Origin of the sequence: Nonomuraea sp. NPDC049480 (genome assembly GCF_044465905.1) — a bacterium.
In the GTDB taxonomy this organism is placed as follows: Bacteria; Actinomycetota; Actinomycetes; order Streptosporangiales; family Streptosporangiaceae; genus Nonomuraea.
Map to the genome: position 1 here is coordinate 57672 of NZ_JBITMD010000034.1, position 52022 is coordinate 109693.

Sequence of the window (52022 nt, forward strand, 5' to 3'; positions counted from 1 at the left end):
GAAGCTGAACGTGAACCGCAGCCGCGGCCCGCCCGAGCCCATCTCGTGCACGTGGCCCAGGAAGGCGCCGTCCTGGCTGCGGACGATCAGATGACCGCTCATGCCCAGCCACGGCCGTACGCTTCCCGAGGCGTCGAGCTCGATCGTCGCCGGCCGGCCCGCCACCGGAACGGCGGGCTGCGACCGCGGCCGCGCGCCGACGCCGGAGACCGAGCCGCTTTCCGGGCCGCTTTCCGGGCCTTCCGGCCCCTTGCCCTCGACGCTGAACCGCCCGGTGAGAAGCTGCCCTCCGGAGTCCTCCCGCTCCAGCTCGGCGTGGGCGATGTACGCACCGGCCCGGTCCGCCCGCAGCCTGACCTCCAGCCGCCCCGGCGCGGTGCGCAGCGGATGCACGTGCCGGAAATGGCGCCCGTCCTCGCTGGTGACGACCACGTGGGCGAGCGCCTCATGATGGAGCGCGAGGTCGTCCACGGGCCGCCCGGTGGACCCGTCGACGAGATCGACCCGCAAGGTGAACTCCTCTCCCGCGGCCGGCCGCGCCGGAACCGTCTCCATCCGCGCCTGGACGAACGGCCGCCCGCCCGCCTGCGCCGTCACCACGGGCGCCGCGCCGTCAGGCGGTCCCGCGGGCAGCATCGGCTCGAACACGATGACCATGACGGCCATCGTCAGCCCGGCGGCGGCGCCACCGCCCAGCAGCACGGCGCGGCCCGGCCGGGCCAGCGCCCCGGTGAGCAGCCCGCCCACCAGCAGCAGCCCCGCCAGGAAGAACCCGCCGTAGATCAGGAACTCCGCCCCGGACCCGCGCTCCACGAGAACGCGGAACGGCACCACGGCCACCTCGTTCCCGGCCCGCAGTGTGAGCTCGTGCGGCCCGGTCCGCTCCACCTTGAGCTCCACGTACTCCGGGTCGCGCGCCGCCGCCCGCGCCACGCCCGTGACCGCGCGCCCGTCCTCGACCGACCGCACCTCCAGCTCGACCGGCAGGCCGGTGACCGGCTGGTAGGCGATGACCCCGATCCGCAGCGGCCCGGGAACGCGCGTCGTCCCCTTGACGACCACCGTGAGCTCCGTGCCCGCGATCGTCTGGGCGATCCGCAGATCCGCCCCGGCCGAGACGTTGTGCGCCGCCGCCGGGGCGGCGCACACCAGAACCGGCACGAGGGCTACGACCAGGCAGAGAAGCCGCCTGATCATGCCTTGTCGGCGTCGACCGGATCCGGCACCGCGCCGGCCGCTTCCACCGGGGCGCTCGCGCCGGCCGGAACGGTCGCGCCGGCCGGGGTGACCACGACCGGCGAGGCTTCGGCGGCGGCCGGGGTGACCGCGTTGGGCAGGAACAGCGCCCCGAGTGCCAGCCCGAGCAACCCCGCCACGATCGGCGCTCCCGTCCACAGCTCCGTCACGCCGGGCAGCCCGCCGCCCGTCGCCGAGGCGACCCCGATGTACAGCGACCACGTGGCGAAGGCCGACAGCCCGGCGAACGCCCAGTAGGCCGACCGCCGCGCGCCCGACGGCCGCAGCCACTGGATCAGCAGATCGCTGACGACGCCCGCGGCCACGATGGCCAGCAGGATCGACAGGTTCTCGAACGCCGTCTGCGCGCCCGGCATGAGCACCGCGACCGCGTACATGACGCTCACGCTCCCGAACGGCAGCCGCCACCGCCGCACCAGCAGCAGCACCGGGGCGAGCAGGACGATGTTGGTGAGGGCGAGCGTGGTGGCCAGCCGGTCGGCGCCCGGGTCGTCCAGGTTGGAGAAGGCCTCCACGATGCGCACGGCGCGCCACTGCAGGGCGTCGCCGTACGACAGGAACAACGACACCAGCGTGGTGGCGAACGCGAGCCCGATCAGCGCCGGCAGCAGCCTGCCGAGCGACGGCCGCGCGCCCATGTCGTGGGCGTTCCACACGGAGCGGACCGGCGTGGTGATGATGAGCAGCATCGTCGTGATCAGGCCCAGATGCGACGGGCTGAACAGGATGTCGATGGTCCGCTCGATGCCGAGGAAGGTGTGCCACATCATGTCGGCGAAACCGAACGCCGCGAATGCGGGAATCGCGACGAGCCCGGCCAGGTAGCCCATGGGCACCGCCGCCAGGCCCTGCCGGCCGGCGCGCACGTTCCGCCACACCTGCCAGATGATCCAGCTGGAAACGGCCGCGAATCCGGAGTAGAAGGCCGCGTGCCACGGCGTGAAGAACGTCTCCAGCTTCGCGTCGAGGTTGGTGTGCGCCCAGGCATCGATCATCAGCCCGACGCCGAACCACACCCCGAGCAGCGCCGTGACGAGGTCCGTACGGAGCGACACCCATTCACGCGGCTGCCCTGTGTCTGCCAGTAACCGGCGTACGCCGGCATTTGCCAAAGCCACCTCGGGCCTCCCTTCTTTGACGTCGATCTTTCCAGATGCGGTGGAAAAAGGGAGAACCCAATATCGGGCTTCGAATGTGGCGTGGAGTAATGAGGAAATCGCCCTCGGTTCAAATGCGCACTTAGTGAAATACGGGTTTTCCCGCGGGGCGACCGGCCGGCGCCGGCGAGGTGTGAGCCACATCACGCCGGTTTCCCGGTCCTGCCGGTCACCTTTTCCCCGCCCGTCCGTCATAGCGGTGGATCTCGAGAGGAGCATGAAATGACGAACACCGGCCTGCGAAGCACCGTCAAGGGCGCCGTCCTGCTGCCCGGCGAGGACGGCTTCGAGCAGGCGTCCAAGGCATGGAACCTGTCGGTGGAGCAACAGGTGGCCGCTGTCGTCCAGGCCGAGGGCGCCGGCGACGTGGCGGCCGCGGTCAGCGGCCGGGCCGCACGGGCTGACCGGGCTGGCCGGCAGCAGTCCCGTCGTGAGCGTGACCGGCTACACCCTCGGCGGCGGGATGAGCTGGTTCGGCCGCAAGCACGGCTTCGCCGCCGACGGCGTGCGGGCCTTCGACGTGGTCACCGCCGGCGGCGAGCCGGCCAGGGTGACCGCGGACTCCAACCCCGACCTGTTCTGGGCGCTGCGCGGCGGAGGCGGCGACGAGACCGGCGGGCGGGCGCTGCCGGCCCGCCTCGATCGTGGCGACGTGATCGCCGACAAGCGCGGCCCGGTCGCCGTGGCGGACCTGGGCGACATCACCGCCGAGCCCACCGACCCGGCGGCGGGCGCAAGCCGTACACGATGCTGGCGCGGGGCGAGCGGGCGGTGCCGTCGCTATTTGACGGCACCGCTGGTGATCCCCGAGATGATCTTCCGCTGGGCGACCGCGAAGACCGCGATCAGCGGCAGGCTCATCAGCACCACGTACGCGAAGATGAGGTGCCAGTTGTTCAGGTAGAGGCCCGCGCTCGCCACCCGGAAGAGGTTCAGCGGCAGCGTGTCCACCCGGCCGCCGATGACGAAGAAGGCGTAGAAGACGTCGTTCCACACGTACAGGCAGACCAGGATCGTCGCCGTGGCCAGCACCGGCCGCAGCAGCGGCAGCACCACCAGCCAGAACACCTTCATCGGACCGGCCCCGTCCATCTGCGCCGCCTCCTCCAGCGAGGACGGGATCGTCCGCACGAACCCGGTGACGAAGAAGATCACCGTGGACATGTAGATGCCCATGTACACGCCGATCATCCCGACCGCGGTGCCGGCCAGGCCGAGCTGGCGCAGCAGCAGCACCACGGTCACCACCGCGGGCGGCAGCACGATGCCGCTGATCGCCAGCGCGTACAGCACCGCGTTGAGCCGGGTGGCGCGGCGGGCCAGGATCCAGGCGGCCATCGACCCGAACAGCAGCACCCCGAGCACGGCGGGCACGACCACGAGCAGGCTGCCCAGCGACGCCGGCAGCACCTCGCCTTCCACCCACACCTGGCGCAGGTTGTCCAGCAGGTGCCACTCGGAGGGCGGCGACAGATCGGGGTTCAGCGCCTCGCCGCGCGACTTGCCGGCCGTCACCAGCACCAGCCACAGCGGGACGCCGATGGCGACGAGCACCAGGACGGGGGTGACCACGGGCTGCAGCCACCGCCACAGCCGCGCGTCGCTCACGCTCACAGGACCTCCTCCCGCTTGCGCAGGACGTAGATGACGGGGAACGCCATGAGGGCCACCAGCAGGAACAGCACCAGGCTCATCGTCGTGGCCTGCGCGAACAGGCCCTGGCCGAACGTGCGGTAGATGAAGATGTTGAGGATCTCCGTCGTGCGGGCCGGGCCGCCGCCCGTCGTGGCCTGGGCGATGTCGAAGCCGTTCATCGACCCCAGCAGCGCCGTCGCCACGTTGAACGTGATCGCCGGCGCCAGCAGCGGGAACCGGACCGTCCAGAACGTCCGCCACCGCGACGCCCCGTCGATCCGGGCCGCCTCGATGATGTCCTCCGGGATGGTCTTCAGCCCGGCCAGGTAGATGAGCATCGACAGCCCCATCCACTTCCACGCGTGGATCAGCGCCACCACGACGATCGTCCACGTCGTGTCGCCCAGCCACGCGAAATCCGTCCCCAGCAGCCGGTTCAGGCTGCCGGCCGGCTTGAGCAGGGCCTGGAAGATGTAGCCGACGGCCAGCGCGGACATCAGCACCGGGATGAGGAAGAACACCCGGGCGATCCGGTTGAGCACGGTGTCGCGTTCGAGCAGCACGGCCAGGCCGAAGCCGAACGCGTTCTGGAAGATCGCGACCAGCACCGCGTACACCACCGTGACCCGCAGCGACCGGAACAGCGTGCCGTTCGAGGCGAGGTCGGTGAAGTTGTCCAGGCCGACCGGCCGGATCCCGCTCTTGAAACCCGACCAGTCGGTGAAGGCGTAGACGAAGTTGAACAACGTCGGCAGGAAGAAGAACACCAGCAGGATGGCGAACGCGGGCGCCATGAACCACATCGGATGGGTCCGCCGCCGGATCGCCGGCCGGCCCCGCGTCGCCACACTGCGCGGAGCGGTCGCCCGCGCCGTCGTGAGCATGTGATTACCCCTGGAATCCGGGCGCTCCGGCCGCCTTGGCGAGCTGCGCGAACTGCTCCTGCGTGGCCGCGGCGACCTTCTCCGGCGTCAACGTCCCGTTGATCATGTCGGCCAGGTTCAGGTACAGGTCCGGGTTGGCGACCGCGAGCGCCTGCATCGACCCGACCGCCGCCGGCAGCGAGGCGTGCACGTCGAGCAGCGCCTGCGGCACGCCCTCCGGGCTGGGCACCGACGGCTGCAGCGAGACGGTGTCGCGGTCGGTGATGAAGTCCTTGTACGCGGGCCCCATCCAGTACGCCAGCAGCTGCCGCGCCGCGGCCTCCCGCTTGGCGTCACCGGTCTTGAACGCCACCAGCGCGTTGGACTGGTCGGGGATGAACGTGCCGACGTTGCCCGACGGCGAGATCGGGAAGAACCCGATCTTCTTGTTCAGCGTCGCGGTGTCGGCCGTGGCCTGCAGCTGCCCGAAGAACGAGTTGACCTGCACCACCATGGCGGCCTTGCCGGACAGCAGCGCCGCGCCCTGATCCTCGAACTTGGCGGTCTTGATGTCGGTGTTGAACAGCCCCTCGTCGATCAGCGACTTGTACGTCTTGATCGCGTCCAGGATGGTCTTGTCCTCGAACTTCTCCTTGCCGGTGTTGACCCGCTCCCACAGGCCGTCCTTGGCGGCGTCGGCCAGCTGCACCTGCACCCACCACTGCGTGGCCCACTTGTCGCCGGCCATCTCGAAGAACGGCGTGACGCCCTCGGCCTTGAGCTTGCGCCCCAGCTCCACCATCTCGCCGAAGTTCTTCGGCGTCTCGGTGATCTTGTTGGCGGCGAAGACCTCCTTGTTGTAGTAGACGCCCTCGACGGCCGGGCTGGTGATCAGCGCGGCGTACCGGGCGCCGTCCAGGAGGCCGGTGATGTCGCGCAGGTCGGGCGCCAGCTGCGCCAGCCACGGCGCGTCGTTCAGCGGCTGGAGGTTCGCCTTGGCGTTGATCGCGGTCAGCATCGACGCGGTGGGCTGCCAGAACGCCAGGTCGGGCTTGTCGCCGGTGGCGACCTTGGTCTGCACGCCCTGCTCGTACGGGTCGGGGATGGTGACGACCTCCACCGTGGCGCCGGTCGCCTGCTGGAAGCCCTCGATGACCTTCTTGGGCACGGTGTTGCTGTTCTGGGCGGCCCAGATCGTCAGCTTGACGCCGTCCAGCTTGGCCTGGGGGTCGGGCCAGGCCGCGGCGGCGGCCGTGCCGGCAGGGGCCTCCGCGGTCTGGACGGAGGGGTCGCTGCAGGCGGTGAGCCCGAGCGCGAGCGCCGCCACACCGGCGACTGCTGTCCATCTGTTGTTCATGCTGATCTCTTTCGGCCTGATCTCATTGGGGGGTGTTCAGTGCGTGGGTCGGAGGTGGAAGATGCGGGCGGAGAACGGCGCGCCGTCGCCGGTCGTGAGCGTCAGCGCCCCGGTGACGGGATCCCAGGCGCGCTCCCAGGACGGCAGGTGCCGGGGGTAGCGGACGTCGATCTCGACGGGGCGGCCGGCCAGGTGCGGCAGCGCCAGCCGGACGGAGGGCTCGGCGCCGGGCCGCCGCCACACCCCGAGGTAGGTGTGGTCGCCGGCGCGCAGGGCGAGCGCGAGCCACGGGTCGTCCCAGCGCGGCAGGCCGAGCGGCCACAGCGGCGTGGCCCGCGCCAGGCCGGCGCGCATCTCCCGGTGCACGCGCACGGCGTCGCGCACCGCGTCGAGCTGCGCGGCCGACATCCCGTCCAGGCGCCCGGACAGGTACAGCCGGCCCAGCATGCCGGTGCACAGGGTGAAGGCGATCTCCTCGTCGGACATGTCCGGTTGCGGGTAGGCCCAGCTCGCCGACTGCTCCGGCAGCACCGACAGGGGCGCCGCCACCGCGACCGGCGGGTACAGGCGCGGGTCCTGCTGGTCGCTGGTGGACTGCAGGTGCATCCTGGACAACATCGCGTAGTCCATGCGCATGGCTCCGGACGCGCAGTTCTCCAGGATCAGCTCCGGATGGCGGGCCAGTACGCCGTCCAGCCACGCCAGGTGCGCGCGGTTGTGCGCCAGCAGCCCCGCGCCGGCGCTGCCGGCGTCCAGGTCGGTGCCGACGCCCGGGTCGATGTTGTAGTCGAGCTTGAAGTAGCCGACGCCCAGCTCCTCCACCAGCCGGTCCACGACCTGGTCCAGGTGCGCGACCGCGCGGGGGTGGCGCAGGTCGAGGTGGTGGCGGCCGTGCTCGGTCAGCCGTACGCCGCCGCGCTGCAGGAACGCCTCGGGCGGCAGCTTGTCGGCCATGGGGCTGCGGACGCCGATCACCTCCGGCTCCAGCCACAGCCCCGGCACCATGCCGAGCGCGCGGATGTGCCCGAGGACCTCCTCGATGCCGCGCGGGAACCGGGACTGCGACGGCTGCCACTCGCCGACGCTGTCCCACCAGGCTCCGCCGTCGTCGTACCAGCCGGCGTCGACGCAGAACACCTCGGCCCCCGCGGACGCGGCGGCCTCGATGAGGGGCAGCAGCTTGGCCGTGGTCGGGTCGCCCATGAGCGTGTTCATGTAGTCGTTGAACACCACCGGCAGCCGCTCCCGGTCGGGATGCGGCCGGACGATCGCCCGCCGGTGCGCCGTGAGCTCCGCCGCGGCGCCCTCAAGACCGTCGCCGGACACCGCCACCGACACCGGCACCGTCGTGAACGACTCGCCCGGCGCCAGCGGCTGCTGCCACTGGTGGTCCAGGTCGTTCGGGCCGAGCAGCGCGACGTAGGCGCCGTCGAGCCGTTCACCCACCTCCCACCGCCAGGGACCGTTGTGCTCGATCTGCCACAGCCACGCCTGCCCGCCGTCCCGGTCGACCAGCCCGCCCGTGGGCAGGTGGCTGCCGGTGGACCAGGTGCCCGTGCTGACCACCCCGAGCACGCCGCGGCCGTCCTGCGCGTGCAACCGCAGGTTCAGGTCGGGCACGCCGGCCGCGCGCAGCGGCTCGCGGGTCCAGCGGCTCTCGCCGAGCCATTCGCTGTCGGCCCGCAGCACGTCCGTGGAGTCGACCGCGCCGCCGGCGAAGCAGGCGGCGAACGACGTGACAGCCAACAGCAGCGCCGGCTGGTCGCCGCGGTTGGTCACCCGCGTCCAGACCTGAAACGCGGTCACCCCGTCGGCCGAGCGGAGGAACACCTCGGCGTCCAGCCCGCTCGCCGCGTCGTGCAGGTCCATCCGCAGGACGTGCCAGTCGCCGTCCCTGGCCTGCTCGCAGCCCCGGTACGCCAGGCCGCGCCCGGCGGCCGTCTGGGAGAAACGATGCGCGGAGCGGGCCCGCCCCGCGCCGGGGAGCAGCAGCTCCACCAGCGGCTGCGTCGCCCGGGGCCGGGGTGCGGAGAGGCCGCCCGCGGACAGCGACCGGACGCCGACCGGGCCGTCGGGTGAGACGTCCAGCACGACCCGCAGGCGTTCATGGCCCCAGACCACGCTGGTGTTCGTTGGGTTCAAAACTGCTGCTCCTCTTACTTTTCGCGTGGTCAGCCGAGCGGTGCGGCGATCTGGATGAGGTCGATGTCGGGCGCGTAGCCGGCGGAGGGGTTGCCGAACGTGATCGTGTTCGCGCCCGCGGCCAGGACGACGTCCACGACGGTGGTGCGGAAGTTCGACCAGCCCAGTGTGTTACGGAAATAATGCCTGGTCACCGGGCCGCCGTTGACGGAGACCTCGGCGTAGCGGTCGACGATGTTGGAGTTGTAGTTGGTGGCGCCCTCGCCCAGCTCGCCGTTGGCGTAGGTGACGATCATGCGGTAACGGCCGGCCGCCGGGACGGTGACGTTGTTGAAGCGCAGCGTGTTGGCCGCGCCGGCGCCGACGAAGCCGACGTACGCGCCGCCCGACGCCGCCGTGTTGGAGCCGGCCCTGGCGGCGCCGCTCAGCGTGTTGGCGGGGGATTCGGCCTGGTAGGAGGTGATGGTTCCGGTGGTCGCAGCGACGTCGATGTAGTCGACGTTGACCGCGTCCCGGTCGTCGGCGGCGTAGGCGTTGACGTCGACGCGGTTGATCCCGGCCGTCAGGAAGACCTTGGTGGTGACCGTGTTCCAGGTGTTCCAGTCGGCGGTGCCGGGCAGCGTCACGTCCGTGAGGCCGGAGCCGTTGAGGCGCAGCCGGACCGAGCGGGTGGCCGGCGCGCCGTTGTACGGGCCCGCCGAGTAGCGCAGGGCGACGTTGTAGTAGCCGTCGTTCGGGGCGGTCACCACGAACCTGGTGCTGGCGGTGGTGCTGGCTCCGTATCCCTCGGAGAAATACGTCCCGGAATAGCCGGTGTTCGCGCCGTAGGTGACACGGGCGGAGCCGGCCAGGGCGGCGTACTCGGCCTCGTAGCGCTGCGCCGAGCCCGCGGGGGAGCGGTCTTTGTCCGGGGTGACGATCACCTGGTACGCCGACGTGCCCTTCAGCCCGGTCAGCGGGATCGTGATCTGCCCGCCGGAGGCGGTGAAGTCGCCCTCGCTCACCCGGTACGGGCCGGGGGAGGGGTTGAGCCCGGTGCTGTCGACGCCCCAGACGGTCGCGTGGACCGTCGTGCCCAGAGCGGACGGGATGCCCTTGACCACGACGTCCGTGTCGTAGGCGCCGCTCGCCGGGTTGTTGCCGCCGAAGATCGCCCGGGCCTGCTTCTTGGCCGGGTCGTACGCCGCCAGGCCCTGCAGCGAGCCGCCGGGCGCGGGCGGGGTGACGGCGACCGTCGTGCCGGTCAGCTCGCCGTACCACTTGTACAGCCACCAGCCGCCGGTCGCCTGGTTGTTCCTGGTCACCAGGTCGTTGAGCCCGCCGGCCGTCGTCCAGTACGCCAGGCAGCCGTCGACCTTGCTGTTCTCGAACCTGGCCACGAACTGCACCAGGTTGCCCGGCACGCCCAGGTCGCCGGAGAACCGGCCGTACTCGTTGATCGAGATGGGCCGCGCCGAGACGCCCAGGCTCGTCTCGATCGCCCGGTAGTCGGCGTAGTGCTCGTGCCAGCTCGTGAAGAAGTCGTCGCCCAGCTCGTGCCAGGTCGTCACGTCGGGCAGCACGTTGTTGTCACGGGCGAAGCGCAGGAAGGCGCGCAGGTCGGCCGAGCGGTAGGAGGCGAAGTTCGGGCCGGCGATGCGGGCGCCGGGGTCGATCGAGCGGATCTTCTGGAAGACGGTCCTGTAGTCGTTGAGGAAGCCGGTCAGGTTCCCGGCGTACCAGATCTGGTCGGGCTCGTTGAACGGGACGTACACGTACGAGGTGCGGTACGGGTCGGCGACGACCTTCCGCGTCATCGTGTCCACCTTGGCCAGGTAGTCGGCGATGCCGAGGTTCTCGTACGGCCACTGCTTGTAGATGTCCTGCATGTAGATCTGGATCTCGCGGCCGCCCGCCCGCTTGAACATCGGGGCGACCCTGAGCGCGTCGCCGTTCGGGTGCTGCAGGCCGTCAGGCGCCTTCTGGGCGGTGACCTGGGGCTTGAGCGCGGCGAGCATGGTCTCGTTCGGGATGCCCTCGTCGCCGAGCCCGTACAGGAAGCCGGTCGCGCCGTAGCGCAGCGGGCCGGTCTGGGTGGCGAGGTCCACGACGAGCTGGGACGGCGCGGCGGCGGCGGGAACCGCGGGCAGCACGCTGCTCACGATTGCTGCCGCCAGAGCCGCGGACCAAGCATTTCTCCTCCTCATGGCGCTCCTTCACGGGCGCAGATGTGACCGGTCACATCTTCCTGGTGCTTGAGTGTGAGCGGTCACAACGAGAAGAGAAAGGGGGTGTTACCAGGTTGTTACCGCTAAATGTCGGGCCACGGTGCGCACATGTGTTGGCCTACACTCGTTGTCATGGCGTTCACCGAGCGATCGGCGGCGACCAGGACCTCGATCCTGTCGGCCGCCAGGAAGCTGCTCATCGAGCGGGGCTACGAGGCCATGACGATCCGGGCCGTCGCCGCGCAGGTCGGCGTCGACCCGTCGATGGTCATGCGTTACTACGGCAGCAAGGCCGGGCTGTTCGGCGCCGCCGTGGACGTGGACCTGCGGCTGGACCAGGTGCCCACGCCGCCGGCGGACCGGCTCGGCGAGCTGCTCGTCCGGCACTTCCTGGCCCGCTGGGAGGGCGGCCTGGCGGACGACGTGCTGATCCTGCTGCTGCGCTCGGCCGCCACCAACCCCATGGCCGCCGAGCGCATGCGCGAGGTCTTCGACCGGCAGATCGTCGCGTTCGTGGCCCGGGTGACGGAGGCGGACGACGCCGCACGCCGGGCCGGGCTGGTCAGCACGCAGCTGCTGGGGCTGGCCCTGACCCGCTACGTGCTCGAACTGCCGCCGATGGCCGACGCGGATGCCGAGAGCCTGGTCCGCGACCTGGCGCCGGTGGTGCAGCGTCACCTGACGGGCTGACCTCGAAGAGGAACACCGAGGTGGCGCCGAACTGTGCCAAAGCACGATAGTTGTCACCGGAGAGCCCTCTGAGCAGGGCAGACCGGTCCGATGAGGCACGCTGGTTGACACCAGCGAGGCATCGTACTTGTCACTAAGGTCACAATCCGCAAGCTTCTTGTCACAATTCTTGTGAACGCCTGCTCGGCAGCCGTCGGCTTCGAAGACCTCTGGCGCGGCATCTACCACCAGCTCCTGCCCGGACACGTCCCCGGCACCCGCGATCTGTTCGTGCCTGTCGCCTACTGCCGGCAATCTGGGCCGCCCCGTCCGGCACGCCGAACAGCTCACCGTGACGATCGATGAGCTGGGCAGCAAACGATGGAGCCCTCACCGGGCTGATCAACCAGTGCGCGCAGGAGGAAACCGACCCCGAGCGGCAGCTGACGGCCTGGGAAACGCCTGAAACCCTGGGACTCCTGACCTGAGGGCATCACCGCTCAATCGCTCGTAGTCCCGGACGTTTCGCCTCAAGTGGGCATCACGTGCCCATTTCCCGGATTCAAAGACAAAATCCTTAGTGAGGGAGCGCGGGAGGAGGTGGTTGACCAGGCCGGCCACATGCCATGGACGAGATCGACTTCAGGAGATCAACATGAAACGAAAACCGAGAACGACGGCGGCGACCTCCCCGATGGGCCATCGACATCTCGGACGGCCACCGCACCTTACAGATGCGCGGCCGCTGGTAGGACGAGCACACGCTGGGAGCAGTGGCTGGCGTGATCGTGCGGCTTGCCTGGCAAGTCGCGCTCCCGCAGCCGGTGGAGCGGTGTATTGCCAGGCAAGTTGTCCGATCTTGGTCAGATGACGCGGACCTGGAACTGGTCCCCGTCCAGGACCCGGGACTTGTAGTAGAAGGCGCCCAGGTCGGATCCGCCGAGAGTGTTCTCCGCCAAGGGAATCATGCAGACGCTGTAGCCGCCTGAGTCGTTGGGGGCGCGGACCTGCAGCCACGACGCGCGGCAGCTAAAACTGTTCCCGTTGATGTTGAGGATGAAGATGTTTCGGCCGTAGGGCTGGGAGTACGCGCCGTTGTAGGTGGACTTGAAGGGGTACTCGTCACAGGACCAGACCCCCGGATCCGTGGGTTTGGGGTGCCCCGGCGGGCACGCCGTTCTGTAGTTGTTGTCGATGAGGGTCTGGTTCTGGGTCCTGGTCAGGACGTCCGTCATCTTGAAATGCTTGATAGCGAGCTGGAGGTGATAGGCATACGACGGATAGCGAGACGAAAGGACGTCGTGCACCGGGCGGACCGAGTCGTAGACGCAGCCCGAGGGGTAACCGGTGAGCGCGTCGTCGCAGCGATGCACGGCCGGTGCCGTAATCGAGGGGTTTGTCGTCGGGTTGACCCACGCCGAGTTGGCGAACCAGTACCTCATCCCCCCGTGTGCACCCCACGTGTAGCCGCTGAGCGGGCTGGTGAAGTGCGTGGTGGTCGAGTGGATGCGGCCCGGAAGCGCTGACCCGCCGACCAGCCCGCTGCTGGACACCGTGCAGCTGGCGAGGCATTGCGGCTCGGCGTAGACGAGAGAGTCGAGCACCGCCGGGATCGCCGGGCCGGCGACGGTGTTGGCCTGGTAGTGCCACGACTGGCTCCAGCGCAGCGAACTGTAGTCGAGGGTCGTCAAGCTGGAGACGGTGAACTGTATCGAGCCGATGACGGCCCCGTTGGGCACCGTGAAGATGAGCAGGACACCGTCCTCGATCACGCATGCGGCCGTCCGGGTCAGCGTGGGGCTCCCGCCGCAGATGTCGGCGGCGACCTCGGCGCCGGTCTTTCTCTGGTTGGCTTTCCTCGCCTGCTTGCGGATACAGGTGGCGGTCCCGGACTTCCCGGTCGCGGCGAGCGTCGCCGCGTGTTGTTTGAGGTCGGTGCCGCACTCCTGTGCGACGGCGGGTTTCGGTGCGGGCTTGTCCGGTTCCGCCGCTACCGGGGTGGTGGGGACGAGCAGGGCTAACAGTCCTAAAGCGACGCTCGCGATCCCTGCTTTCCATCTGGCCACGGGTGCTCCCTTCGTGGAAGGACGTTGGGCGAAGGGAACCGCCGGCCTCTGGACAGGCTCTGGATGTTTACTGGACATCATCACTAAACTGTGACGGTGCTAGTCATCCAGGTGCTCGGCCGCCTGCGGGTGTGGCACGATGATCGCGAGGTCGATGCCGGGCCACCCGCCCGCCGTCTGATGCTGGGAGTCCTGGCGCTCAACGCCGGGCGGCTGACCACCCGCCGGGAGCTGATCGAGTCGCTGTGGGGCGAACGGCCGCCGTCAAGCGCGGTCAACGTGCTGCACACCCACACCAAACACCTGCGCCGCCTGCTCGACCCACGGCACAGCCCGCGCGACCAGGACGGCGTGCTCTCCACCGTCGGCGACGGCTACCTGCTGCGCCTCCCGGAGGGCGCCCTCGACCTGCTGCGCTTCCGGCGTGCGGTGGCAGCCGCGCAGCAGGCCGAAAGCGACGGCGCCCCGGCGCGAGCGGCCGCGCTCTTCCGCGAGGCGCTGCGACTGTGGGAGAACGACGACCCCCTGTGCGACGTGCCAGCGCTCGAAGGCCACCCCAAGGTGTGGGGCCTCAAGGCTGAGCGCCGCCGCGCGCAGCTGTCCTACTGGGACCTGATGCTGCGGGCGGGCAACGCCGCCGAGGTCATCGCCGCGCTGGCGGTGCAGGGCGCGGCGAACCCGCTCGACGAGGCGGTGCAGGCCACGCTGATCCGCGCGTACCAGGCGACGGGCCAGCGGACGATCGCCTTCGAGCGGTACGAGGCCACCCGCCTCGTGCTGGCCGAGGAGCTGGGCGTGGAGCCGAGCGGGGAGCTTGAACGGGCGCACCGGCAGCTGCTTGAGGAGCAGGCAAGGCGTGGTCTGCCAAGGATTCCGCGGCAGCTTCCGGCGCCGGTGCCGGACTTCACCGGACGCGCCGACGAGCTGGCCCTGCTTGACGCCGCGAACGCCCGCCGCCCACCGGGGATCGCGGTCGTCTGCGGCACCGCGGGCGTGGGCAAGACGGCGCTCGCCGTCCACTGGGGTCACCACAACCGCGAGCTGTTCCCCGACGGGCGCATCCACCTCGACCTGCGTGGCGACGACGCCGAACACGCGCTGTCCCCGCACGAGGCGCTGGGCCGCCTGCTGACCGCCGTCGGCGTGTCGGATCAGGACATTCCGGCCGACACCCAGTCACGGGCCGCGCGCTGGCGCACCGAGACCGACGGCCGCAGGCTGCTTGTGCTGCTTGACAACGCGGCCTCGGCCGAGCAGGTACGGCCGCTGCTGCCCGGCACGCACGACACCCTCATGGTGATCACCAGCCGGGACAGGCTGGCCACCCTGGTCGCCCTGCACGGCGCGCACCGCATCGAACTGGACCTGCTGCCCCGCACCGACGCCGTCCACCTGCTGTGCCGGCTGCTGGGCGAGCGGGCGGGCACTGATCCCGACAGCGTCGACTCGCTTGCCACCATCTGCGCCCGCCTGCCGCTGGCGCTGCGCCTGGCCGCCGAGTACGCCGGGGCGCAGGCGCACCTGCCGCTAGGCGGCGTGGTGACGCGGCTGCACCGGGCCGGACCGCTGGATCTGCTCGACCCGGGCGGCGGGGCGGCGATCCGGCACGTCTTCGGCTGCTCGTACCGGCTGCTCGACGCCGAGGCGCAGCGCCTGTTCCGGTTGCTGAGCCTGAACCCGGCACCGCACTCCACGCTGGCCTGCGCGGCGGCGCTGTCGGACGTCGACGAGATCGGCGCAGCTCGGCTCCTGCACCGGCTCGCCTCGGCGCACCTGCTGCGATGCGATGCCTTGGGGCGCTACGGGTTTCACGACCTTCTGCGTGCGTACGCCGCCGAGATGAGCCTTGCCATGGACAGCGAGGCCGAGCGGCAGGCGGCCAGGGACAGGCTGCTGGAGCACTACTGCGGGACCGCCGTCGAGGCGAGCGACACCCTCTACCCCGGGTGGAGCGGGAGCTGGCGGCACGCCGGGCTCGCCCTCACGCCCAGCGGCGTCACCCTCTCGCCGGGCGCGGCACTGTCGTGGTTGGACAGCGAGCTGGCGTCGTTCGGCACGATCTGCCAGTTCGCGGTCAGGCAGGGACGGCCGGAGCGGGCGGTCGCCCTTGCCGCCGCGTTACACCGCTACCTGGAGGCGGGGCACGGCACCGAGGCCCTGTCGATCTACGAGGGCGCCGTCGACGCCGCGCGGGGGATGAGAGACTCGGAAAGCGAGGCGCATCTGCGGACCAACACCGGGGTCATCCTGCGGCTGCTCGGCCGGTACGCTCCGGCCGTCGAGGAACTGAGCGAGGCGCTGGAGCTGTGCCGGCGCATCGGCAACCGCCACGGCCAAGCCCGCTCGCTGTCCAATCTGGGCATCATCGAGGAACGCCTCGGCGAATTCGCCTCCTCGGCCGCCCGGCACAGCGAGGCCATCGCGCTCTACCGCGAGATCGACGACCCCTACGGCCAGGCGGCGGCGCTGACCAACCTGGGCAACCTCGAGGAGTCGATCGGCGAGCACACCGAGGCAGCGCAGCACTTCCTGGCCGCGCACGACATCTTCACCGCGCTCGGCGAGCGTGCCGGGCAGGCCATCGCCCTGTCCAACCTCGGCCAGATCTACAGCTCGCTGGGCGAGGACACGCTTGCCGTCGCGAAACTGCGCGAGGCGCTGAGCCTGTTCCGCGAGATCGAGCACCGTGACGGGGAAGCGACCGCGCTGAGCAACCTCGGCACCGCCCTGTGCCGTCAGGCGAAATTCGACGAGTCCCTGTGGCACCTGGAGCGGGCGCTCAAGATCTTCCAGTCGACCAAGCACAGGTACGGTGAGGCGAGTGTCCTCAACGCGATCGGTGAGGCGTTGCGCACCATGGGCCGTGACGGCGAGGCGGCGCAGCGGCACCGGCTGGCGCTGGCGATCGCCGCCGAGACCGGCGACGAGGACGAGCGCGGCCGTGCCGCCGCCGCGCTTGAAAGCCTCGGCTGACGACCGCGAGGCGTGAGAGGGCGGTGGCAGCATGGCCGGACGAACAACTCGTTAGGCTTTCGGGGTGAAGGTTGCGCGGAGTGACACCCCCTGACCTGCCGGTCCGCCTCGGCATGTCGAATCCGACAACCAACTGACACGGAGGCGCGGATTTCGACAGCGAAATGCGGATCCTACAGCTGGGTTGTCTCGTCCTGGGTCATCGAGGCGGCGCGATGGTTATCTGGGGTTGTTGGCCTGTTCTCGCAGGTCAAAGCGCGATGATCTTGTCAGGCACGTAAGGCATGTGGACCGGTCTTGAAGGCATGTTGCTTTGAAGGGGTCCCAGTAGCAATCGCGAAAATCCCCGGAAGGCCGACCGTCCGCGTCGAACCAGGCGCGGCGGCGGCCTTTCACTTTGCCTCCTGGGGATCAAGACGAACCAGCCTTTCGATCATGAGCTTCAGGCTGGTGCCGGCCACCGGCGCGGAATCCGCGGCCAGCCTACTTGCCTTACGTGGCTGGCAAGATCATCTCACTTTGACCTGCCGGAAGAGGCCAAGAACCCCAGATAACCATCGCTGCGCTGGCTGGCCAACCGTCCAGAACATCCCGCCCCTGGCCACCGCGCCCCCGTCGCAGGGAATCGAACCGTCATAGGTGAGACACCGGCGGCCGCCACCTACTTGCCTGACAGTCCTTCAAGCAGCTGACCAGCAAGAACGCTTGAAAACCCAAGATAACAACCATCGACCTTACAACGATGGCGGTGACAGAAAGCCTGCCTAAGTGACAACTATCGTGCTTCGGCACAGCCGAACCGGCCGGAGCGCGCCCGCCGGCCGGTCCAGCATAGAAATCTACAACGTAAAGGGCTCGGGCTCGCCGCCGCGACATGGCACGACGAGCCCCGCAACCCGTCGATCAGAGACCGTACCGGCTCTTCAGGTGGCGCCACCAGTCGCGGAACATCCACGCGTCGAACTCGGTGATCTGGGCCGCGCTGCCCGCCTTCATGAGGAAGCAGCACTGCCCGGTCGGCGTCCAGTCGTAGAAGTCGTCCAGCCCGAAGGAGTGGCCCATCTCGTGCAGCAGGATGTGGATGTTGTCGGCGTTGAGGTTGGACATGTAGTACTCGCTGCCGATCCGCTGCCCCCAGTCGCCTCCCGCGCCGCCGCCGAAGCCGGCGGTCAGCCACAGCGACATGTCGTAGTGGTGAGAGGCGCCGCCCGGGCAGTTGGGGTAGTTGCCGCTCTGGTTGAAGAACCGGCCGCACGCCTGGGCGCACTGCGGCGCGTTCTCGCGGATGTCGTTGACGTAGATGTCGACGGAGGTGTCATTCCACTGGAGCTGGGCGCGGTCGCGCACGGCCCAGCCGACCACCTTGACCGGCACGCTGGCGTACGGCCAGCCGTTGTGGCCGACCATGACGTCCATCCACTTCTTGAACTGGCGCGTCAGCGCGGCGTGGATCTGGTCGCGCTGGGCGGCGGTCACCGTGGCGCTGGAGTCCCAGCGGACGCAGTAGTTGATCGAGCCGCGGTTGGCCATGATCTGGTCCCAGCCGTAGTTGCGGAAGCCGTACAGGTTGGGGTACGTGCTCTCCTGGTGCTGCCAGACCTCGTTGAGCGGGGTGACCAGGTTGGCGGGCGGGTTCCAGCCGGTCGAGCCGCCCGAGTCCGGCGAGAACGCCCTGATCTCCAGCAGCCCGACCGAGCCCTGGCCGCTCTGCAGGACCACTCGCAGCCGCGTGGTGCTGACCTGCGTGAAGGTGACGGTGTTGTAGGCGTTGACCGCGGTGGGGTAGGTGCCGGGGATGTCGGCGTAGGCGCTGCCGGTCCACCGCTGGAGCTTCCAGGAGGCCGGTACGCGGACGCCGCCGCCGTCGTCGAAGAAGTACACGTCGGCGGATCGGATGTTCTGGGCGGTGGGCCAGGTCAGCTCGGCCCACTGGCTGCCGGTGTTCGGCCAGGTGCCCCAGCGGCGGTTGACGGTGTCGTTGGAACTGGGCGGGTCGATGCCGTCGTTGATCGCCGCGACGCTCTCCCACGGCGAGGTGTACGAGGCCGACGGCGTGGCCGACCTGGCCACGTTCGTGTCGGCCATCGCCTCGTCGAGCGGTAAGAGGAGCCAGGTGATCAGCAGCAGGGGCAGGATGGCCAGGCGTTTCATACGGCGTCTCCGCGTGGTAGCGCTAACATGCTTGGTCGGGGTGCTGCCTTGCCTTGTTTCGAGCCTTGATCGCACGCCCCGGGACGGCCGTCAACCCGCGCGCGGCCGCCCGGCTGCCGACCTGCGGGTTCCCGGTGAAAGTTTCACACCGACAGCGAGGTCTCCTGACCGCCTGCGGTCACGGCGACGCGGCGGTACCACTCGTTCGACAACATCTCGGTGCGCGCCCGCTCCGGCAGCGCGGTCAGCAGCGTCATCGACGCGCCGCGCGCCACCTCGGACTCGTGCGCGTGCAGCGCGGCCCACTTGCGCTCGGCCCATCGTGCCACGTCGAGCCGGGCGGTGACCTCGTCGTCGGGGACGCCGGGCAGTGTGTGGCCGGGCTCGGGAGGCGAGCCGAAGACCTCCTGCCAGTGCGACAGCACGACGGAACGCGGGAGGGTCGCCAGGTAGAGGGCACGGGGCCGCCACGGGGCGCCGGCGTCGCGGTAGAGCTGGTCGTAGCCGGACGCCTCGACGGCGGCCATGGTCACGCGGTGCGCGTGCACGTGGTCGGGGTGGCCGTAGGCGCCATAGCCGTCATACGTGATCACGATGTCCGGCCTGAACTGCCTGATGTGCCCGACCAGCCGGCCGACGGCCTCGTCGAGTGGCACGTCCAGGAAGCGCGGGCGGCCGGGCGCGGAGGCGGCGTCGCGGGCGTCGGCGTACCCGAGCAGCCTCGGCTCGCCGGCCCCGAGGATCTCCAGGGAACGCCGCAGCTCGCCGGCCCGGCGCGTGCCCTCCGCCCAGGTGCAGGTGACGACCGCGGTCCTGGCGCCCTCGTCGGCGTACCTCGCCAGGGTGCCGCCCGTCCAGATCGCCTCGTCGTCGGGGTGGGCGTGCACGCACAGCAGGCCCGGATCCGCCGGTTCGCCGTTCATTGACATCACCGTAGTGGGTTCGCTTCTGCTTGTCGGAGCGTCCGCGTAAGGTGCCCGCATGGCGATGCTCATCGGACGGGACCGGCCCGCCGCCGTCCTGCGGGGTGAGGCGGAGCGCGCGCTGGCCGGCCACGGATCGCTCGTGCTGGTCATGGGCGAGGCGGGCGTCGGCAAGAGCACGCTGGTGGCGAGCGCGGCCGAGGAGGCCGTCCGGGGCGGGGCGCGGCTGGTCGGCGGCGCGTGCTGGGAGGGCGAGGGCGCGCCCGGCTACTGGCCATGGGTGCAGGTGGTCCGGCAGCTCGCGCCAGGAGCGACGCCCCAGAGCCTGGCGGGGGCGGACGCGCAGGCGTTCCAGCTGTACGACGCGGTGACCGCGCTGCTGGCGGACGCCTCGCGGGAGCGGCCGGTCGTGGTCGTGCTGGAGGACCTCCACTGGGCCGACGCCGCCTCGCTGAGACTGCTGGAGTTCGTGGTGCAGCACGCCTGGTTCGAGCGGCTGCTGATGATCGGCACCTATCGCGACGCCGAGGTCGACGGCCCGCTCAGCCTGCCCCTGGAGGCCAAGGCCACCACGCTGGCCCTGACCGGGCTTGATCGGGAGGCGGTCGGGCGGCTGGTGGCGCGCACCACCGGGCTTGAGCCGGACGCGGACCTGGTGACGGAGATCCACCGGCGGACCGGCGGCAACCCGTTCTTCGTCGAGCAGACCGCCCGGCTGTGGCAGGGAGGCAGCCCGCTCGCCACGATCCCGCCCGGGGTCGAGGCGGCGGTGCGGCGGCGGTTGTCCCGGCTGCCGGGGGAGGTGCTGGACGTGCTGCGGACGGCCGCGGTGCTGGGGCGGGAGTTCACGGGGGAGGACCTGTCCACCGCGCTCGCCGTGCACGAAACGACGGCCCGCGAGGGCGATCCCGGCTCCGCCGCGTCGAGCGAGACGGTGGCCCGGGCGCTTGATCAGGCCGTGTCGGCCAAGCTCGTCACGTCGCTCGGCGCCGGCCGTCACGCCTTCGTCCACGACCTGGTGCGCGAGACGCTCTATGCGGGGCTGGACGAGGCCGGAGCCCGGGCCGGCCACGCGGCCGTGCTGCACGCCCTGGACGGCGCGCTGCCCGCCACCCGGGCGCATCATGCCTACCTCGCCGCCGTCCCCGGCGCGCCGGACCTGCTCCTGGCCGCCGCCAGGGACGCCGAGGGGCGGATGGCCGACGAGGAGGCGGTCGGGCACTATCGCCGGGCCCTGGAGCTGACGCCCCTGTCAGAGCCGCGCCGGCGCGCCACGATCGGCCTGGATCTCGGCACCGCACAGAGCCGCACGGGCGACAGGGCCGCCGCAGCGCGCACGCTTGACGCGGCCATCGCGATCACCCGCGGCCTCGACGACCCCGCGTTGCTGGCGCTGACCGCGCTCAAACTGCACGAGCTCTGCTACACAGGCCGCGGCCGCTGGACGGACTTCGTCCACGAGGCGCACCTCCGCCTGGTGCGCCGGGCGGAGGACCCACGAGCCGGGCAAACGGGCGGGCGTCCGGCTCACGACTCCACGCACCCTCACGCGAACTCGCGCCCTCACGCGAACTCGCGCCCCCACGGGGACACGCGACCACCGGCCGGGGCGGCTCGGCGGCCGGGCGACGACGAGGCCCGGCCGCACGGCCTGCCGGGGGAGCCGGACACGGACACGGACACGGCCCGGCCGCACGTCCTGCCGGGGGAGCCGGACACGGACACGCCACGGCCGAGCACCGCGGCACGAGGGCCGGCCGGCGGCGGGGCGCGGCCGGATGTCGTGGCGAGGGAGTTGAGTGAGGTCGCCGCGGATCTGGCCAGGCGGGGCGAGGACGACGAGACGCTCGGTTTCAGCCTGCTGGCCAGGCTGGGCGCCATCTGGGCACCGGGCAGCACGGCTGAGCGGCTGGCCATCACCGGCGAGCTGGCGGCGGTGGCCCGGCGCACCCGGGACCGGCAGTTCGCGCTGACCGCCCGCTCCTGGCGGGTCGGCGCGCTGCTCGAGCTGGGCGATCCCCGCTGCCTGAATGAGCAGCGGGCCTTCGTCGCGGAGGCGGAGGAGTCGGGGCTGGCGCTGTTCGAGCACGAGGCCGCCGTGCTCAAGGCGATGTTCGCGACGCTGGCCGGGCGTTTCGACGAGGCGGGCACGCACATCGACGCCGCTTACGAGCTCGGCGAGCAGCCGGCCATCGGCAGGGGGGAGCTGCGCTGGATGCAGCGCTGGTCGGCCGCGCTGCTCAGGGGTCGCTTCGACGCGGCCGACGCCGTGCTCGCCGAGATGGAGCAGGGGGGTGGCCGGCACTTCCCGCTGTACAACGCGGTGACGGCGGTGCATCGGGGCGACGGGGGCGAGACGGCCATGCGGCACCTGGCGGAGATCATGGCCACCGGCGAGCAGTATCTGCGCTGGATGGCGCCGCTGTGGCTGAGGTTCCAGGCGCAGGCCGCCGCCGTGTCGAAGGACCCGGTGCTCTGCGAGCACGCGCGTGCCGCGATCGCCCCGTACGCCGGACAGTGGGGCGTGACGGCGACCGTGGCCGTCGAGGGCCCGTACGCGCACTGGGCGGCCGTGCTCGACGCCGCGCAGGAGCGCTGGGACGAGGCGATCGCCGGCTTCACCGCCGCCTACCGCGCCGCCGACAGGCTGGGGGCGCGGCCCTGGTCGATCGAGTCGCGGGCCCGGCTGGCGGAGGCGCTGCGGGCCCGCGGCGACGACCCGGCGCCGCTGATCGAGCAGGTGGAGCGGGAGGCCGCGGAGCTCGGCATGCTCGTACGGCTGCCGCGCCCCGGAGCCGCCTCCTTCCGCTTCGACGGCGAGGTCTGGACCCTGACCTTCGCTGGCCGCACCGTTCATCTGCCCGACTCCAAGGGCCTGGCCGACCTGCGGATCCTGCTGGAGCGGCCGGGCGTGGACGTCTCCGCGGTCGAGCTGCTCGACCCGCGGGGCGGCGAGGTCGTGGTCGCCGCGCGGGGCATGGGCGGCGACGACGTGCTCGACGAGGAGGCCAGGACCCGTTACCGGAGGCGGCTGGAGCTGCTCGACGACGAGCTGGACCGGGCCGTCGAGCTCGGCCGCGACCGGCGCGCGGCCGAGCTCGACGCGGAGCGGCAGGCCCTGCTCGACGAGCTGCGTGCCGCGACCGGGCTGGGCGGCCGGCCCCGCAGGCTGGGCGACGAGGCCGAACGCGCCCGCAAGGCGGTCACCAACCGCATCCGCAACACGCTGCGCCAGCTGGACCAGCGCCACCCCGAGCTGGCCGCCCACCTGCGGGCCTCGGTCTCGACCGGCGCGACGTGCCGCTACCAGCCTCCTCCTGCCGCTTCGGGGCTTCGCTGGACGTGATCGTCGCAGGTGCGGAACACCCTGCCGACCCGCACCTGCCCGCGCCGATCGTCAGCGCAGCTTGGCGAAGAAGGCGGCGACGTCCTCCGCGAAGAGCGCGGGCTGCTCGGCGGCGAAGAAGTGGCCGCCCCGGTCGTACTCGCTCCAGTGGACGATGGTGTGGTCACGTTCGGCCCAGGAGCGGATCGTGACGTCGCAGGCCTTGGACACGAGCACGCCGGTGGGCACCGTTCCACGCGCTGACCAGGCCTCGGACGAGCCGGAGTCCCACTCTCCGGCGTCGCCGGCGCTCATGTTCTCGTAGTACGAATGCGCCGACGACCATCCCGTGCCGGTCAGCCAGTAGAGGGTGACGTCGGTCAGCATGAGGTCGCGGTCCAGGGAGTCCTCGGGGAGTCCGTCCACCGGCTCGGTCAGCTCCTTGAACTTCTCCATGATCCACGCGAGCTGCGCCACCGGGGAGTCGTGCAGCCCGTACGAGATGGTCTGGGGCCGCTTGGACTGCGTCTGGAGGTAGCCGTCGTTGAGGTTCTCCATCGCGTTCCAGCGGCGCCGTTCCTCCTCCGTCAGCTTGTCCATCTCGCCCTCCTCGCCCGCGGGGAAGGTGAGGGCGGCGTTGATGTGCACGCCCACGACGTGTTCGGGGTCCTGCTTGCCCATTTCCGGCGCAACGAAGGATCCGGTGTCGCCGCCCTGCACGCCGTACCGGTCGTAGCCGAGCATCGCCATCAGCCGGGTGAACGCTCCGGCGACGCGCGCGACGTCCCAGCCCGCGCCGGAGAGCGGGATGGAGAAGCCGGAGCCGGGGAGCGAGGGGATGACGAGGTGGAAGTCGCGCGAGAGCGGCTCGATGACGTCCAGGAACTCCACGAACGAGCCCGGCCAGCCGTGAATGAGCATGAGGGGCAACGCGGAGTCGTTGCCGGAGCGGATGTGGAGGAAGTGGATGTTCTGGCCGTCGATCGTGGTGGTGAAGTGCGGGAGCTCGTTCAGCCGGGCCTCGTGGGCGCGCCAGTCGTAGCCGGTGCGCCAGTACTCGGCGAGTTCCCTGAGGTAGTCGACGGGCACGCCGCGTTCCCAGCCGGTGCCGGGCAGCTGCCCAGGCCATCGGGTCATGGTCAGGCGGGTACGCAGGTCGTCCAGGTCCTGCTGGGGGATGTCGATACGGAACGGGCTGATAGTCATGAAATTTCTCCTCTTGCAGGCTCAGGAGCGGAAAGCGGCGGCGTTCTCGGCGGCCCACTGGGCGAACGTCCGCCCCGGACGGCCGGTGACCTTCTCGACGGTGGGCAGGACGACGGAACTCGCGCCGGGCGGATCGGCGCCGAGCTGGACGGCGAACTCGATCATGTCGTCGCCCTCGCCTGCCGCCCGCATCGACGCCCGGTACTCCTCCTCGCTCAGCTCCTCGAACCGGATCTCGCGCTCCACGGCGTCGCCGAGCAGGCGGACCCGCTCGGCGGGGGTCAGCGCCTCGGGCCCGGTCAGCATGTACGCCTGCCCGGCATGCCCGTCGTCGACCAGCGCGGCCACGGCCACGGCGGCGATGTCGGCCTCGTGGACCACGGCTCCGGGATGGTTGCCGAAGACCCGTACCACGCCTTCCTCGCGGATGGACGCGGCCCAGTCGTAGGCGTTGGCCATGAACTCCACGCACAGCAGCTGCGTCCAGCCGAGGTCGCCGGCGCGCAGCGCCTCCTCGACCGAGGTCTCGTCCCAGCTGCTCAGGACACTGACCCGCCGCACGCCGGCCTTGGCGGCCAGCGCGACGATGTCGGGGCCGGTCGGGAGCGGCGCGTGGTCGTCGCCTCCGAAGGTGATCAGATGCAGGGCGGTCACGCCCTCGAGCGCCGGCGCCAGGGTCTGCGGCGCGGCCAGGTCGCCGCAGGCGACTTCCACGGAGGCGGGGAACCGGGCCGCCGCGGGGTTCCGGGTCAGGGCGCGAACCGGTGCGCCGCGCTCGACGAGCTGCGCCACGATCTGGCGACCGACCGTCCCCGTCGCGCCGGTCACGAGAATCGTCATGAAGAACCTCCTGGTCAAAACGCTTCGATGTCTCGACCAGGAGGCGCTACACGGGAAATAGCGGCCGCTAATCGTCATGAGATCGATCACGGTGATACCGGAAGGCCGCGGCTCCAGGAATGGTCAGTGCCGGCGGAGGGGTGCGGCGAGGTGTTCTGGGCATGCCCCCGGGCCCGGCAGGACGTTGAAGATCGCTAGCTCGGGAAGAGAGACGCCTTTCCCGGGGAAACGGCGGCGCTTATCGTGGTGCCTTCTCCCCATACGCCATTGACAGTGAGGCGGCCGCCCAGGCCGGCGAATTCGGCCCGCCGCCGGCGCAGACGGGCCTCGAACACCTCCACCGGTATCCCGGCGCCGTCATCGCTGACGGTCAAGCGCAGCCCGCCGGCGGCCACGGTGAGGGCGATGGAGACGGTACGGGCCGATGCCTGCCGTTCCACCTCCTCCAGGGCATCACGGATCGTGCCATGGACGATCTCGGCGATCACGGCGGGAAGCGGCTGCTTCGGCAGCGCCCATATCTCCACCGTGATCCCGGTCTGCAGCGACCATTCCGCCAGGTGGTCCGCCAAAGCCTGTGGGGCTGTGCGACTGCTTGTTTCGAGTTCCCCATGTGAGCTATTGATCATCTGCTTCTTCCATGCTCGTCACTGATCGAGTGCGCCTGAGCGGGCCGTACGGAGTGGCTGCGGGAACGGTCATCGCCGGAGCCACGCCCCCTATCGGGCCATGGCCACGCGTGCCGGTCATCCGGTCACCACGCTGTCGCAGAGTCGACGCATCGGCTGATGCCGCACCCTTCTCAGTCGCATTGCTTGAGGGGGACCCCCGGCTGCGGGGGAAACCGAGACCATCAACCGGGCTAGGGGACCGCCTGGAACGAGTGATCGAGACATGCCGCCAACGTACAGATCCGCGGGCGGCGTGAGATCAAACCGGGGGTGGACTTCGGCGTCAACTCTGGTGGTAGGCGTCCTTGGCGTCCGCCGTACGCGCGACACCCCTGTCAGGGGCGCGAGGAGGTTTCCCTGCCAGGGGTGATGAGGCCGGATTCGTACGCCAGCGCCACGACCTGGGCGCGGCTGGTGAGGTCGAGTTTCGTCATGGCGCGGTTGAGATGGGTTTTGACGGTGGCTTCGCTGACGCGCAGCCGGGTGGCGATCTCGGCGTTGGACAGCGCACGCGCAACCAGTTCGAGCACCTCGGCCTCGCGGGCGGTGAGGAGGTGCAGCGCCGGCGAGAGGAGGGCGGCGGGCGGGCCGGGCTGACTGGTGTAGGCCTCGATCAGGCGCCGGGTGACGCTGGGTGCGAAGAGCATGTCACCCGATGCGACAGTGTGGATGGCGGAGATGAGTCGTTCGGGCGGGGTGTCCTTGAGGAGGAACCCCGAGGCACCGATGCGCAGGGCGTCGTAGACGTACTTGTCCACGTCGAAGGTGGTCAGAATGAGCACCCGGGGCCGATGGTCGCTCTCCGCGGACAGGATGCGCTCGGTCGCCGCTACCCCGTTCATGCCCGGCATTCTGATGTCCATGAGGATGACGTCGGGTCGGGTGGCCGCCGCCTGGTCGACGGCTTCCTCGCCGGTCGCCGCCTCTCCGACGACGTCGAGGCCGGGGACCGCGCGCAGCAGCGCCGCCAGGCCCGCGCGGACGAGGATCTGATCATCGACGACAAGTACCTTGATCATGTGTTCGGCTCACCGTGTGACTGAGGAGGGTTGGTCGTCCGGGCGCGGGGACGACAGGGGCAGGGCGGCCACGACCTCGAATCCGCCTGACGGCTTCGAGCCGGCTGCGACCGTTCCCTTGTAGAGCTTGACGCGTTCGCGCATGCCGATCAAGCCGTGACCGTTCCCCTCCGGGGTGGCGGCCGCCCCGCGCCCGTCATCGGTGACGCGCAGCTCCAGCTCGTCGCCGTAATGGAGCGACACCCACGCCGTCGCCGGGCCCGCGTGTTTCAGCACATTGGTGAGGCACTCTTGAACGACGCGGTACGCGCACAGGTCGATCCCGGGCGCCAGCGGGCGTACCGTGCCAGTGATCGACACCTCGACCGTCAGACCCGCCGAGCGCACCCGTTCCACCAGCTGGTCGAGCCGTTGCAGGCCGGGTGCGGGATCATAGCCGTCCGCGTCGTCGTCCACGTCGATGCGCAGAACGGACAGCAGGCGTCTCATCTCCCCCATGGCCTCGCTGCCGGTGTCGGCGATGGTGGTGAGCGCGCCGCGCGCGGTGTCAGGATCGGAGCCGAGGACGTACCGGGCGAGCCCTGACTGGATCACGATGACCGACATGTGGTGCGCGACCACGTCATGCAGCTCACGGGCGATGCGTACCCGTTCCTCGGTCACGGCGCGACGAGCCTTGTCCTCCTGCTCGTGGCGCAGCCGTTCGCTGAGGTGGGCCAGCCGCCTGTTGCGCTCGACCAGCATCCGGGTGCTGTTGCCGAACGTCCAGGCGACGGCGACCATGATGCTCGTCTGCGCGAGATTCGGCCAGATGAATGCGTGCGGGCCGAGGAACGCCGCGTGCCACAAGGCGACGGCCGGCGCCAGGACGCACGGGACGGACACGGCGGGCGGTCGCCGGCCGGCCACGGTGTAGAGCGCCAGAAGCGGGGCCACCGAGTTGAGCCTGGCATCGTAACCGGCCGCGTGGAAGACGATCGCGGCGGCGCAGGAGATCATCAGCACGGTGACCGGGGCACGCCGGCGCCAGGCCGGCGCGAGGTTGGCCACAAGTGTCAACACCACGCCGGCGACGTCCAGCGAGCGCCCCGCATAGCCCGCATCGGCCGAGCCGCCGGACAAGACGAGGCCGAAGGTCAGGGTGACGGCGGCGACCACGGCGCTGAACAGCAGATCGGTGAGGAAGGGGTTCATCACGGCGAGCCGTCTGAGGGACGACAACACCTTTGCGCGCATCAGCGCATGCTAGCCGCGACCGGCCGCGTCACTCATCACTCGCGCGGCTGACCGCCGCTGCAACCTGGGCGGTATACGCGCGGCACCGTACCGCAGCAGGTTGACGGCTCGGGTGGAGCCGAGGACGGCATCGTCCTTGGGCGCGGCGGTCAGCGCCTCTTCGACGGGCTGGACACGACCCACCTGCGGCTGGTGCGGTCCACGTGGCTCGCCTCCGGCATCGTGGTGCTCGTCCACGAGCCGAAGCCATGACCGCACGCCTGCGTGGCAGGGGACCGGCCGGGGCGGGTGGCGGTCGTCCGGGCGATGCCCGCCATCCCCGTGTGGCGGGCATCGCGCCAGGCCCGGGTCACGCCCCTGCGGTCACCCGCCCACCGCCACGGTGTACTCGCGGGTGACGGGAGCGCTCAGCTTGTCGTGGTCTCTGAGCTGGACGGTGAACCGGTACGACCCGGCCTTGGCCGGCGTGCCGGTGACCGCGCCCGTGAACCGGTCGAGGCTCAGCCCCTCGGGCAGCGCCCCGCGCACGACCTGCCAGTCGTAGAACGGCACCCCGCCCTTGGCCCGCAGCCGCTGGTCGTAGGCCGCCCCCGCGGTGGCCGCCGGCAGCTCGGCGGTCTCGATCGAGGGCTTGAGGAACGGGGTGAGGTTCCGGTTCAGCTTCCAGCCGGCGTTCTCGGCGATCAGCAGTGTCAGCTTGGTCAGCTCCCACCTCCGGGTCGGGAAGTGGTGCCGCCAGCCGCCGTTCTGGCCGCTGAGCCGGTCCCAGTACGGCTCGTCGCCGGGCACGTGGTAGCTCGTGTCCAGCGGGACCGGGTAGCCCTGGTAGTCGATGACGTCCTGGTCGTCGCGACCCTTGGAGGCGACGTAGCCGGCCATGCCCTTCCAGTCGCTGTGGAAGGCGACCGCGTGGCCGTACTCGTGCATGACCAGGCCCTGCACGTCGATGTACTGGCCGAGGTCGCTCTTGTACCAGTCCTCGTCCCTCAGCGACGTGAACAGCTTCATGAGCTGCTCGTCGTACTCCAGGATCATGCTGGTCGAGCGGTGGTACGGGGTCGGCCGGCCGTTCTGGGTGTGGAACTTGCCGTTGACCGTGGGATAGCCGGTCGAGTACGGCGTCTGGATGCCGCGGAAGAACACGTACATGCCGTTGTACGGCTTGGCGTTGCTCGCCTCGACCTCGTTCTGCCAGTCGTCGCCCGGCAGCCGGTTCACCTCGTCGCCGGCCGGGACGGTGTCGAACGGCTCCAGGTCGAAGAACGCGAACCAGTTCCTGACCGCCCGCTCGGCCGCCTTGCGCACGCCGGGGTCGGAGAAGTAGCCGGTGATGTCGTCGTACCGGTAGTCGAAGTCGATGGGGATCGTCGGCTCCAGCGGCGTCTTCTCGTCCTGCTGCACCCGGATCGGCATGGTCTGCGTGCGTTTGGCGCCGGTGGCGTCGGTGGTCCGCATGACCCACTGGTGCCGCTCGTCGCGGCCCGCGCCCTGCTTGGAGTGGATGGCCAGCCGTACGACCTCGCGGTCGTACGGCCCGGTCAGCGTGAACGACTTGGTCGCGCCGGTGGCGGTCAGCTCGCTCGGCGTGTTCAGCATGAGCCTGGAGGTGCCTTTGGCGTGCAGGTCCACCTTCAGCGGATAGGTGATCCCGGGCACGCGCGGCGCCCGGACGGTCAGCTCGACGTACGGGTTGGCCAGGTAGCCCTGCCAGTCCACGAGCTGGACGCCGTAGTCGTTGACCTTGCGGAAGAAGATGTCGTAGACCTCCAGCGCGGGCGCCTCTCTGGGGGCGGCGAGGCTGGGGGAGGGGAGGGACAGCGCGCCCGCCAGGGCGGCGAGCGCGCCGAGTGCTGCGACCTTCCTCATGGAAGCCCTTCTAGGTGTTGGCCTTGACTTCGAGCAGCCCGACCGAGGCCTGCCCGCTCTGCAGCGCGACCCTGAGCCTGGTCGTGGTCACGGGGCTGAACGTGACGCGGTTGTAGGCGTTCAGCGCGGCCGGGTACGTGCCCGGGATGTCCGCATAGGCGGTGCCGTTCCAGTACTGCAGCTTCCAGGAGGCGGGCAGGCGCACGCCGCCGCCGTCGTCGAAGAAGTACACGTCGGCGGATCTGAGGGTCTGGGCCGACGGCCAGGTCAGCTCGGCCCATTGGGCGCCGGTGTTCGGCCAGGTGCCCCAGCGGCGGTTGACGGTGTCGTTGGAACTGGGCGGGTCGATACCGTCGTTGATCGCTGCCACGCTCTCCCAGGGCGAGGTGTACGAGGCCGACGGCGTCGCGCTCCCGGCCACGTTGGCCGGCGTGCCGCCGCCGTTCCCGACGGTCAGCGTGAACGTCCTGGTCACCGGTGTACTCAGCCGGTCGTAGTCCCTGAGCTGGACGGTGAACGTCGACGTGCCCGCCGTGGCCGGCGTGCCGGTGATGGCGCCGGTGAAGCGGTCGAGGCTCAGCCCGGCCGGCAGCGAGCCGCCGGTGATCTGCCAGTCGTAGAAGGGCACGCCGCCCTTGGCCTGGAGCGTCTGCTGGTAGGCGGCGCCCGGCGTGGCCTGGGGGAGCGAGGTGGTGACGATGGACGGCGGCAGGAACGGGGTGAGGTTGCGGTTGAGTTTCCAGCCGGCGTTCTCGGCCACGAGCAGGGCCAGCTTGGTCAGCATCCACCTGCGGGTGGGGAACAGGTGGGTCCAGCCGCCGCTCTGCCCGCTGATGCGGTCCCAGTAGCGCTGCTCGCCGGGGATGTGGTAGCTGCTGTCGAGCGGCACGGCGTAGCCCTGGTAGGCGGCCACGTCGGGGTCGTTGCCGCCGCCCTGCACGTACGAGCGCATGCCCGCCCAATCGCTGTGGAAGGCGACCGAGTGGCCGTACTCGTGCATGACCAGGCCGTGCACGTCGAGCACCGAGCCCTGGATCTCCGTCTTGTACCAGTCCTCGTCGGCCAGGGAGGTGAACAGCTGCTTGTTCGCCTCGTCGTACTCGAAGATCATCGCGGTGGAGCGGTGCAGCGGGCCCGGGAGCTGCTGGCCGTTCCTGGTGCTGTAGCGACCGTTGGCGGCCGGATAGCCGGTCGAGTACGGGGTCTGGATGCCGCGGAAGAACACGTACATGCCGTTGTAGGCCGACTGGTTGGTGACGTTGATGGTGTTCTGCCAGTCGTTGCCCGGCAGGTGGTTCGGCTCCGCCCCGGCCGCCACCGTGTCGAACGGCTGCATGTCGAAGAATCTGAACCAGTCCTTCACCGCCTCCTCGGCGGCGGTTCTGAAGGCCGGGGCGTTGAAGTAGCCGGTGATCGTGTCGAACCGGTAGTCGAACGCGATCGGCAGGCTCGGCTGCAGCGCGGTCTTCTCGTCCTGCTGGACGCGGATCGGCATGGACTGCTGGTACGTCGCGCCGCCCGCGTCCCTGATCGACAGCCTCAGCGTGTAACTTTCATCCTCGCCCGGGCCGCGCTTGGAGTGGATCGCCAGCCGGAACGGCTTCTGCTCGGTGGCGCCGGCGAAGGTGAGGGTCTTGGTCGCGCCCGTCGCGGTGAGCTGGCTGGGCAGGTCCATCATGAGCCTGGAGGTGCCCTCGGCCTTCAGGTCGACGGTGACGGGGTAGCGAACGTCGGGCGGGGGTTTGACGCTGAGCTCGACGTACGGGTTGGCCAGGTAGCCCTGCCAGTCGACGAGCTTGACGCCGTAGTCGTTGACGGTCCTGCCGAACATGTCGACGACCTGGGCGGTAGGGGCGGCGTGCGCGGGTTGTGGCACGCCGCCGGTGAGTAAGGAGGTGAACAGGACTGCCGCTACGGTGATTCGCCTGGCGCCCTTCGCGGCTTTCTGGGCGCGGCCGCATCCTTGGTCCATCCGGACTCCTCGAAGGATGGGAATAGGGTTTCCCACGCGCACAGTAAGGTGTTACACAGCACCGGTCAACCTCCGGTGCCGGCCCGGCGTCCGGGCCTCACGCCTGGCGGCACGGGCCCCGGTCCATCGGACGCCGGAGACTCTCTGATCTACAATGTAAAGGCGTCAGGCTGACGCGCGCCGCGTCGATTCTCGCAGGACCAGGCTGGCGGGGACGATGGTCACCCCGCCTCCGGACGGCCGGCCGCCCATGGCGTCCAGGATGTGCCGGGCCGCCAGGCGCCCGATCTCGCCGAGGTTCATGTCCACGGTCGTCAGCGGCGGCCGGCACCCCAGCGCCATCGGCTCCCAGTTGTCGAACCCCACCAGCGCCACGTCCTCCGGCACACGCCGCCCCCGCTCCCGCAGCGTCTCGGCCACCCCGCGGGCGATCTGGTCGCTGCCGCAGAAGATGGCGTCCACGTCGGGCGCGGCGTGCAGCAGCACGTCGGCCCCCTGCCGGCCCCACTCCTCGCTCCACTGCCCGAACAGGATCTCCCCGGCGGGTTCGAGGCCGGCCTCGGACAGGGCGGTGGTGAGCCCGTGGGCCCGGCGCCGCGCCGCCTGGAAACGTTGCGGCCCCGTGACGTGCCCGATCCGCGTGCGGCCGGTGGCCAGCAGGTGACGGGCCGCGAGCGCGCCGCCGCCCTCGTCGTCCGGGATGATGGACACATCGGACTCGTCGGTGGACTGCGTCATGGCGTACACGACGGGGACGGGCAGGTCGCGGCCGATGCCGGGGCGGGGCTCGGTGCGCCGGCCGGTGACGATGACGCCTTCGACGCGCCGGGCGAGCAGCCGCTCGACGTAGTGGCGTTCTCTGATCGGGTCGTCGCGGGTGTCGCACATGAACACCGAGATCTGGCCGGCGCCGAGCGCGTCCTCCGCGCCCAGCATCACCGGGATGCTGAAGCGGCCGAAGCTGTCGCCCGTGACCAGGCCGACGGTGTAGGTGCGCCCGGCCAGCAGTCCCTGGGCGAGCGCGTTGGGGCGGAAGCCGAGTCGTTCGGCGACGGCGAGGACCCGGTCGCGGGTCTCGGTCCGCATGCGGCCACGGCCGTTGAGCGCCTTGGACGCGGTGCCGATCGACACGTTCGCCGCCGCCGCGACGTCCCTGATCGTGACGGTTTTCGTTGTCCCTTCGGGCGGGCTGGTCAACCGGATTCCCCCTTTCGCGGACACACGTTGAGGCGCGGGATCGTCTCTTGACCCGTGATGTATCACACTTTACTCTCCGATTGAGAAAACCTATTCCCATGTTTTCTCAATGAGGGGTCAGGAGCTCGATGGAACAGATCGTTGGTCCCGCCGTTCCCTCCGGCCAAGCGGTGTGGCGGCCGATCGGCATCCGGGACGTCGCCATCACCGGCGGGCCTTTCGCGCGATGGCAGCGGATCAACCACGAGGCGAGCATCCCGCTGGGCCTGGAGCAGATGGAGCGCTCGGGCGCGCTGCCCAACCTGCGCCGTGCGGCGGGGGAGGGTGACGACGGGCCTTTCCAGGGTTACCGGTTCCAGGATTCCGATCTCTACAAGCAGCTCGAGGCCGTCGCGTGGGAGCACGCCCGCGCCCCGGAGCCCCGGTACGCCGAGTTCGTGGAGCAGGCGGCAGCCGTGCTGACCAGGGCGCAGCGGCCCGACGGTTACCTCAATTCGCACTACCAGGTCGTCAAGCCGGACAAGATCTACGCCGAGCTGGAGTACAGCCATGAGATGTACTGCGCCGGCCACCTGTTCCAGGCGGCGGTGGCGGCCGCGCGGGCGGGCGTCGGCGACAGCCTGCTCCCGGTGGCGCGCCGCCTGGCCGATCACCTCGTCGAGGTGTTCCTGACCGGCGGGAACGACGGCATCGACGGTCACGCCGAGGTCGAGACGGCGCTGGCCGAGCTGCACCGGCTGACCGGTGAGCGCGCGTACCTGGACCTGGCGGCCAAGCTGATCGACAACCGCGGCAAGGGGCTGATCGCCGACAGCGGCATGGGCCCGCTGTACGCGCAGGACCACCTGCCGGTGCGGGAGTCCGGCACCGCGGCCGGGCACGCCGTGCGCCAGCTCTACCTGGAGTCCGGCATCGTCGACGTCTATCTGGAGACGGGCGACGAGTCGCTGCTGGAGTGCTCGGTGCGCCGGTGGGAGGACATGGTCGCCACGAAGACGTACATCACGGGCGGCCACGGCGCGCGTCACGACGGCGAGGCGTTCGGCGAGCGGTACGAGCTGCCCTCCGACCGTGCCTACAGCGAGAGTTGCGCGGCCATCGCGAGCATTCACTGGAACTGGCGGCTGCTGCTGGCCACCGGCCAGGGCCGGTACGCGGACCTGATCGAGCGCACGCTCTACAACGCCTTCGCCGCCTCGACCTCGGCCGACGGCGTCCGCTTCTTCTACGTCAACCCGCTGCAGCGCAGGAACGATCTCGTCGAGGACGCTTATCTGGGGCGGCGCAGGGAGTGGTTCGCGTGCGCCTGCTGCCCGCCGAACATCATGCGCCTGGTGGCGTCCCTCGGCGGCTACCTCGCCACCGAGACGGACGCCGGCCTTCAGCTGCACCAGTACGTTCCCGGGTCCATCGACGCGGGCGGCGCCCGGCTGCGGGTCGACACCGAATACCCGTGGGACGGCCTGGTTCGCATCACGGTCGAGGAGGCCCCGGCCGGCGTGTGGGAGCTGGCGCTGCGCCTTCCGTCGTGGAGCGAGTCCACCTACGTCAACGGCCGGCTCGCCAGCCCCGGCAATGACGGATATTTCCGTATCCGTCGGCCTTGGACCAGCGGCGACACGGTGGAGCTCCAGCTCGACCTGACGCCCAGGCTCATGCATCCCCATCACCGCATCGACGCCGTCAGGGGCAGCGTGGCGCTCCAGCGCGGCCCCCTCGTCTACTGTTTCGAGCAGGCCGACCAGCCCGAGGGCGTCGAGGTGGACGACCTCGCCATCGCCCCGGGGGCCGAGCCGCGCGTGCTGGCCGGGCAGGACCTCGAAGGTGCCGGCCGCACTGTGCTCATCGAGATCGACGCCGTCGCCGTGGACCAGCCGCGCGACGGTCTCCCGTACACCGCCAAGCCCTCGGCGACCAGCACCCGCGTGACCGCGACGGCCGTCCCGTACTTCCAGTGGGACAACCGGGACGGCGGCGCGATGCGGGTCTGGATCCCCCTCGCGTAAGGAAGAACGTCGATGAGAAGACGCGACCTGTTAAGGCTGGGCGGTCTCGCCGCCCTCGGCACCACGGCGGCGGCCTGCGGCGGCTCCGGGTCCAGTTCGGCCGGGAACACGCAGCTGCAGTTCATGTTCTGGGGCTCGACCTTCGAGAAGGCGGCCGTCGAGCGCATGCTCAAGCAGTACGAGCAGAAGAACGCCGGGGTGAAGGTCAAGCCGCTGTTCACCCCCGACGAGTACGACGTGAAGCTCAACACGCTCGTGGCGAGCAACCGGCTGCCGGACCTGGGCTACGTGCCGATGTCGATGTCGTTCCGCCTGGGGGAGCAGGGCAAGCTGGTCAACCTGTTCCCGTACCTGAAGAAGTATCCGCAGCTGGCCGGCTATCTGCCGGACGCCTACCTGTGGACCGGCCAGGACAAGCTGCACGGCGTCGCGACGGCGAACGAGTCGATGCTGCTGTGGTTCAGCAAGTCCGCCGTCGCCGCGTCGGGGGTCACGCCGCCCGCCGTCGCCGCGTCCGCCTGGACGTGGGATCAGATGGTGGAGAACGCTTACAAGCTCACTGTTGACCAGAACGGCAAACATCCGGACGAGTCGGGCTTCGATCCCCAGCAGATCAAGCAGTTCGGCATCTCCATCAGCTTCACCTACGGCGCCGCCTGGTACGGGCTCCTGCGCGGCAACGGGGGCGACTTCGCCGACGAGGCGGGCAAGACGTGCACGCTGGATTCGCCCGAGGCGATCGAGGTGTTCCAGAACCTGCAGGACCTGGTCTACAAGCACCGGGTCGCGCCGGGCCCCGGCCAGCTCGCCGCCACCGGGGACGAGGTGCCGGGCACCAACATCCTGCTCAAGACGAAGCGGGTGGCGATGGTGGTGGACGGCCACTGGAGCCTGCTCGACATGAACGAGAGCAAGGTCGACTACGGCATGGCTGTGCTGCCCAGGTACGAGGAGTCGTTCACCGCCACTCAGGTGGCCGGCGCCTCGGCGGTGTTCGCCGGCGGCAAGCACGAGCAGGAGGCGGTGGAGCTGCTGGCCTTCCACAACGACCCGCGCTACGTCGACCTGTTCGCCAAGGGCCTGTGGATGCCGCAGGAGAAGAAGTACTACGAGGATCAGGCGGCCATCGACTCCTGGACCAAGAACGCGCAGCACCCGCCGGAGTTCCGGACCGCGGTCGTGGACTACGCCCGCGACCACGGCGTCCCCGACCTGCGCAACCGCGTCAAGAACATGTCCGCCATCTCCAGCGACGTGCTGACCCCCGCCCTGCAGGAGCTCGAGACCGGCAAGCGCCCGGCCGCCGAGATCCTCAAGGCCGCCGCACCGAAGATCACCGGCATGCTGCAGGGCTGGCACCACACCCAGGACCTTTGATGCGCCGCCTGGAAACCCGCTGGGGCATCCTGATGGCGTTGCCCGCCATCCTCGGGTTCCTGATCTTCACGATCGGCCCGATGGTCGCCTCGGCGTTCTTCAGCCTGACCGACTGGACGATCGGTGCGAGCCCGTCGTTCGTCGGGCTGGGCAACTACGCCGCGATGGCCCGCGACGAGCTGTTCTGGAAGTCGCTGACCACGACCACGTACTACACGCTCGGCTCGGTGCCGCTGGTGCTCATCATCAGCTTCGCCGTGGCCATGCTGCTCAACCAGAAGGCCCGCGGCCTCGCGGTGTGGCGGACGATCTTCTACCTGCCGACGCTGGTGCCCGCGATCGCCAACGTCGTGCTCTGGATCTGGATCTTCAACCCGGACTTCGGGCTGCTCAACTCCCTGTTGCGGCAGGGTGGGCTGCCCGCCTCGCAGTGGCTCTACGCCGAGTCCACCGCGGTGCCGTCGCTGATCATCATGAGCACATGGGGTTTCGGCAACACCATGGTGATCTTCCTGGCCGGGCTGCAGGGTGTGCCGCGGCATCTGTACGAGGCCGTGTCGATCGACGGCGGCGGCCCGTGGCGGCGCTTCTGGCACGTGACGCTGCCGATGATGACGCCGACGATCTTCTACAACCTGGTGGTGGGCGTGGTCGGCACGTTCCAGGTGTTCAACCAGGCGTACGTGATGACCGAGGGCGGCCCCAACCACGCCACCCTCTTCTACGTCTACTACCTGTTCCGCAAGGCGTTCACCGAGAGCGAGATGGGCTACGCCAGCGCGCTCGCCTGGACCCTCTTCATGATCATCATGGTGGTGACGTTCCTGATGTTCAGGAACGCCCGCCGCTGGGTCTATTACGAGATGGCGGGTGCCCGATGACCGCCGTGGCGGCCCCGGACGATACCCGTGCGCGCGGCGTGGCCCCCACCCAGGGGCTGCGCAGACGCCGCAGGTACGGCCGGGTGCTGCTGTACGCCGCCCTGCTGGCCGGGGCGATCCCGACGTTGTTGCCGTTCGTGTGGCTGGTGCGCAGCGCGCTCATGCAGGACGCGCAGATGTTCGTCTCGCCGCCGCAGTGGATCCCCGCGCCGTTCCAGTGGTCGAACTTCGGCGAGGCGCTGACCACCCAGCCGTTCGGCCGGTACTTCGTCAACACGCTGGTGATAGCCGTCATCAGCGTCCTGGGCACGGTGCTGACCTGCTCGGTGGCGGCCTTCAGCTTCTCCCGGCTGCGCTGGCGGGGGCGGGACGTGGTGTTCGCGCTCCTGCTGAGCGGCGTGATGCTGCCGTACGCCGTGACGCTCGTCCCGACGTTCGTGATGTGGCAGGAGCTGGGCGCGCTGGACACGATCGCGCCGCTCACCGTGCCGAGCTGGTTCGCCGGGGCGGGCGGGGGAGTGTTCAACATCTTCCTGCTGCGGCAGTTCTTCCTGACGATCCCCTTCGAGCTGGACGAGGCCGCCTACATCGACGGGGCCTCGCCGTGGCGGGTGTTCTGGACGATCGTCCTGCCGCTGTCGAAGCCCGCGATCATCGTGGTCACCATCTTCACCTTCATCGGCACCTGGAACGACTTCCTCGGGCCGCTGCTCTACCTGCAGAGCGAGGAGAACTACACGCTGTCGCTGGGGCTGGCGTCGTTCCAGAGCATGTACCTGACGCAGTGGGGGTATCTGATGGCGGCGTCGGCGGCCGTGATCGCGCCGATCATCGCGCTGTTCTTCTTCCTGCAGCGGTACTTCATCGAGGGCGTCACGCTGACGGGGATCAAGAACTAGCGACCCGGCCAGGCGGCCGGCCGGCCGCGACGGTGTCCCCGTCGCCGCGCGTCAGCGGCGGGGGCCGGTGCTTTCGCGGACCACCAGCTTGGTGGCCAGCTCTACCCGCATGGTCTCGAGTTCCTCGCCGGCGATCCGCTGGAGCACCATGCGCGCCGCCACCGCCGTCATCTCCGCGAGGGGCTGCCGCACCGTGGTGAGCCGGGGCGTCACCCACTCGGCGAACGGCAGGTCGTCGAAGCCCACCACGCTCACGTCCTCGGGCGCCCGGAGCCCGCGATCGTGCAGCGCCCGATAGGTTCCCAGGGACTGGTGGTCGCTTCCCGCGAAGACGGCCGTGGGCGGATCCGGCCGGCCGAGCAGGTCGAGGGCGTGGTGGTAGGCCAGCTCGTGGCCGAAGTCGCCGTGCCGTATCAGCTCGGGGTCGAAGGCGATGCCCGACTCCTCGAGCGCGGCGCGGTAGCCGTCCAGGCGGGCACGCGCCGACAGGCGCTGCGGCGGGCCGCCGATCATGGCGATCCGCCGGTGGCCCAGGTCGAGGAGATGGCGGGTCGCGATGAAACCGCCGGGCCAGTTCGTGGCGCCGACGGACGGCACGTCGGGGCCGGGGTCGGCCGCGGGATGGACGACGGCGAACGGCAGGCCGAGGCGGCGCAGCTCACGCTCCTGGGCCGGGGAGAGCTCGGACAGCACCAGGATGGCCCCGAGGGACCCGCGGTTGGCCAGCGCGTCGAGCCATTGCCTGGCCAGCCGGGAGCGCCCGTGGACCGCCGAGACCACCAGGCCCATCCCGGCCCGCTGGACGACCTCCTCCGCGCCCCTGATGAGCTCGACGGCCCACGGGCTGTCCAACTCGTTGATCACGAACTCGACCAGCCCGCCGGCGTATTCCTGCCGGCCGGGAGCCGTGTAGCCGTTGAGGCCGAGCAGGCGCTGGACTTTGGCCCGGGTTTCCGCCGAGACGTCCGACCTTCCGTTCAGGACCTTGGACACGGTCGAGACGGACACGCCGGCTTGCTCGGCGATGTCAGACATCCTGCTCCGACGTCGCACTCTACGAAACCTCCGCGAAAGTCGCCCAGATGCTGGAGAAGCCTGACATGGCCGTGTTTTCCACGCAAGTCAGCCTTGACGGACATCGGATGTTTCGCTTACGTTGCCAGGAACTCTCAGAAGTTGCGAAAGGTATCGCAACTATCCCCCCGGTCTGAGGTGCCGCATGAGAATCCCTCTCGTACTCCTCCTGCTCGTGAGCGCCGCAGCCTGTGGCGGAGGCCCGGCCGCCGAAAGCTCGGAGGAGTTACTCGTCTGGGTGGACAACACCCGGACGCCCGCCGCCAAGCAGTACGCCGGCGCGGAGAAAGGATGACCATGCGTTCCTGGCTGCAGGACTGGACCCGCGACCTGGTCGAGCCACTCGTCCCGCACGTCAGCCCGGGCGGCGCCCGGGTGAGGCTGGGCGTGAACGCCGCACTGCACGACGACACCGCCGCGGAGCTGGAAGCCTACGCCCGGCCGCTGTGGGGGCTGGCCCCGCTCGCCGCCGGTGGCGGCGCCTTCGCCCACTGGCCGCTGCTGCGGCGGGGCCTGGCCGCCGGCACGGACCCCGGCCATCCCGAGTACTGGGGCGAGCCGGGCGACGAGGACCAGCGGATCGTCGAGATGGCGGCCATCGGGTTCGCGCTCGCCCTGGCTCCCGAGCAGCTCTGGGACCCCCTCGACGGCTGCGAGCGCGACCGGGTGGCCGCCTGGCTGGCCACCGCGCTCGAGCGTTCGACGACCGACAACAACTGGCGCTTCTTCGGCGTGCTCGCCTCGCTCGGCCTCGACAGGGTCGGAGTGGCCCACGACCGCGCGCCGGTCGAGGCCCGGCTGGACCGGCTGGAATCGTACGCGCTGGGCGGCGGCTGGTACGCCGACGGGCCGACCGAGCGGCGCGACTATTACGTGTCGTTCGCCATGCACTTCTACGGCCTCCTCTACGCCACGCTCGCCGGAGAGCGGGATCCCGCCAGGGCCGAGCGCTTCCGGGAGCGGGCGGCGGCCTTCGCGCCGGACTTCCAGCACTGGTTCGCGGCCGGCGGGGCGGCGGTGCCGTTCGGGCGGAGCCTCACCTACCGGTTCGCGCAGGCGGCGTTCTGGGGGGCGCTGGCGTTCGCCGGGGTGGAGGCGCTGCCCTGGGGCGTCGTCAAGGGATACCTGGCGCGGCACCTGCGCTGGTGGCGGGGACGGCCGATCTCCGACCCGCGCGGCGTGCTCACCGTGGGCTACGGCTACGCGCAGCCGACGCTGGCCGAGCAGTACAACGCACCCGGCTCGCCGTACTGGGCGATGAAGGCGATGCTGCCGCTCGCGCTGCCCGCCACGCACCCGTTCTGGACGGCGGCCGAGGCGCCCGCGCCCGAGCTGGAGGAGGTCAGCACCCAGCCGCACGCGGGCGCGGTCCTGATCAGGGCCGAGCAGGGGCGGCACGTGGTCGCGCTCAGCGGCCGCCAGCATCACGCCTGGGTACGGCACGGCGCGGACAAATACGCCAAGTTCGCTTACTCCTCGCATTTCGGCTTCAGTGTGCCCGCCGGAGCGTCCGGGCTCGAGCAGGGCGCCTACGACAGCGCGCTGGCGCTCAGCGACGACGGCGTCCACTACCGGATCAGGCAGGAGCCGTTCGACTGCACCGGGGGCGACGGGTGGCTGTACTCGCGGTGGCGGGCCGCCTCCGACCTGGAGGTCGAGACCTGGCTGCTGGCCGAACCGCCCTGGCACGTACGGGTGCACCGGCTGCGCACGGGGCGCGCGGTGCGCTCGGCGGAAGGGGGCTTCGCCATCGACCGCGACCTGCCGCTCCTTCGCGACTGCGGACCGGGACACGCCCGGGCCAGGGGAGAGCCGGGCCTGTCGGCGATCGAGGACCTGACGAGCCGGCCGGGCGGGGGCGGGGCGGCGGACCTGACCCGTCAGGGGAGGCTCGTGGTGGCGTTGCCCGGCACCAACGTGCTGGCCAGGCGAACCCTCATCCCGACGCTGGTGGCCGAGCACGAGCCGGGCGAGCACTGGCTGGCCTGCGCCGTGCTGGGCCTGGCCGGCGCGCCCGGCGGCTGGCCGGCGGCGCCCGCCGTACCGGATCTGACCGCACTTCTCGCTGCCGACACACCCGGAGGACCCCCATCATGAAACGACTCATCCTTTTATGCGCGCTGATCGTGGCGTCGGCGGGGCTCACCGCGCCCGCGCACGCGGCGCGGCAGACCCACCTCTACCTCTCGCCCGGCGGCGACGACGCGGGGCCGGGCACGGCGGCGCGGCCGTTCCGTACCCTGCAACGCGCCAGGGACGCCGTGCGCGCGATCAACGACGACATGGACGCCGACATCGTGGTCCACGTCCGCCGCGGCGACCACCGCCTGGACCAGCCGGTCGAGTTCACCGCCGAGGACTCGGGCACCGGCGGGCACCGCGTGGTCTACCAGGTGTGGGACGGGCCGCCCGGCTCCGCCAGGTTCGTCGGCGGGCGGCAGGTCACCGGGTGGACCCGCTATCGGGGCAACATCTGGCAGGCCAAGGTCGGCCACCGGTTCGACACCCTCTACGAGAACGGCGTGCGCGCGGTCAAGGCCCGCACCCCCAACCTCGCCCCCTCCGACCTGGTGACCGCCAGGGCGGGGTACTTCGTCGGCGAGACCGGCGACCCGAGCCACTCGGTGCTGCACTACAAGGCGGGCGACTTCGACCCGACAGGCTGGGACCTGCGTGACGCCCAGCTCTACCTGTGGCCGCGCGCCAACTGGTTCGCCGAGCACGCGCCCATCGCCTCCATCGACCAGGACGCCCGCACCATCACGCTCAAGAACGAGGCCAGGCACCCGCTCGGCCAGCCCAACTACCCCTCGCGCTTCTACTTCCAGGGCATACTCCAGCTCCTGGACGCGCCGGGCGAGTTCCACCTCGACACCGCGTCCGGCACCCTCTACTACTGGCCGCGGCACGGGTTGGGCGACGTGGTCGCGCCTCGCACCGAAACCCTGCTCAAGCTGACCGGGGCGCACGACCTGACCTTCGACGGGCTCGGGTTCGAGGCCACCGACTTCACCGACTGGTACCGCCACGGCTACCCCTTTGAGAACGGCTCGGGCGAGAACCACCAGTACGCCATCTACGACCGGCAGATCGAGATGGCCGCCAACCGCACCGGCATGATCTTCATGACCGACACCCACCACATCACCATCAGCCGCTCGCGCTTGCGCAACTCCGGCCATTCCGCGATCTACGCGTTGTTCGCCAACCACGACAACCGCATCGAGTCCAACCTCATCGAGCACACCGGTTACGCGGGCGTCTTCCTCGAAGGCCGCTACCCGGGCGAAGGCGACGTGCTGACCCGCAACGTGATGACCGGCAACCTCATCCACGACGTCGGCGAACTCCTCGGCCACGGCGCCGGGTACATCCTCATGCAGGCGTCGGACAACGAGATCTCCCACAGCGAGATCTACAACTCCCCGCGCTTCGGCACCTACCTCGCCGGATACCGGGAGATCCCCAACGAGCACCTGTACACGCGCGGCAACACCGTCAGGAACCTGAACATCCACGACGTCATGCAGGACAGCCGCGACGGCGCCGGCGTCTACACCTTCGGCACCAGCACGGCGCCCGACGGCCCCTTCCAGGTCAACACCCACGACCAGATCGTCGTCAACAACGCCTACAGTCACCCCGAGGCCAGCAACAGCCAGGGCCACGCCGGCTCCAACCCGGCGGCCGTCTACCTGGACGAGGGCACGTACGGCACGGTCGTCAGCAACGTGCAGGCGGAGAACATTCAGCGCGATCCGGTCTACAAGACCAACAAGAGCGCGGGCGTGGTCACCAACTCGAGCTGGCAGCCCGCCTTCGACGCCTCGAAGATGGCCTACCCCTCGATCGGGCTGCGCGCCGGCTTCCCCTACCGCACCCTGCTCGTCAAGGCGGGCAGCCCGTCGGACCGGCACTTCCTGCACGGCAAGCGGGGAACGGCCGGCGACGTCACCTACCGTCAGGGGACGTTCTCCTACCGCCTGCCGGTGGACAACGGCACCTACCAGGTGCGGCTCACCTTCGTCGAGCCGGTGTTCGCCGAAGCCGGCAAACGGGTCTTCTCCGTCGCCGCGGAAGGCCGAGACGTCGTGAGCGACCTGGACGTCTTCCAGGCGTCCGGCGGCCAGGGCAGGCCGATCGTCCGCGAGGCGCGGGTGCGCGTCACCGACGGGCAGCTCGACCTGGCCTTCACCCCGACGGCCGGCGAGGCGATCGTCACCGGCATCGCCGCCATACCCCGCTGACACGGTCGTCCGGCTCGGCGGCCCAGACGCTCCGTCCTCGTGGATGCCATGACATGGCGGCATGTCTCCTCGCGGTTGCCCATGCAGGGGCGTCTTCTGGTTGGCATGTGCGGCATGTAGTGTGGTGGCTTGTGACGACGTTCCGGATCAGCGAGGCCGCGGCGCTGCTCGGGGTCAGCTCCGACACCGTCCGCCGCTGGGTCGACTCCGGGCGGCTGGCCGCCGAGCGGGACGAGCACGGCCACCGGCTGGTGAACGGCGCCGAGCTGGCCGCGTTCGCCCGCGCTCAGATCGAGGCCGTCGACCCCGGGCGGTCCTCGGCGCGCAACCGCTTCCGCGGGATCGTCACCGAGGTGATCAAGGACTCGGTGATGGCCCAGGTGGAGATCGCCGCGGGGCCGTACCGCGTTATGTCGCTGATGAGCCGGCAGGCCGCCGACGAGCTGGGACTGGAGCCGGGGGTCGTGGCGGTCGCCGTGGTCAAGTCCACCAACGTCGTCGTGGAGATCCCCGCCCACGAGCGGGAGTGAGGAGCGGCCACGGTGTTCAGGCGACGTCTGGGATGGGTGGTCGTGATCGCGGTCGCCTGCCTGTCCGCGTGCGGCTCCGGCGGGCCTGCCACGTCCGCCGGCGGGGGCGGGGCGAAGGAGATGACGGTGTTCGCCGCGACGTCGCTGACCGGCACGTTCACCGAGCTCGGCAAGGTCTTCGAGGCGGCCCATCCGGGGACGACGGTGCGGTTCAACTTCGGCTCCAGCGCGACCCTGGCCCAGCAGATCACCCAGGGGGCGCCCGCCGACGTGTTCGCGGCGGCCAGCCCGGCCACCATGAAGACGGTCACGGACGCGTCCCTGGCGGGCGCGCCGGTCACGTTCGCGCGGAACACCCTGCAGATCGCCGTGCCGGCCGGCAACCCGGCCCGGGTGGACGCGCTGGGGGACCTGGCCGGCCCCGAGGTGAAGGTCGCGCTCTGCGCCGAGCAGGTGCCGTGCGGCGCCGCCGCGGTCAAGGCGCTCGGCGCGGCCGGGGTGAAGATCACCCCGGTGACGCTGGAGCAGGACGTCAAGGCCACGCTGACCAAAGTCGAGCTGGGCGAGGTGGACGCCGCGCTGGTCTACAAGACCGACGTCATCGCCTCGGCGGGCAAGGTCGAGGGGATCGCCTTCCCCGAGGCCGCCCAGGCGGTCAACGACTACCCGATCGCGGCGCTGGCCAAGGCGCCCGCCGGCGCGGTGGCCAAGCAGTTCGTCGATGTGGTGCTGTCGCAGCGGGGCAAGGACGTGCTGGCCAAGGCCGGGTTCGAGGTGCCCTGATCACGATGAGGCCGTCACAGGAGAAGCAGCTCGCCGGGCGGCTGCCGTGGGTGCTCGTGGTGCCCGCGCTGCTCGGCCTCGCCTTCCTGGTGCTGCCGCTGGCCGGGCTGGTGATCCGCGCCCCCTGGCCCACGCTGCTCCAGCGGCTGGCCGAGCCGCAGGTGCTGGAGGCGTTGCGGTTGTCGCTGGTGACGGCCACCATCGCGACGGCCGTGTGCCTGGTCCTGGGCGTGCCGCTGGCCTGGCTGCTGGCCCGGGTGGACGTTCCCGGCCGGCGCCTGGTGCGCGCGCTGGTGACGGTGCCGCTGGTGCTGCCTCCGGTCGTCGGCGGTGTCGCGCTGTTGCTGGTGCTCGGCCGCCGGGGCCTGGCCGGCCAGTGGCTGGAGTCGGCGTTCGGCCTCACCCTGCCGTTCACCACGGCCGGGGTGGTCGTGGCGGAGGCGTTCGTGGCGATGCCGTTCCTGGTCATCAGCGTGGAGGGCGCGCTGCGGGCCGCCGACCGGCGTTACGAGGAGGCGGCGGCCACGCTCGGCGCCTCCCGCTGGACCGTCTTCCGCCGTGTCACCCTGCCGCTCGTCGCCCCCGGCGTGGTGGCCGGGGCCGTGCTGTGCTGGGCGAGGGCGCTGGGGGAGTTCGGCGCCACGATCACGTTCGCGGGCAACTTCCCCGGCAGCACCCGCACCATGCCGCTGGCCGTCTACCTCGCCCTGGAGACCGAGCCGGAGGCCGCCATCGTGCTCAGCCTCGTCCTGCTCGCCGTCTCGGTGATCATCCTGGCCGGGCTGCGCGACAGGTGGGTGAACAGCCCATGACGCTCGACGCCCGCCTGGTCGTCACCCGGCCCGCGTTCACCCTCGACATCGCCCTGCAGGTCGCGGCCGGCGAGGTCGTCGCCCTGCTCGGTCCCAACGGCGCCGGCAAGACCACTGCCCTGCGCGCCCTGGCCGGGCTCACCGCCCTGTCCGGCGGCGGCCGCATCACGCTCGACGGCCGGCCCCTGCACACCCTGCCGGCCGAGCAGCGCCCCATCGGCATGGTCTTCCAGGACTACCTGCTCTTCCCGCACCTGTCCGCCCTGGACAACGTCGCTTTCGGCCCCCGCTGCCGCGGCGCCTCCAGGGGCGCGGCCCGCCGCGTCGCCGCCGCGCTCCTGGACCGCGTCGGCCTGGCCGGCCACGCCGCCGCCAAACCCCGGCGGCTGTCGGGCGGCCAGGCCCAGCGCGTCGCCCTGGCCCGGGCGCTGGCCGTGGAGCCGCGGCTGCTGCTGCTCGACGAGCCGCTGGCGGCCCTCGACGCGCACACCCGGCTGGAGATCCGCTCCCAGCTCCGCCGCCACCTGGCCGACTTCGACGGCGCCACCGTCCTGGTCACCCACGACCCGCTCGACGCGATGGTGCTGGCCGACCGGCTGATCGTGGTCGAGAACGGCGCCATCGTCCAGCAGGGCGCGCCGGCCGAGGTGGCGCGCCGGCCGCGCACCGACTACGTCGCCCGCCTCGTCGGGCTCAACCTCTACCGCGGGCTCGGCGACGGCACCCGGGTCAAGGTCGGCGATCTGCTGTTCAGCGCCATCGAGCAGCTCGACGGGCCGGCGTTCGTGGCGTTCTCGCCCGCCGCCGTCGCCCTCTACCGCACCCGGCCCGACGGCAGCCCGCGCAACCTGTGGGAGGGCGTGGTCGACGGCATCGAGCGGCACGGCGACAACGTACGCGTCCACCTCGACGGCCCGATCGCCGCCTTCGTCGACATCACCCCGGCCGCCCTCGCCGACCTCGACCTCAGCCCCGGGCAGCGCATCTGGGCCTCGGTGAAGGCCACGGAGACGCACGCGTACCCCGCCTAGATCACGATCGGCACCCGGGTGCCGGTGCGGACCGACTCCAGCGCCGCCGTCACCATGGCCAGGCTGCGGATGTTGTCGTGGCAGTCGCCCTGCGGCGGCCGTCCCGTACGCAGCCCCGTCACGAACTCCTCCAGCCCCTCCGCCAGCCCGGTGTAGCGCCTGCGCCCGGGGAACGGGTCGGCCTCCTGCTCGTACGACCGCACGACCTGCCCCTCGGCCCCCTCCGCAGCCGGGTCGCCGTCGCCGTCCCAGCAGGCGGTGCCGCGCGTGCCGGCGGCCCGCCAGCTGCCCGTCCACGACGTCGGCCGCCCGGGCGCCGACCAGCTCCCGGTGAACGTGTACCGCAGCCCGCCGGTCATCTCGAAGATCGCGGTGGCCGAGCAGGCGCCCGGATACCAGGTCCACCCGGGCCGGAACGACTCGCAGTAGACGGAGACCGGATCGGTCCCGGATACCGCCCGCGCCGCGTCGAACAGGTGGATCGCCATGTCCTGCAGCAGCGGGTGCTCCAGCGTGTAGAGGAACGGCGCGCCCCGGTAGGGCATGAAGAAATCCGAGGTCAGCAGCCCGAGCGGACCCAGCTCGGCCACCGTGCGGCGGAAGGCCACCAGGCTGCGCATGTAGCGGCGGTTCTGGTTGACCGCGAACAGCCGCCGCGCCTCGTCGGCGGCCTTCACCATGGACCGCGCCTCGTCCAGGGTGACCGACATGGGCTTCTCGCTCAGCACCGACACCCCGCGCCGCAGCGCCGTCACCGTCACCTCGTGGTGCGCCTGGGGGACCGTGCAGTTGACGATGAAGTCCGGCTCCTCGCCGTCCAGCACGGCGGTCAGCGACGTGCTGACGGGCAGGTCGTCGAGGCCGAGCTCGCCGGCGGCGGCGACGGCACGGTCCTCGGCCACGTCCACCCAGCCCACCAGCTCGGTGCCGGGGTGAGCGAGCAGTTCCGGCGCCCACTGGCCGCCGATGAACCCGGCGCCGACCACCACGGCGCGCAGCGGCCGGTCCTCGCCGACGGTCGCGAAGGTCAAGGCGGCTCCTACCACTGGATGGGGGTGTGGGCGTTCTGGAGCGGCTCGCCGACGCCGTCCGGCGGGGCCGCCCACAGGACGGCGTTGGCCAGCACGCGCCGCACGCCGGGGTGGTGGTAGACCGGATACTCCTGGTCGCCGGGGCTGAAGTAGAAGACCCGGCCCAGCCCTCTGCGGTAGCAGCAGCCGCTGCGGAACACCTCGCCGCCGCTGAAGTTGCTGATGAAGACGAGCTCGTCGGGCTCGGGGATGCCGAACGGTTCGCCGTACGTCTCCTGGTGGTCGATGACCAGCGGATGGGGCACGCCGCGCGCGATCGGGTGGCCGGGGGAGACCGTCCAGATCAGCTCCCGCTCGCCCGCGTCGCGCCAGTTCAGGGTGCAGGTGGTGCCCATCAGCGCGCGGAAGATCTTCGAGTAGTGGCCCGAGTGCAGCACCAGCAGGCCCATCCCGCCGAACACGCGCCGCCGGACGCGTTCCACGACCTTGTCGTCCACCTCCTCGTGCGCCATGTGCCCCCACCAGGTCAGCACGTCGGTGCCGGCCAGCACCTCGTCCGTCAGGCCGTGCTCGGGATCGTCGAGTACGGCGGTGCGCACGCGTACGCGCTCGCCCAGCGCCTCCTTCAGCCCGGCCGCGATGGCGCCGTGGATGCCGTCGGGGTAGCGGCGGCGCACCTCCTCCTCGCGCGGCTCGTGGTAGTTCTCGCTCCAGACCGTGACGTTGACCGCCATCCGCTTCCTTCCGGGTCGTGGCTCGACGCATCGATTCCTGCCCAGGCGGCGGTCCCCGGGAAACGGCGCTTCCGGACCTTTCCGGCATTCGGCTGGAGCGCCTACCCGGTCAGGGCGTTCAGTGCGCGATCCACGTCGGTTGTGGTGTTGTAGACGTGGAAGCTGGCGCGTACCTTGCCCGCCCGCACGGCCGCCCGGATTCCCGCCTCCGCGAGCCGTTCCCCGGGGGCGTCCACCGACACGATGGCGGTGCCGGCGGGCTCGAGGCCCAGTCCCGTGCGGAAGCGGTTGGCGAGGGCGACGTTGTGGTCGTGGATCCGCTTGACGCCCAGCTCGTTGAGCAGCTCGATGGCCGGGGCGGCGCCGACGTACGAGAACCAGGCCGGCGACAGGTCGAACGCGCGGGCGTCGGCCGCCAGCCGCAGCGGCGGCCCGTAGTAGGAGTCCTCGCCGGCCCCGCCGTACCAGTTGGCGGCCAGGGGACGCATGCGCTCGCGCAGCCGCGGCGACAGGTAGCCGAAGGCGGCGCCCCGCGGCGCCATCAGCCACTTGTACGCCGCGCACGCCAGCGCGTCGAGGCCGTCGACGTCCACGGGCAGCCAGCCGCACGCCTGGGAGCCGTCGGCGATGACCAGCGCGTCATGGGCGCGGGCGGCGGCCACGATGTCGCGCAGCGGGGCGACGTCGCCGGTGGCGGACTGGACGAGGCTGAAGGCCACGGCGGCGGTCGAGCCGTCGACCGCGTCGGCCAGCCGGTCGGCGGGCACGGCCTCGATCTCGGCCGCGACCGCCCAGGGGAACAGGTTGCTGGTGAACTCGATGTCCGGCACCACGACGCGGGCCTTGGCCGGCAACGCCGTGGCCACGACGGACATGATCTGCGACACGGTCGAGCTCACGGTCACGTCCGCGGCGTTCGCGCCCACCATGCGCGCGAACGCCGCCCGCGACCGTCCCACGGAGGCGTCCCAGGGCTTCCAGTCGCCGGACCCGTGCCGCCACTCGGCGAGCACGGCCTGAAGCTCTTGGAAGGCGTGGCGCGGAGGCAGGCCGTAGGAGGCGGTGTTGAGCCATCCGGGGTCGGCGTCCCAGAGCTCGCCTGCGGTGGCGATGTCCATGGGGTCAGACTAGGCGGTCTTGCCGGGGCGGAGGCGGCCGGGCAAGATCGCATGGGTTCGGCGGAAGGAGAGAACATGCGGTGGCTGGACGTGCGCCGGCACAGTCTGACCAAGAAGGGCGAGGCGCGGGGCCGCGGCTCGCATCTGTCGGCCGGCGGCGTCGCCCTGGCGCGCTCCATCGGCTCCGGGGCCGGGCCCTACGAGCGGGTCGTCACCAGCTCGTCCCCGCGAGCCGTGGAGACCGCCGTCGCCATGGGGTTCGCCGTCGACGACACCGTGGAGATGCCGTCCGGGTACGTGCCGGAGGAGATCCCCCGGCATGCCCAGTGGGAGTGGAGCGAGCCGTACCTGCGGCTGGCGGAGATCGTACGGGCGGATCGCGCCGCGGCGGCGGTGGGCGAGGCCCTGCGCGCGATCTGGGCGGACACGGCCGGCGGCGTCGCGGAGGGCGGCACGGCGCTGCTGGTCGGACATGGCGGGGGGATCGAGCTGGCGCTGGTGGCGTGCCTTCCCGATGCCCCGCACGCCTCCTGGGGAGCGCCGTTCGGGCACGGCGACGGCGTGCGGCTGGGCTACGCGGATGGTCGTTTCGTGAGCGCCGAGTTCCACCGGGCGCCTCCGCACTAGTGAATCTACAATGTAAAGGCGCCTGCTTCGGTGAAATTTTCTACCTCGACGACTCCAACAGCCGCAACAAGAGAGAAGCCAGGTCCGTCCCGTGCGGCAATCAGCACGATCGCTCCTCGGACGCTCTCTCACCGGTGGTCGCCGATCATGAAGCTGGTCTGCGGTGGCTGGTTGCAGGACCGCGAGCACGGCCGGCTCATCAAGGCGGTCAGCGCCGTTTGTGGCGTATTTATGGCGGCTCTATGGTGGCGCGGATAGATAATCGCGGAAGATGTACTGCCTCTTGCGGGAAACGGCCCGAGAAGGAGCATCTAATATGTCACGCCCATGCGAAGCGATTGGAGAACGACTGCATGCAAGGTAAGCGTGCGACGCGAGCTGCGCTGGTCATCGCAGTCGCCACCGTCCTTACGACCATCGGCATCGCCTCTCCGGCTCAAGCCGCAAAGTGGCGCGTGTGGGGGGTATACGAAGAATACGAGACATGCTTCGCCGCCGGCGAAGCGCTGAAGGACTCCAAGTACACGTCGAAATTCAAGTGTGACTGGGACAGTCCATACTTCGCTCTGTACATCTGGAAATGATCCCGTACTAGAACATCAAGGGACATTCGGCAGACATGGCAGGCACGGTTACGCGGCCCAATGAGAGTCGTGTGACCGTGCCGCATGGTTGGAATGAGTGCACCTGTCGTCGCTGCCTGTGCCGGTCGGCGTCACGGGGTCCAGTCAGCGAGACTCGGTGACCGCGCGCCTTGCGTATGCCCTGGACCGGCACAGGGAGCGGTCACCTTGCCGAGGCCGTGTGGGCGCTAGTACTTGCGGCAGTCGTGCTTGGCCAGAACCAGGCTCATCCCGGCGACCTTGTTCTTGAGCGACACGTAGAAGAGGTAGCGCGCTTTCTTGTTGCCCGGTACGCCGGCGGTGGGATACCCGCCCGGACCGCGCCGCAGATCGGGGTAGGCGGCCTTCAGCTGGGCCCTGGTGGAGCCGATGCCGATGCCCTGAGGCGTTTTGAGGTCGGTAGGAGCGACGATCATGGCCAGGCCGTACTTCTTCGAGATGTACATCCCTACCCGGTAGTTGGGGTACGGGTTCTCCTTCAGGTCCCAGGCCGTGCATCTGGCGGAGTCCCCGACTGGTTTGCGGGCGATTCTTCCGGTCGCCTTGGCCTTGGTGGCGGTCATGCCGAGCTTCAGGTTGCCGTACCCGTACGGCCCGAGCGTCGGCTTCCGGGCGGCGAGCGCTGCGGGCGCGACGGCGACCGGCATGACACCTCCCGCCAGCGCCACCACCAGCGCTGAGCTGCCGATCCGCAGGGCTGTCGTCGTCCGCTTCATAGTGCTTCCTCCTTGATCTTTGACTTGATCACTTTAGTGATAGTTCGGATTGGTTGTGGGGAATTCGTGCATCGCGGTGGCGATCACTTTGACGATGCTGCGGACAACGGTCCGGCTCTGACGGTCCTTGGTCTCGTAGGAGCGGGCGATCATGTCGCAGGCCTGGACGGTGAGTACGTGCCCGGTCTTGAACGAGGCTTCGGCACGCGCGGCCGCCAGGCCGTAGGCCGCGACGCGGACGACAGTCGCGTCGTCGAGTTCCGCGCCCTGGAACGCACCGTCGTGCAGCAGGACGAGCATGCGCGCGGCGTGGTCGGGGTGGCCCAGGTCGGTCGAGAGGTCGCGCAGCATCCCGGACAACCACATGCGTTGGTGGTCGATGACCGCGCGCACCGGGTGGCCGGGGTCGGGGTACTCCGCGGCGGCGTTGAGGAACTGGCAGCCGGACGTGGTGGCCGATCTGATCGTGGAGGCCGCCAAGGCCACGCGCTCAACCTCTCCTCAGTCGGTTCTACTCAGCGCGCGGCCAGTCAGCCGCTGCGCTCGTGGGGACGGCGGGTTGTGGAGGAAGAGACGAGGAGAACGATCTTCCCGCGCCCGTGCCCGGTTTCGACGGTGCGGTGCGCCGCGGCGGCCCCTGCCAGTGGGAAAATCTGCCGGACGTGTAGCTTGATCTTGCCTTGTGCGTAGAGTTCTACGACTTCTTCTAGTACTCCAGTGACATTTCGCGATCATGGTTGGGATCTGCGCTGGTAGTGGCAGCGTCGAGCGGCGGCTTGATGACGGCGGCGCCATTGTGAC

General features: G+C 70.5%; 41 protein-coding genes and 1 pseudogene (1 of these 42 only partly in view). 16 read left to right on the forward strand and 26 right to left on the reverse strand.

What is annotated here, in order from left to right:
• From ACIBX3_RS53290 to ACIBX3_RS53320, 7 genes are all read right to left on the reverse strand, one after another.
• Positions 1 to 1197 carry the 5' portion of a hypothetical protein gene (locus ACIBX3_RS53290; RefSeq protein WP_397128457.1) on the reverse strand. Its footprint begins 105 nt before the window's first position, so 1197 of the gene's 1302 nt are visible here — the first part of the coding sequence; its start codon is at positions 1195 to 1197; its stop codon lies beyond the left edge, outside the window.
• Entirely contained in the window at positions 1194 to 2312 is a 1119-nt protein-coding gene (locus tag ACIBX3_RS53295) for a hypothetical protein (protein ID WP_397128458.1), read from the reverse strand. Before ACIBX3_RS53295 ends, ACIBX3_RS53290 begins: the two co-directional genes overlap by 4 nt.
• A gap of 882 nt (positions 2313 to 3194) precedes the next feature.
• A complete protein-coding gene (locus tag ACIBX3_RS53300) occupies positions 3195 to 4028 on the reverse strand; it encodes a carbohydrate ABC transporter permease (RefSeq protein ID WP_397128459.1) in 834 nt (277 codons plus the stop codon).
• Entirely contained in the window at positions 4025 to 4933 is a 909-nt protein-coding gene (locus ACIBX3_RS53305) for a carbohydrate ABC transporter permease (protein ID WP_397128460.1), read from the reverse strand. Before ACIBX3_RS53305 ends, ACIBX3_RS53300 begins: the two co-directional genes overlap by 4 nt.
• A gap of 4 nt (positions 4934 to 4937) precedes the next feature.
• Positions 4938 to 6269: an ABC transporter substrate-binding protein gene (locus ACIBX3_RS53310; RefSeq protein ID WP_397128461.1), complete on the reverse strand. Its 1332-nt coding sequence runs from the start codon at positions 6267 to 6269 to the stop codon at positions 4938 to 4940.
• A 36-nt stretch (positions 6270 to 6305) separates the two neighbouring features.
• Positions 6306 to 8411, reverse strand: coding sequence for a glycoside hydrolase family 36 protein (locus tag ACIBX3_RS53315; protein WP_397128462.1), 2106 nt, complete (start codon positions 8409 to 8411; stop codon positions 6306 to 6308).
• Between the two features lie 29 nt (positions 8412 to 8440).
• On the reverse strand, positions 8441 to 10552 hold the full coding sequence (locus ACIBX3_RS53320) for a CBM35 domain-containing protein (protein ID WP_397128463.1): 2112 nt from the start codon (positions 10550 to 10552) through the stop codon (positions 8441 to 8443).
• Positions 10553 to 10750: 198 nt separating this feature from the next.
• On the opposite strand from ACIBX3_RS53320, the gene ACIBX3_RS53325 reads away from it, so the two are divergent.
• Together ACIBX3_RS53325 and ACIBX3_RS53330 are read left to right on the forward strand one after the other, a co-directional pair.
• A complete protein-coding gene (locus ACIBX3_RS53325; protein WP_397128464.1) occupies positions 10751 to 11308 on the forward strand; it encodes a TetR family transcriptional regulator in 558 nt (185 codons plus the stop codon).
• A 341-nt stretch (positions 11309 to 11649) separates the two neighbouring features.
• Positions 11650 to 11775: a hypothetical protein gene (locus ACIBX3_RS53330; protein WP_397128465.1), complete on the forward strand. Its 126-nt coding sequence runs from the start codon at positions 11650 to 11652 to the stop codon at positions 11773 to 11775.
• Positions 11776 to 12150: 375 nt separating this feature from the next.
• Here ACIBX3_RS53330 and ACIBX3_RS53335 read toward each other — a convergent pair whose 3' ends face one another.
• Positions 12151 to 13353, reverse strand: a complete 1203-nt coding sequence (locus ACIBX3_RS53335) for a hypothetical protein (protein WP_397128466.1) — start codon at positions 13351 to 13353, stop codon at positions 12151 to 12153.
• A 96-nt stretch (positions 13354 to 13449) separates the two neighbouring features.
• On the opposite strand from ACIBX3_RS53335, the gene ACIBX3_RS53340 reads away from it, so the two are divergent.
• Entirely contained in the window at positions 13450 to 16326 is a 2877-nt protein-coding gene (locus ACIBX3_RS53340) for a tetratricopeptide repeat protein (protein ID WP_397128467.1), read from the forward strand.
• A 903-nt stretch (positions 16327 to 17229) separates the two neighbouring features.
• Here ACIBX3_RS53340 and ACIBX3_RS53345 read toward each other — a convergent pair.
• Both ACIBX3_RS53345 and ACIBX3_RS53350 read right to left on the reverse strand, forming a co-directional pair.
• A complete protein-coding gene (locus ACIBX3_RS53345) occupies positions 17230 to 18477 on the reverse strand; it encodes a hypothetical protein (protein WP_397128468.1) in 1248 nt (415 codons plus the stop codon).
• Between the two features lie 143 nt (positions 18478 to 18620).
• The gene (locus ACIBX3_RS53350; RefSeq protein WP_397128469.1) at positions 18621 to 19400 is read right to left on the reverse strand and encodes a PIG-L family deacetylase; all 780 of its coding nucleotides are present in this window, start codon (positions 19398 to 19400) and stop codon (positions 18621 to 18623) included.
• A 58-nt stretch (positions 19401 to 19458) separates the two neighbouring features.
• Between ACIBX3_RS53350 and ACIBX3_RS53355 the strand changes: the two genes are divergently transcribed.
• Complete coding sequence (locus ACIBX3_RS53355; protein ID WP_397128470.1) at positions 19459 to 22746, forward strand: ATP-binding protein; 3288 nt, start codon at positions 19459 to 19461, stop codon at positions 22744 to 22746.
• 51 nt (positions 22747 to 22797) lie between these two features.
• On the opposite strand, the gene ACIBX3_RS53360 is transcribed toward ACIBX3_RS53355, so the two are convergent.
• From ACIBX3_RS53360 to ACIBX3_RS53400, 9 genes are all read right to left on the reverse strand, one after another.
• Positions 22798 to 23931, reverse strand: a complete 1134-nt coding sequence (locus ACIBX3_RS53360) for an epoxide hydrolase family protein (protein ID WP_397128471.1) — start codon at positions 23929 to 23931, stop codon at positions 22798 to 22800.
• Between the two features lie 21 nt (positions 23932 to 23952).
• Entirely contained in the window at positions 23953 to 24771 is an 819-nt protein-coding gene (locus tag ACIBX3_RS53365) for an NAD(P)H-binding protein (RefSeq protein ID WP_397128472.1), read from the reverse strand.
• 194 nt (positions 24772 to 24965) lie between these two features.
• On the reverse strand, positions 24966 to 25343 hold the full coding sequence (locus ACIBX3_RS53370; protein WP_397128473.1) for a hypothetical protein: 378 nt from the start codon (positions 25341 to 25343) through the stop codon (positions 24966 to 24968).
• A 434-nt stretch (positions 25344 to 25777) separates the two neighbouring features.
• Positions 25778 to 26461, reverse strand: a complete 684-nt coding sequence (locus ACIBX3_RS53375; protein WP_397128474.1) for a response regulator — start codon at positions 26459 to 26461, stop codon at positions 25778 to 25780.
• A 9-nt stretch (positions 26462 to 26470) separates the two neighbouring features.
• A complete protein-coding gene (locus ACIBX3_RS53380) occupies positions 26471 to 27697 on the reverse strand; it encodes a sensor histidine kinase (RefSeq protein ID WP_397128475.1) in 1227 nt (408 codons plus the stop codon).
• A 149-nt stretch (positions 27698 to 27846) separates the two neighbouring features.
• Positions 27847 to 28050: a hypothetical protein gene (locus ACIBX3_RS53385; RefSeq protein ID WP_397128476.1), complete on the reverse strand. Its 204-nt coding sequence runs from the start codon at positions 28048 to 28050 to the stop codon at positions 27847 to 27849.
• A gap of 10 nt (positions 28051 to 28060) precedes the next feature.
• Entirely contained in the window at positions 28061 to 29563 is a 1503-nt protein-coding gene (locus ACIBX3_RS53390; RefSeq protein ID WP_397128477.1) for an Ig domain-containing protein, read from the reverse strand.
• 10 nt (positions 29564 to 29573) lie between these two features.
• The gene (locus tag ACIBX3_RS53395; RefSeq protein ID WP_397128478.1) at positions 29574 to 31535 is read right to left on the reverse strand and encodes an Ig domain-containing protein; all 1962 of its coding nucleotides are present in this window, start codon (positions 31533 to 31535) and stop codon (positions 29574 to 29576) included.
• 165 nt (positions 31536 to 31700) lie between these two features.
• Positions 31701 to 32732: a LacI family DNA-binding transcriptional regulator gene (locus ACIBX3_RS53400; RefSeq protein ID WP_397128479.1), complete on the reverse strand. Its 1032-nt coding sequence runs from the start codon at positions 32730 to 32732 to the stop codon at positions 31701 to 31703.
• A gap of 128 nt (positions 32733 to 32860) precedes the next feature.
• Here ACIBX3_RS53400 and ACIBX3_RS53405 point away from each other — a divergent pair, with 128 nt between their 5' ends.
• From ACIBX3_RS53405 to ACIBX3_RS53420, 4 genes are read left to right on the forward strand one after another with little or no spacing between them, the layout of a single operon-like run.
• Positions 32861 to 34738, forward strand: a complete 1878-nt coding sequence (locus tag ACIBX3_RS53405) for a glycoside hydrolase family 127 protein (RefSeq protein ID WP_397128480.1) — start codon at positions 32861 to 32863, stop codon at positions 34736 to 34738.
• 12 nt (positions 34739 to 34750) lie between these two features.
• Positions 34751 to 36115: an extracellular solute-binding protein gene (locus tag ACIBX3_RS53410; protein ID WP_397128481.1), complete on the forward strand. Its 1365-nt coding sequence runs from the start codon at positions 34751 to 34753 to the stop codon at positions 36113 to 36115.
• Entirely contained in the window at positions 36115 to 36996 is an 882-nt protein-coding gene (locus ACIBX3_RS53415; protein ID WP_397128482.1) for a carbohydrate ABC transporter permease, read from the forward strand. The genes ACIBX3_RS53410 and ACIBX3_RS53415 overlap by 1 nt, the downstream gene beginning before the upstream one ends.
• On the forward strand, positions 36993 to 37895 hold the full coding sequence (locus ACIBX3_RS53420; RefSeq protein ID WP_397128483.1) for a carbohydrate ABC transporter permease: 903 nt from the start codon (positions 36993 to 36995) through the stop codon (positions 37893 to 37895). Before ACIBX3_RS53415 ends, ACIBX3_RS53420 begins: the two co-directional genes overlap by 4 nt.
• Before the next feature lie 51 nt (positions 37896 to 37946).
• On the opposite strand, the gene ACIBX3_RS53425 is transcribed toward ACIBX3_RS53420, so the two are convergent.
• Positions 37947 to 38930: a LacI family DNA-binding transcriptional regulator gene (locus ACIBX3_RS53425; RefSeq protein WP_397128484.1), complete on the reverse strand. Its 984-nt coding sequence runs from the start codon at positions 38928 to 38930 to the stop codon at positions 37947 to 37949.
• A 184-nt stretch (positions 38931 to 39114) separates the two neighbouring features.
• On the opposite strand from ACIBX3_RS53425, the gene ACIBX3_RS53430 reads away from it, so the two are divergent.
• The 7 genes from ACIBX3_RS53430 to ACIBX3_RS53460 all read left to right on the forward strand — a co-directional run bounded on the left by ACIBX3_RS53430 (position 39115) and on the right by ACIBX3_RS53460 (position 46372).
• Positions 39115 to 39264, forward strand: a complete 150-nt coding sequence (locus tag ACIBX3_RS53430) for a hypothetical protein (protein WP_397128485.1) — start codon at positions 39115 to 39117, stop codon at positions 39262 to 39264.
• Positions 39265 to 39266: 2 nt separating this feature from the next.
• Positions 39267 to 41066: a DUF2264 domain-containing protein gene (locus tag ACIBX3_RS53435; protein WP_397128486.1), complete on the forward strand. Its 1800-nt coding sequence runs from the start codon at positions 39267 to 39269 to the stop codon at positions 41064 to 41066.
• Positions 41063 to 43216: a malectin domain-containing carbohydrate-binding protein gene (locus tag ACIBX3_RS53440; protein ID WP_397128487.1), complete on the forward strand. Its 2154-nt coding sequence runs from the start codon at positions 41063 to 41065 to the stop codon at positions 43214 to 43216. The genes ACIBX3_RS53435 and ACIBX3_RS53440 overlap by 4 nt, the downstream gene beginning before the upstream one ends.
• 131 nt (positions 43217 to 43347) lie before the next feature.
• The gene (locus ACIBX3_RS53445) at positions 43348 to 43746 is read left to right on the forward strand and encodes a molybdopterin-binding protein (RefSeq protein WP_397128488.1); all 399 of its coding nucleotides are present in this window, start codon (positions 43348 to 43350) and stop codon (positions 43744 to 43746) included.
• 12 nt (positions 43747 to 43758) lie between these two features.
• Positions 43759 to 44529, forward strand: a complete 771-nt coding sequence (modA, locus tag ACIBX3_RS53450; RefSeq protein ID WP_397128489.1) for a molybdate ABC transporter substrate-binding protein — start codon at positions 43759 to 43761, stop codon at positions 44527 to 44529.
• Between the two features lie 5 nt (positions 44530 to 44534).
• A complete protein-coding gene (locus tag ACIBX3_RS53455) occupies positions 44535 to 45341 on the forward strand; it encodes an ABC transporter permease (protein WP_397128490.1) in 807 nt (268 codons plus the stop codon).
• Positions 45338 to 46372: an ABC transporter ATP-binding protein gene (locus ACIBX3_RS53460; protein WP_397128491.1), complete on the forward strand. Its 1035-nt coding sequence runs from the start codon at positions 45338 to 45340 to the stop codon at positions 46370 to 46372. The genes ACIBX3_RS53455 and ACIBX3_RS53460 overlap by 4 nt, the downstream gene beginning before the upstream one ends.
• On the opposite strand, the gene ACIBX3_RS53465 is transcribed toward ACIBX3_RS53460, so the two are convergent.
• The 3 genes from ACIBX3_RS53465 to ACIBX3_RS53475 form a co-directional block, all read right to left on the reverse strand.
• Positions 46369 to 47403 (reverse strand): Gfo/Idh/MocA family protein, encoded by a 1035-nt coding sequence (locus ACIBX3_RS53465; RefSeq protein WP_397128492.1) that lies wholly within the window; start codon positions 47401 to 47403, stop codon positions 46369 to 46371. The two genes, ACIBX3_RS53460 and ACIBX3_RS53465, sit on opposite strands and share 4 nt — an antisense overlap.
• An 8-nt stretch (positions 47404 to 47411) precedes the next feature.
• Entirely contained in the window at positions 47412 to 48137 is a 726-nt protein-coding gene (locus ACIBX3_RS53470) for a ThuA domain-containing protein (protein WP_397128493.1), read from the reverse strand.
• A gap of 101 nt (positions 48138 to 48238) precedes the next feature.
• Positions 48239 to 49255 (reverse strand): aminotransferase class V-fold PLP-dependent enzyme, encoded by a 1017-nt coding sequence (locus tag ACIBX3_RS53475; RefSeq protein WP_397128494.1) that lies wholly within the window; start codon positions 49253 to 49255, stop codon positions 48239 to 48241.
• 75 nt (positions 49256 to 49330) lie between these two features.
• Here ACIBX3_RS53475 and ACIBX3_RS53480 point away from each other — a divergent pair, with 75 nt between their 5' ends.
• Entirely contained in the window at positions 49331 to 49882 is a 552-nt protein-coding gene (locus ACIBX3_RS53480; RefSeq protein WP_397128495.1) for a histidine phosphatase family protein, read from the forward strand.
• A gap of 811 nt (positions 49883 to 50693) precedes the next feature.
• Here the strand turns inward: ACIBX3_RS53480 and ACIBX3_RS53485 are convergent.
• The 3 genes and pseudogenes from ACIBX3_RS53485 to ACIBX3_RS53495 all read right to left on the reverse strand — a co-directional run.
• A complete protein-coding gene (locus ACIBX3_RS53485; RefSeq protein ID WP_397128496.1) occupies positions 50694 to 51221 on the reverse strand; it encodes a hypothetical protein in 528 nt (175 codons plus the stop codon).
• Positions 51222 to 51254: 33 nt separating this feature from the next.
• A complete protein-coding gene (locus ACIBX3_RS53490) occupies positions 51255 to 51707 on the reverse strand; it encodes a hypothetical protein (protein ID WP_397128497.1) in 453 nt (150 codons plus the stop codon).
• 44 nt (positions 51708 to 51751) lie between these two features.
• Positions 51752 to 51925, reverse strand: a pseudogene (locus tag ACIBX3_RS53495) (zinc-binding dehydrogenase); the annotation flags it as partial.
• Positions 51926 to 52022 lie beyond the last annotated feature (97 nt).

What these genes read in the sequence shown, in the direction of transcription:
- ACIBX3_RS53305 (WP_397128460.1), bottom strand. Translation starts at nt 4,933, where the DNA reads ATGCTCACGACGGCGCGGGCGACCGCTCCGCGCAGTGTGGCGACGCGG.
- ACIBX3_RS53310 (WP_397128461.1), bottom strand. Translation starts at nt 6,269, where the DNA reads ATGAACAACAGATGGACAGCAGTCGCCGGTGTGGCGGCGCTCGCGCTC.
- ACIBX3_RS53325 (WP_397128464.1), top strand. Translation starts at nt 10,751, where the DNA reads ATGGCGTTCACCGAGCGATCGGCGGCGACCAGGACCTCGATCCTGTCG.
- ACIBX3_RS53330 (WP_397128465.1), top strand. Translation starts at nt 11,650, where the DNA reads ATGAGCTGGGCAGCAAACGATGGAGCCCTCACCGGGCTGATCAACCAG.
- ACIBX3_RS53345 (WP_397128468.1), bottom strand. Translation starts at nt 18,477, where the DNA reads ATGAAACGCCTGGCCATCCTGCCCCTGCTGCTGATCACCTGGCTCCTC.
- ACIBX3_RS53350 (WP_397128469.1), bottom strand. Translation starts at nt 19,400, where the DNA reads ATGAACGGCGAACCGGCGGATCCGGGCCTGCTGTGCGTGCACGCCCAC.
- ACIBX3_RS53355 (WP_397128470.1), top strand. Translation starts at nt 19,459, where the DNA reads ATGGCGATGCTCATCGGACGGGACCGGCCCGCCGCCGTCCTGCGGGGT.
- ACIBX3_RS53360 (WP_397128471.1), bottom strand. Translation starts at nt 23,931, where the DNA reads ATGACTATCAGCCCGTTCCGTATCGACATCCCCCAGCAGGACCTGGAC.
- ACIBX3_RS53365 (WP_397128472.1), bottom strand. Translation starts at nt 24,771, where the DNA reads ATGACGATTCTCGTGACCGGCGCGACGGGGACGGTCGGTCGCCAGATC.
- ACIBX3_RS53375 (WP_397128474.1), bottom strand. Translation starts at nt 26,461, where the DNA reads ATGATCAAGGTACTTGTCGTCGATGATCAGATCCTCGTCCGCGCGGGC.
- ACIBX3_RS53380 (WP_397128475.1), bottom strand. Translation starts at nt 27,697, where the DNA reads ATGCGCGCAAAGGTGTTGTCGTCCCTCAGACGGCTCGCCGTGATGAAC.
- ACIBX3_RS53390 (WP_397128477.1), bottom strand. Translation starts at nt 29,563, where the DNA reads ATGAGGAAGGTCGCAGCACTCGGCGCGCTCGCCGCCCTGGCGGGCGCG.
- ACIBX3_RS53395 (WP_397128478.1), bottom strand. Translation starts at nt 31,535, where the DNA reads ATGGACCAAGGATGCGGCCGCGCCCAGAAAGCCGCGAAGGGCGCCAGG.
- ACIBX3_RS53405 (WP_397128480.1), top strand. Translation starts at nt 32,861, where the DNA reads ATGGAACAGATCGTTGGTCCCGCCGTTCCCTCCGGCCAAGCGGTGTGG.
- ACIBX3_RS53410 (WP_397128481.1), top strand. Translation starts at nt 34,751, where the DNA reads ATGAGAAGACGCGACCTGTTAAGGCTGGGCGGTCTCGCCGCCCTCGGC.
- ACIBX3_RS53415 (WP_397128482.1), top strand. Translation starts at nt 36,115, where the DNA reads ATGCGCCGCCTGGAAACCCGCTGGGGCATCCTGATGGCGTTGCCCGCC.
- ACIBX3_RS53420 (WP_397128483.1), top strand. Translation starts at nt 36,993, where the DNA reads ATGACCGCCGTGGCGGCCCCGGACGATACCCGTGCGCGCGGCGTGGCC.
- ACIBX3_RS53425 (WP_397128484.1), bottom strand. Translation starts at nt 38,930, where the DNA reads ATGTCTGACATCGCCGAGCAAGCCGGCGTGTCCGTCTCGACCGTGTCC.
- ACIBX3_RS53430 (WP_397128485.1), top strand. Translation starts at nt 39,115, where the DNA reads ATGAGAATCCCTCTCGTACTCCTCCTGCTCGTGAGCGCCGCAGCCTGT.
- ACIBX3_RS53435 (WP_397128486.1), top strand. Translation starts at nt 39,267, where the DNA reads ATGCGTTCCTGGCTGCAGGACTGGACCCGCGACCTGGTCGAGCCACTC.
- ACIBX3_RS53440 (WP_397128487.1), top strand. Translation starts at nt 41,063, where the DNA reads ATGAAACGACTCATCCTTTTATGCGCGCTGATCGTGGCGTCGGCGGGG.
- ACIBX3_RS53455 (WP_397128490.1), top strand. Translation starts at nt 44,535, where the DNA reads ATGAGGCCGTCACAGGAGAAGCAGCTCGCCGGGCGGCTGCCGTGGGTG.
- ACIBX3_RS53460 (WP_397128491.1), top strand. Translation starts at nt 45,338, where the DNA reads ATGACGCTCGACGCCCGCCTGGTCGTCACCCGGCCCGCGTTCACCCTC.
- ACIBX3_RS53470 (WP_397128493.1), bottom strand. Translation starts at nt 48,137, where the DNA reads ATGGCGGTCAACGTCACGGTCTGGAGCGAGAACTACCACGAGCCGCGC.
- ACIBX3_RS53475 (WP_397128494.1), bottom strand. Translation starts at nt 49,255, where the DNA reads ATGGACATCGCCACCGCAGGCGAGCTCTGGGACGCCGACCCCGGATGG.
- ACIBX3_RS53480 (WP_397128495.1), top strand. Translation starts at nt 49,331, where the DNA reads ATGCGGTGGCTGGACGTGCGCCGGCACAGTCTGACCAAGAAGGGCGAG.
- ACIBX3_RS53485 (WP_397128496.1), bottom strand. Translation starts at nt 51,221, where the DNA reads ATGAAGCGGACGACGACAGCCCTGCGGATCGGCAGCTCAGCGCTGGTG.